This is a genomic window from Flavobacterium hydrophilum, assembly GCF_003202405.1.
GTDB lineage: Bacteria > Bacteroidota > Bacteroidia > Flavobacteriales > Flavobacteriaceae > Flavobacterium > Flavobacterium hydrophilum.
The window spans coordinates 173,014-230,684 of the sequence record NZ_QJHL01000005.1; the positions used below are offsets into that span (position 1 = coordinate 173,014).

Genomic DNA, 57,671 nt, shown 5'->3' on the forward strand with positions numbered 1-57,671 from the left:
TTTTGGCAGATAAAGTTTCCGTCTCTGTTAAAAATGATGAAATTAACAAAGTAATATCTCAAGTTCTTTCTATTACCAAATCAGAAATTATTGGAATAGATTTAGTCAAAAAGAAAATAAATTTTTTGAATAATTGTAATGATGATGAAAGAAAAAAATACTTGATAGATACCGAAACCAGAATAAAAAATCTAGTTTATTTCGAAGAGGCTTATTATAATTGGTTTTGTTCTGATGATGCTTTTGGAGGCGAAGAATGGGATGATTTTTTAGCAGAAAAAAAAAGATATGAATTACAAAATGCATATAATCTTCCATACAATGTAACTTATAATCCGGAATTTGAATCAGGATATGATATGAATTTAATCATTAGGCTTGCGAAAAAATGGATTTTAAAAAAAGCAACCGTTGAAGAGATTAATGAACTAATATTTTTAGTGGACTGGTATCATGAACTTGATTTACCATATATTCTTTGGGGTTTTACAGATGAATCGCTTGAAGATTTTGAAACGCACGATTTATGTTTTCTAGGAGCATACCAAATAAAATCAAGCAAAAGAATTACTACTAGTGAACAAATTGAAAATGCTGCGAAAAAAGTTTTCTCTCGATATTATGGAAAAAAAATTAATAACTAATAATCCATTTCTAAAATTTCTACCTTCAATGGCAATCAACATTCCCCTGCACAAACAAACTCATATTAGATGGAGAAACATACGGAATTCCTAATCCTAAACCTCTGAGAATAAATAAAACCCCTATAATGACTGCAACGTAAGGAATTGCTTTTTGAATTTTATTTCGAAAGGGCAGTTTCAGTAAAGAATGAATATAAACTACGATTGTCATTAAGGGTATAGTTCCTAATCCGAACAAAAGCATATACAAAACGCCTAAACCGGCACTTTGCATCGCTATGGCTCCAAATAAAGCCACATATACCATTCCGCAGGGCAGGAAACCGTTTAATAATCCAATGGTGAAAAGAGATTTGTAGCTTTTGTTTTTAAACTGTTTGCCTAAAGTCGATTTTATATTTGAAATCACTTTATAAACCGGTTTTGAGAAATTGTATTTTGAAAAGATGCTTTCCGGAATCAAAACAGCAGCAATCATCGCCAAACCAATAAAAATAGACATTTTCTGTTGTAATCCGGCCAGGAAAAAACCTCTTCCCAATAATCCAAAAATCAGTCCGATTGTGGCGTAGGCTGTTAATCTTCCCAAATGATAGGTGATAATCTGCGTTACTTTTTTAGCTTCATTTTGATGGTCAACCGGAAGCATCATCGCAATTGGACCGCACATCCCAACGCAATGCAAACTGCTGATAAGACCTAATATGAAAGCTGAAAATAACATTTTTTATTAATTTACGTAGATAACTTCTTTGGTCAAGTATTTTTTGCCTTCATACTGCCATTCCATGTTGACATCCCAGCGTCCTTTTACTAATTTCTTTTGCGGAATAAGCAAAGTCGAATTGGTCAGGACAATCTGAGTATTGAAATCAAACTTTTTGTTTGAAGGACGATACAGCAAAACGTTTCCTTTGAGTTTATTGCTTTCAAAAGTTTTAGGAAAAGTGATTCTGACTCCTTCTTCAATATACTTAATCGAAGGTTTGTACTGTAAATCATGCGCGTTCTGAATACGCGCCATTTCCTCCTGAAAATGCGAATCGTGTTTGTAATATTCTTCAACAACCAAATCATTGTCGTATTTGCTGTTGGATTGTACTTCAAAAACAAAATATAAAATAAAGGTCATAAACAATCCGAATGCTATGACAATTCCTGTTCCCCAATTGATTTTCATATTTGTAGATTTTTTAATTAAAACTTCTCGGTCCTAAAAAATTGGTAGTAGTAGTTTCTAATAATTCGTTGCCGTTGTAAACACCAATTTTAACTTTGGTTTTATCGCTTTCCAGCAGCACTTCATTGATTTCGATGAATAAGGTTCCTTGTGAAATGCCTTCTTTTGCTACTTTAAAATGCTGTTCTCCCACCTTACTGATTTCGCCTTTCTGATCGATTAACTCAAAATGAATATCACTGTAATCCTTCATAGTCTTGTTTACGATTTTATACGTGTAAACGTTACTGATTTTATCCCCTTTATGCTGAAAAAGCTGTCCCGGCAAACGTAAAATAATCGCTTCGACATTGGTTCTTAAAAACAGCATTCCGACAAAAACACTCAACAGAATAAATAAAACTGCCGTATAACCTTTCATTCGGGCTGTGAATTTAAAAGTCTCTTTTTTCTCTATTTCGTCTTCAGAAGCATAACGAATCAATCCTTTTGGCAAACCAACCGAATCCATAATCGAGTCGCATTCATCGATACAGGCTGTGCAATTGGTACATTCCAACTGAGTTCCGTTTCGAATATCTATTCCCATTGGGCAGACATGCACACATTGATGGCAATCGATACAATCTCCTTTTCCGGTTAAAGCCCTGTCTTCTTTTTTATTGAATTTTGCACGACCCTGCTCCTTTTCACCACGCACAAAATCATAGGCTACATTTATGGATTTATTGTCTAAAAGAACGCCTTGCAATCGACCATACGGACAGGCGATAATACAAACCTGCTCACGGAACCATACAAAAACAAAATAAAAAACACCTGTAAAAATTAGTAGTGCAATAAAATTACTTGCCTGCGAAACAGGTCCTTGCTCTATCATCAAAAACAAAGTATCACTGCCAACCAAATAAGCCAGAAAAACATTGGCTATACCAAAGGAAATCAAAAAGAAAATTATCCATTTCGTGAGTCTTTTTCGGATTTTTTCTGCGTTCCATTCCTGTCTCGCCAAACGTGATTGAGCACCGCGGTCACCGTCTATCCAATATTCGATTCGGCGGAAAACCATTTCGAGAAAAATAGTCTGTGGACAAATCCATCCGCAAAAAATCCTTCCAAAAACAACGGTAAAAAGAATTACAAACACAACCCCAACGAGCATGGAAATCACAAAAAGATAAAAATCCTGCGGCCAGAAAGGCAATCCAAAAATATTAAAACGACGTTCTATGATATTGAACATCATAAACTGGTTTCCGTTAATTTTTATAAACGGATTAGCAATCAGAATCCCCAATAAAATATAACTGACTATTTTGCGATACTCGTAAAACTTACCAGACGGTTTTTTAGGGAAAATAAACTTTCGTTTTCCGCCTTCATCAATAGTTCCGATGGTATCTCTAAAAGCTTCGTCTGGTAAATTTGACATGGTAATTATTTTTTAACTGCTGTACTATCTGTTGTTTTATTTGCTGTAGCATCTTTTTTCGTAGCGTTTTCGTCTACCCAAACTTCTCCTTCAGCTTCTTTGGCATCTTTTGGATTACTTCCCTGCAAAGACAAAATGTAACTTGCCACTTTTTGAATCTCTTTTGGTTTCATACCATTTGTTTTCCATGAAACCATTCCTTTTCCGTCGCGACCTCCGTTTGTTATGGTGTGGAATACATTTTTAATTCCACCACCCAAAATCCATTTATCGTCTGTTAAGTTTGGTCCGATTTGCCCTCCGGCATCTGCTCTATGGCAGGCTGCGCAATTGGTCATGAAAATTTCTTTTCCGGCAGCCAAACTTGGTTCATCAGTAAGCAGAACCACTGTTTTTTCATCCATCAGATCCGGAGCGGTTTTTAGGTATTCTTCTACCTCAATTTTTGCCTGAGCCATTTCTTTTTTCAATTCCATTTCCTGATTGTCTCCGCCAAAAACATCGAAGTAAAAGACATAGACAACTCCAAAAACAATACAGATATAGAATAAATACACCCACCATGGCGGCAAGTTATTGTCTAACTCTTTGATTCCGTCATAATCGTGATCCATCAACAAGTCACCTTCTTTTTCAATTGGTTCTGTCTTCGTAAGTTTGTGCATCAAATTCTTAAACCAGGTACTTTCCTGTAAACTCAGACTTTCTTCGTATGCCAGTTTTTCTTTTTCTTCCGGAGATAATAATTGATACATTACTCTGTTAACTGCACTAAGTGTAATTTCGATAGCAATCAAAATGAACAGAAAAACAAACAAAAAAACAGCTACCATTGGGTATTTTATAAAAGCAGCCCTGTCACCCGAGTCTATACAATATTCCATCAAACCAAATACGATGAAAAAAATAATGGGTAATCTTACATATACTGGAAAAAACTTTTTCATGTTAACTGTCTTTTGAAATTATACTATCTTCTAAAGGTATTTCACTCATTTGCTGAATTTTATCTTTAGTATAGGAGAACACCCAAAAACCTAAACCGACAAAAAACAGGAAGAAAATCATGAGGGAAAGAATCGGGTAAATTTCGATACCCGCGATTGTTTCCATATTGTGTTTTATTTGTTCAAACATAATGCTGTTATTTTGATGTTTCTTTTACTTTAATATCAGTTCCAAGTCTTTGTATGTAAGCTATTAATGCTACAATTTCTCTTTCGTTCATCGGAACAAATTTTTCACCTTTTGCAGCAGCTTTTTTTCTACTTTCCTCATAACTTTTTACATAATCAGGATCGTTTTCTAAGCTTTTTTCGATTGTAAGGGCCTGATTTCTTAAGGTTTTTTGTGCATTGGCAACTTCTGCTTCTGAATAAGGAACACCAAGCGTAACCATAACTTTCATTTTCTTTTCAATTAATGAAATATCCAGTGGTTTATTATCAAACAGCCATTTATAACCCGGCATAATAGACCCTGCAGAAGTACTTTGCGGATTCCACATATGATTGAAATGCCAGTTATCGTTATACTTACCGCCTACTCGCTGCAAATCAGGACCTGTACGTTTCGATCCCCACAAGAAGGGATGATCGTAAACAAATTCACCTGCTTTTGCCTGAGGCCCGTAACGTTCAACTTCGCTTCTAAACGGACGAACCGATTGTGAATGACAGCCCACACAGCCTTCACGGATGTATAAATCACGACCTTCTAATTCTAACGGTGTATATGGTTTTACACTCGAAATGGTTGGAATATTTGATTTTACCATAATCGTTGGCACAATCTGAATAATACCTCCAATTAAAATCGCAATCGTAGCCAGAATTGATAACTGAATCGGTTTTCTTTCTAACCATGAATGGAATTTTTCTCCACTGATTCTACCACTTTTGATAGTCTGTAATGCAGGAGCCTGAGCCAATTCGTCTTCAATTGTACTACCTGCTTTAACTGTCATTATAATATTGTAAACCAGCGTCAGCATTCCGATTAAGTAGAAAGTTCCACCAATAGCTCTCATCCAATATAGAGGCATAATTGCTGTAACGGTTTCAAGGAAATTTCCATACGTTAAAGTCCCGTCAGGGTTAAACTGTTTCCACATAGAGGCCTGCTGAAAACCAGCGACGTACATTGGAACAGTATATAAAATAATTCCTAAGGTTCCAATCCAGAAATGGAAATTGGCTAATTTAGTAGAGAACAGTTGGCTTTTGGTCATTCGCGGAATCAGCCAGTAAATAATACCAAACGACATAAATCCGTTCCATGCCAAAGCACCTACGTGTACGTGCGCTACAATCCAGTCCGTATAATGCGCAATAGCGTTTACATTTTTAAAAGAAAGCATTGGACCTTCAAAAGTTGCCATTCCGTACCCTGTAATGGCTACCACAAAGAATTTCAACACAGGTTCAACACGGACTTTATCCCATGCACCTCTTAAGGTCAAAAGTCCGTTGATCATACCTCCCCAGGATGGGGCTATCAGCATAACTGAAAACGCTACACCTAAATTCTGAGCCCAGTTTGGCAAAGCTGAATATAATAAATGGTGTGGTCCGGCCCAGATATAAATGAAAATCAATGACCAAAAGTGAATAATCGACAATCGATACGAATAAACTGGTCTGTTGGCCACTTTAGGAATAAAATAATACATCAATCCTAAGAATGGAGTCGTCAGGAAAAATGCCACCGCATTATGCCCGTACCACCATTGTACCAAAGCGTCCTGAACACCTGCATAAACCGAATAGCTTTTAAGGCCTGAAACCGGAATTTCGATATTATTGAAAATATGCAAAACCGCAACTGTAACGAATGTCGCAATGTAAAACCAAATCGCTACATATAAATGACGCTCTCTCCTTCTTAGCATTGTACCAATCATATTGATTCCCATTACCACCCAGATTAACGCAATTGCGATATCAATAGGCCATTCCAATTCAGCATATTCTTTTGAAGACGTATAACCTAATGGCAACGTAATAGCAGCAGCAACAATAATAAGCTGCCATCCCCAGAAATGCAGGTTACTCAAAAAGTCACTGAACATTCTGGCTTTCAGCAATCTTTGCAGCGAATAATACATTCCTGCAAAAAAAGCATTCCCTACAAAGGCAAAAATTACCGCATTGGTGTGTAAAGGTCTTAGTCGTCCGTAACTAAGCCACGAAATCCCATCGGTCATATTGGGAAAAAGGTACATCACCGCGAGGGTTAGTCCGACTAACATTCCTACCACTCCAAAAAGAATGGTGGCATAAATGAATTTCTTTACAATTTTGTTGTCGTAATAAAACTGTTCCATAATTAAACTTGTTTTTCTTCTGTTGGTGAATTATTATTTTGAGAGGTGATTTTGGTTTCATCATCAAAAAGCATTCTGACAGATGGCGTGTAATCATCATCATACTGCCCCGATTTGACTGCGATTATAAAAGCAATAAAAAATCCGATTGCTACGCAGATACTGACTGAAATTAACAGGTAAATGACACTCATATTCTTGATTTATATAAGCAAAATTAGCACGTTGGGTATTCTTAAAATATGATAATTATCATAGTAAGACGTGCATCCTGATTTATTTTTGATTCGCATAAAAATTGCTCATCAGGATTACAAAACTCACAATCGTAATGGTACTCAACGGCATAATGATCGCAGCCACCAACGGAAGTAAGTTTCCGGTAACAGCAAATGAGAGCCCCACTACATTATAAAGGAGCGATAAAACAAAACTCATTTTGATGATCCTGATGGATTTGTGGGATAATTTTAAAAAGTAATCCAATCGTGAAAATTCATTCGCATCCAATATAGCATCACAAGCGGGAGAAAATACATTGACATTTTCAGATATCGAAATTCCAACATTGCTTTGAGCCAAAGCTCCGGCATCATTTAAGCCATCACCCACCATCATGACATTAAGCCCGTTTTTTTGCAAGTTTTTAATAAATTCCAGCTTCTGTTCCGGTTTTTGATTGAAAATAAGTTCGGTATCTTTTGGTAAAATAGATTCTAAATTGCCTCTTTCTCCATCATTATCTCCAGAAAGGACTTTTATTCGATGGCTTTTACTTAAAGTTGAAAATAACGTTTCAAGACCATCTCTATACTGATTTTGGAAATTGAATCTTCCATAGTAAATCGTATCAATTTTGACATGAAGCGATGTTCGTTCTATTTCTGATGTCTTTAGATTTGAATTTTCGACAAATGTTGATGAACCAATTTTTATTTCCTTTCCATCAATAGTTGCTAAAATTCCTTTTCCGGTAATTTCCTGAAAATCGTCAATTTTAATTTTTCTAAATTCCGGTAAAAAGTCATACAGCATTCTGCTTAACGGATGATTGGAAGCTCGAAGCACATTTTTAATCAGTACATTATATTCATCAGAAAGTGGATTTCCTTCGTATACAATATTTGATTTTTTATTCGTTGTAATAGTTCCCGTTTTATCAAAAACAATGGTATCTACTTTTGCCAGTTGTTCAATCACCAAAGCATTTTTAAGATACATTTTCTGCTTTCCCATTATCCTGAGAATGTTTCCAAACGTAAATGGTGCTGTCAATGCCAGTGCGCATGGACACGCTACAATCAAAACTGCTGTAAAAACATTAAAAGCAATATTGGCATCAATAAAAATCCAGTAGCCAAAACCTGCAAATGCAATCAGTAGTAAAATTGGAGTGAAATACCGGCTTATGGCATCTGTTAGGGTTTTATGTTTCTGATCCACTTTTTTCTGAAAAATTTCATTGCTCCATAATTGCGTCAGGTAACTTTGTGAAACCGAATGCAGCACTTCCATTTCGATTACTTTTCCAATCTGTTTTCCTCCGGCAAAAACTTTATCTCCGGATTTTTTAGTAATCGGAACTGCTTCTCCGGTTACAAAACTATAATCTATTTCAGCTTTCTCACTAATCAATATTCCATCAACAGGAATTAGCTCCTGATTCCGAATTAATAGCCTGTCGCCTTTTAAAACATCATAAATCGGAACACTTTCTTCTGATGTATTCGAATTGATTCGGGTAACTGCAATTGGAAAATACGATTTAAAATCTCTTTCGAAACTCAGAAAACTATACGTTTTTGTCTGAAACATTTTCCCCAGCAGCATGAAAAAAACCAAACTTACGAGACTGTCAAAAAAACCCGGCCCGTGATCCATCAGCATATCATAAGAACTGCGGATAAACATAACTATAATTCCCAAAGCAATCGGAATATCGATGTTCAGCATTCTGGTTTTGATACTATGATAAGCCGAAAGATAATAACCACTCGCCGAATACAGAAAACTTGGCAATGCTAAGACAAAAATTAATCCTCTAAAAAATGGTCTGTAATTGTCCAGCCAAAACTCTTTCATCTCGAAATATTCCGGAAATGACAACAACATAATGTTTCCAAAACAAAAGAAGGCAACACCAAGTTTGTAAGTCAGCGTCCTGTCAACTTTTGTTTTTCCTGTTTCATAATTTTCTAAACTAATGTAAGGTTCATAACCAATTGAACTCAGCAAATAGACAATTGATTTGAGGGAAACTGTTTCAGAATTGAATGTGATTCGGACTTTCTTTTCCGGAAAATTAACCTGCGACATACTGATTCCTTTTTGCAAACGGTTAAGATTTTCAAGAAGCCAAATACAGGAACTGCAATGAATATGCGGAATATTTAAAGAAACAATTGAAGTTTTTCCTTCCTGAAATTCCAAAACTTTTGAAAGGATTGCTTCATTGTCCAGAAAATCATATTTGCCCTGAATGTCCTGTGGAGTGGCACCTGGCGATTTTTCAAAATCGTAATAGGAAGTCATATCATTAAGACTAAAGATTTCATACACTGTTTTACAGCCAACACAACAAAACTTCCTTTTATCAAAATTGATTACTTCATTTTTAGGAATGCTAAGCCCACAATGAAAACAACTCTGCTCATTCATAATTTGTTTCTTTTACGCAACAAATATTCCAAATAAGAACAGACTATAACTATGACATTTATCATGTTAGAGTGAATACAATTATTCAAAGAAATGAATAGAAAATTATTAAGAATCGTTTTCTTTTAGGGTATTTTCAGAAATTATCTAACCTACGAAAGTGAATATTAGTTAATTTTGCAGTAAATATTTTTGCTATGAACAAATGTGACCAATGCATCGTAAGACAACTCTCTTCTTTAAAAGCGCTTAATAAAGAGGAAGTTGTCAAATTGGCTAATAGTAAAACAACCCACAAAATCAAAAAAGGTGAGGCCATTTTTGAAGAAGGTGAAGTCACAAATGGTGTTTTTTGTGTGAAAGATGGTATTGGAAAACTCTCAAAATTAAGTGCTAACGGAAAAGACCAAATTGTAAAACTGGTCAAATCAGGAGAGCTTTTGGGACAACGCTCGATGATTAGCAACGAACCCGCAAATTTATCAGCAAAAGCAATTGCCGACATGGAAGTTTGTTTTATTCCGAAATCAGAAATCATACATTTCTTTAATAACAACAATCAATTCTCAATGAACCTAATGCAATCGGTTTGTGAAGATTTGAAAGACTCTGAAAACGACAAAATTGCCCTCGTACAAAAAACCGTAAAACAAAGACTCGCAGAAACCTTATTACATTTGCATGACGCGTTTGGTGAAAATGCAGACAAGACATTGAAAGTTCAGCTTACAAGGGAAGAACTGGCAGGCATGATTGGTACTGCCACAGAAAGCTGCATTAGGTTATTATCTGATTTTAATAAATTAGAATTGATAGAATTAACAGGTAAAAAAATCGTACTAAAAAATGTAAAAGCCTTAAAAAAACTGGCTGAACAATTATAGTTTTTTAGCTTCATTCCAAAATACATCCATTTCTGCCAGAGTCATATCCATTAAAGGTTTTCCTAATTCACCGGCTTTATTTTCTAAATACTGAAAACGCTTGATGAATTTTTTATTGGTTCTTTCTAAAGCATCTTCGGGATTTACATTTAAAAATCTGGCATAATTTATCATAGAGAATAAAACATCGCCAAATTCGGCTTCAATTTTGTCCTGATCTCCGGATTTTACCTCAACCTGCAACTCTTCCAGTTCCTCCTGTACTTTATCCCAAACCTGATGAGGTTCTTCCCAGTCAAAACCTACACCTTTTACTTTGTCCTGAATTCGGCTCGCTTTTACCAAAGCAGGCAAACTTCTTGGAACACCTTCTAAAACTGATTTTTTTCCTTCTTTGAGCTTTAGTTTTTCCCAGTTTTGTTTGACTTCTTCTTCATCTTTAACAACAGTGTCACTATAAATATGAGGGTGACGATGAATCAATTTATCACAGATTTCATTACACACATCGGCTATATCAAAATCTTTCGTTTCTGAACCTATTTTGGCGTAAAAAACGATGTGAAGCAATAAATCTCCCAGTTCTTTTTTAACTTCATTCAGATCATTATCTAAAATAGCATCTCCTAATTCATACGTTTCTTCAATGGTCAGGTGTCGCAGTGTTTGCAAAGTTTGCTTTTTATCCCAAGGGCATTGCTCACGAAGTTCATCCATGATAATTAATAATCTTTCGAAAGCCTTAAGCTGAAGTTCTTTGCTCATTTTGTGGAGTTTTTTTATTGTAACCTTATAGTGTAAAAGTAAAAAATCCTGTCAAGAAAACATCTTAACAGGATTATATATTTGAATGTAGAAACTACTATTCTTCTTTTTTAGCTTTTGCTTTTTTTGCAGGAGCTTTCTTTACAGGTTCTTCTACAGCAATTTCTTCAGATGTAGAAGTTGCAGCAGGAGCTTCATCCGTAACCAGTCCTTTTGCCTGAAGCATGTTATACCAGTTTAGTACTTTTTTAATATCTGAAGGATATACTCTTTCTTCATCATATTCCGGTAAAATTTCTTTGAAATAAGCTGTTAATTTTGCATTATCCTCTTTGTGTGAAATCGCCTGACCTTTGTTTTCTTTAACTGCAATACGCTGCATTACTTCTGTCAAAGGTTTCTCACCTTCATAAGTATAAATTGAAATTTCTGATAATAAACTTACGTTACTTTTTAAGTTTACAGTAATTTTTTTTCCGTCTAATAATGATTCTGCCACAAAGCCTGTACGTGTTTGCACTTTCAAAGCGTATAAACCCGGTTTCCCGGAAATGGCTAAAATTTTGTCTAAATTCATGCTTATTAAATTTGTATTAGGAATTTTTGATTTTTTCTATTTTAGGTTCTAAAATTCAGAACAATTATCTGCCTTTTTTAGCAGCTGCAAACCTCATTCTGTATTCCTGAGATGTTTTTCCTTCAGTAATATTTTTTAATTTTTTCTGAATCAGACGTTTTTTCAGAGAAGAAATTTTATCCGTAAATAAAACACCTTCGATATGATCGTATTCATGCTGAATTACTCTTGCAATAAGTCCATCAAAAACTTCTGTTTTCATTACAAAATCTTCCTCACAATATTCAAGTGTTACGGTAGGTTTTCTGTAAACATCTTCACGAACATCAGGAATACTTAAACATCCTTCGTTAAAACTCCACTCTTCTCCTTCTTCTTTAAGAATTTTAGCATTGATAAAAGTCTTTTTAAAACCTTTTAAGTTCTTTTGCTCATCCTCTTTTAATTCTTCGTCATCGCTAAAAGGAGTTGTATCAATAACAAACAAACGAATTGCAATACCTACCTGTGGTGCGGCAAGCCCTACACCGTAGGCATTGTACATTGTCTCGTACATATTCGCTAATATTTCTTTTAAGTTTGGATAATCCGGCGTAATTGCCTCACCAACTTTTCTTAAAACAGGATCCCCATATCCTACAATTGGTAAAATCATCTATATTGTATTATTTTATTAATTTACTGAAAAATTTCCTCCAATTCTTCAAATTATTAGGAGTCAAAAATAGTAAAAAATAGTCAATGAGCATTTGAAAATAATATATTAAATCTCATTTTGGTCCTTCATTAAAATCTCAGCTATAATTATGCCAAATTATCTTACCTTTGTTTTAAACCAATTTATATGTTAGATCGCATTGCAAAATTCACCAACAGCACCTCGTTTTTAAATGCCACAAAAGTAACTATTGCCTCAGTAGTACCTGTTTTAGTTTTGAATTTTCTGGGATATTTTGAAATTGGTTTTACCATTGCATTAGGTGCTTTTTATACGTATCCCAGCGACATTCCAAGTACTTTAAGCCACAAAATAAAAGGATTAATTGTAGCTTCTTTTATTGTTTCCGGTGTAAATTTGTTAGTCAATTTTGCCTATCCCTATCCTTATATATTTTATCCTTTTTTAGGATTTTTACTTTTTTTATGCTCTATGATATCAGTCTACGGGCAACGGGCAACTTTGGTTTCTTTTTCGGCATTAATTTCTATTTCGTTATCATTTGGGCATTTACATCAGGGTTGGGATGCATTTGCATACTCCAGTTATATTTTTATTGGAGGTATTTTGTATTTAATTGTTTCTCTCATTTTTCATTTTGTACAACCCTATAAATATATCGAGCTTGAAATTGCCGAAGGAATTAAATTAACTGCAAAGTATTTAAAACTAAGAGGTGATTTATGGAGTCCCGAAGCGAACAGGAAAACAATAATTGAAAAACAATTAGGTATTCAGGTAGAACTAAACGAAATTCATGAAGATTTACGAAAGGTGCTTATAGGAAATCAAAGCAGTACCGCAACCAGTCAAAACCGAAAGATGTTACTGGTTTTTATCACTTTGGTCGAAATTCAGGAACTGGCTTTGTATACTTCTTTCGATCACAGTAAAATTCAGGAAAAATTTGCCAGACATCCGGATGTTATAAGAACCTATCAAAATGTAGCTTATAAACTGGCCTCGACCTTAAAAAAGCTTTCTAAAAACGTTCATCATATTGCCGTTTACGTAGATAAAAACGATTTAAAGAACGAACTTGATGCTCTTGAATTTGCTATTTTTGACTATGAAAAAACATTAGGAAAAGAAGAAGCCGCTGAAGGAGTTCTGATGCTGACCAACATGCTGAAATATGCTAAAAATCAGGTTGGAAAAATAAAAATTATCCAGCGGGCACTTTCTCTTGCCATGCAGTCCTATAAACTTAAAGATAAAGATAAAGAACTGGAAAAGTTTTTAACCCCGCAGTATTACCCTTTACGCACACTAACTGAAAATTTAAGTTTTTCATCCTCAATTTTCAGACATTCGGTTCGATTAACAATCACCATTTTAATAGGTTTTATTATTGGAAAATTTCTTCCGTTTCAAAACGTATATTGGATTTTATTGACTATCATAGTAATCATGCGACCTGGTTATGGTTTAACCAAAGAGCGTTCTTATAATCGTATTTTTGGGACAATATTAGGAGGATTATTAGCATTTGGAATCGTTTCACTTGTACAGAACCATATTGCTTTGAGTATTTTTTCGATTATTTGTATGCTTCTTGGAATTTCCTTTACACAGATTAATTACAAAATTAGTGCAACTTTTGTGACGATGTACGTCGTTTTTATTTATGGAATTTTAGTTCCAAATGTTGTTGAAGTAATTCAGTTTAGGATATTAGATTCACTGGCCGGAGCGATCCTGGCTTTTCTTGCCAATCAATTTTTATGGCCTGCGTGGGAATTTATCAATACCCCTATACATATTGAAAACTCAATTCGGGCTAATCGTACTTATCTTAAAGAAATTGCGGATTTTTATAATAAAAAAGGAGAAATACCCACTTCATACAGATTAGCAAGAAAAAATGTTTTTATCGAAATCGGCAATTTAATGACATCTTTTCAGCGTATGATGCAAGAGCCTAAATCAAAACAGAAAACACTTCCGTTAGTCAATAAATTAGTAGTTTTAAATCATTCCCTACTTTCTGCTTTAGCTTCTTTATCAACATACATTCAGGCACACCAAACCACATCAGCCTCAGAATCCTTCAATTACATTATAAAAACTATTTTATTAAATTTAGACCATTCGATTTCGATATTAAAAAATGAAACTATACTAACCGATACTTTTTTTGACAAGGAAGATGTGACTTTGCAATTTGAAGAAATGAAACGTAAAAACTTTACTCGTTTGGCAACAGATGAAGAACTGGATAAAGAGACAAGACAAGCTAAAATGCAGGAAGCACAAATGGTAATTGAACAGCTGATATGGATGAGCAATCTAGCCGAAAAAATATTAAAAATCACAAAAGACTTTAAAGCAACAAATCCAGATTAATTCATCTGGATTTGTTTTATATATTCAATAAAATGAAATAATACGACTCTTACTTTAACTTTAAAACTTCAGAAGTCTGTTTTCTGATTTCAGTTAAAAGTTCCGGTTTGTCATTTAAAGTCTGTCCGTAAGAAGGAATCATATTTTTCAATTTTGCTTCCCATTCCGGCGTTTTAATCTGATCTGAAAAACATCTTCCAATTAAATCAACCATAATTGAAACTGCTGTAGAAGCTCCTGGAGACGCCCCTAATAAAACTGCCAATGTTCCGTCATGCGTATTAATAACTTCTGTTCCAAACTCTAAAACCCCACCTCCGTTTTCACCTTTTTTGATGACCTGAACACGCTGACCTGCTTTTTCAAGAACCCAGTCTTTAGATCTTGCTGACGGTAAATATTCACGCAAAGCCTTAATTCTGTCTTTTGGAGACTGACGAACCTGCTCAATTAAATATTTTGTTAGCGGAATATTATTAAATCCCGCTGATAGCATCGGAATTAAGTTGTTTGCTTTTATAGATAATGGTAAATCTAAATAAGATCCATTTTTTAAGAAACGGGTTGAAAATCCTGCGAAAGGTCCAAAAAGTAATGCTTTTTCACCATCAATTACACGTGTATCAATGTGAGGTACCGACATTGGCGGAGCACCAACACTTGCTTTCCCGTATACTTTTGCCTGATGTTTGGCGATAACTTCCGGATTTGTACATTTTAGCCATTGCCCACTTACCGGGAAACCTCCATAACCATCTCCTTCAGGTACATTTGCTTTTTCCAATAATGGCAACGAGCCTCCACCTGCACCAATAAATACAAATTTAGTATATGCTTTTCTTTTTTGCCCAGACCCAAGATCTGTTATTTTAATTCTCCATGATTTATCATCACGCTGTTTTAATTTTTGAACTTCATGATTAAAATACAAAGAAACACCGTCTAATTTCTCTAAATAATTAAACATACTTCTTGTCAACGCACCAAAATTTACATCGGTACCAATGGCCATTGTAGTAGCTGCCAGTTTTTCGTCAGGCTGTCTTCCTTCCATAACTAATGGCATCCATTGCTTCAACTGCTCAAAATCAGAGCTAAAAAGCATTTCAGCAAATAATGGGTTCTTTTGCAAAGCCTCAAAACGAGTTTTAAGGTATTTAACATTTTTATCTCCCCATACAAAACTCATATGCGGAACACTTTTAATAAAATTTTCTGGTGAAGGAACTTTATTTTGCTGAACTAAATAAGACCAAAACTGTCGGGAAACTTCAAAAGCTTCAGCAATACTGATAGCCTTTTTTGGATCTACAGAACCATCGGCCTTTTCAGGAGTATAATTTAATTCACAAAAAGCAGAATGTCCCGTTCCGGCATTGTTCCATGCATCAGAACTTTCAGCTGCTGCAACATCTAATCTTTCATAAATTTCAATCTTTATATCAGGCTGTAATTCTTTCAAAATTACCCCAAGAGTAGCACTCATAATTCCAGCTCCAATAAGCACTACTTCACTATTGGAACGTATTGTATTGTCAGACATAACACTATTTTATTTTAAAATGCAAAGGTATCTCATATCAACTCAAAAAAAAAGGTTTTTCGACATGATAATAGTTAGATAATTACATTTTTTTCTAAATAAAGTGAAATTTATTGCCCAAAAAGTTAAAAACGATTAGAAGAAAGATAGTCCTGAAGCATAATCGTTGCGGAAATTTCATCAATCAGTGCTTTGTTCTGACGCTGTTTTTTACTGAGACCGCTATCGATCATTGTTTGAAAAGCCATTTTTGAAGTAAAACGCTCATCTACCCGAACGACTTTCATATCCGGAAAAATATTAGAAAAATGAGTTACAAAACCTTTAATCACAGAAGCACTTTCAGATGGCTGGCCGTTCATTTGTTTTGGCTCGCCAATCAACACAGCTTCGACTTTTTCTTTGGCAAAATAATCCTTCAGAAAATCAATTAAAGTATTAGTTGGAATCGTGGTTAAGCCCGATGCAATAATCTGCATTTCATCAGTAACGGCTATTCCAGTTCGCTTTTGTCCGTAGTCTATGGAGAGAATTCTTGGCATTTTCAAATTTTTAAGCAAATTTAAACTAAAATACTCTTTTATATTTTAAAATACCAATAACATAAATCGTTTCTTCTTCTTTGTCAATCCTAATAATTGTAGTATAACCTTTGAAAACATAGTCTCGATAAATTTCATTTTCAAAATAAATAGATTTTTTAAAATGAAACGGATTAACTAAATCATTTTTAAGTTTTTTAACTAAATCATTTTTAAAATTTCTGGCTGCACTAGGTTTATCTTTGGCTATGAAGTCTACAATATCATTTAAGTCATGATTAAATTCAATAGTTAATTTAATCTTCATATTTTGAAATTGTTTTTTCAAGTAAAACATCTAATTCTTCAAAAGTGCTATATTGAGCAGTGCCTTTAGTAATTTTCTCTGCTCTTTCATGCAGTTTTCTTTTATTTTCCTTAAAATCAGACTCATAAAAAGTATCTTCTTCGACAATTTTTAATTCATCAGAAGAAAATGAACTCAATAATTCTAAGATTTTCTCCTTAATTTCTGATTTAAATTCTAATCTAATTGCTTCCATAATACTTTCATTTACAATACAAATATAAGTGTTTTTAGGCTTTATTTCTATTATCTGGTTTACCAATTCTTAGCAGCAATGGAAATGTAACTTCCTGATTGTTCTTTTGCCACGAAACCTTTAATTCATCATAAATCAGATCTATTGGATTTTGATTCTTTTTTGAAATATAATGCTGTACAGAAGACCAAGTCTGAAGATATCCGATAAGCATTTCGAAACTCCATGTAAATTCATTTTGAAATTTCTGTGCCGGAATTTCTTCAAACGGAAACGGAATATTCTCATAATTTTCATCCAGATACTTTCTTTCCGCATCCCAGTAAGGACCTACAATATTATAATAAAAAGATCTCAAAATTTTATCTGAATCCGGATTGGTAAAAAACAACCCGTAACCCAGTATTGCAAAAATGCCATCTGGTTTTAATATTCTGAAAATTTCTTTATAAAAGACTTCAAAATCAAACCAGTGTACAGCTTGTGCTACAACAATCAAATCAAATTGCCGGTTTTCGAAAGAAGTTTTCTCAGCAGATTCTTTGCTGTACATTATATTATCTGCCAGAATTGCATTATCCAGCTGCTTTTGACTAATATCTGTTGCAAATACTTTTTTAAAATAAGCTGAAAGTTTATGAGCAACCTGACCGTTTCCTGTAGCTAGGTCAAGTGCTGTAGATTTGTTATCTACAAATGAAATGATGTATTCAATCATTTCATCAGGATACTGCGGACGAAATTTCGAATAATCAACTGCCTGTTTTGAAAAATTATCTTTCATGAATCCGAATTTTAAATCAATATATTAAAGGTATAACTTTTTCATCAGCCCACTTTTATAAAACACTCAAACTGCAAAAAATCCGCCCTGAAAAATTCAAAACGGATTTTAACCAAATTTAAAACAACTAAAAAAATTTATTACAATGCATTATCTACCGAATAATCTACTAAAAAAACCTCTCTCCTCTTCTTCATCTTCTGCCTTCATTTCATAATTAGCAAATTTTGACTGCGCTTTTTCATGTTCGTAAATCAGCTCCTTAATATATTCAACATAACTTCTCTTTTTTTCTTCGAGAAATCCAATGAGGTATTTTTCGCTAAACTCAACTCCACTGGCTGCTTCAATTTGCAGTAGTTTTTTGTAAAGTGGCTCTATGTGAAGCGAAATAACTTCGTGAGGTACAGCCTGCCTTCTTCCAAAATAATTTACAATCACACCGTTTTCATCTTTTGCAATTTCAAAATCAGTAATTACCCAGTAATACCTTCCTGACTTGGCTAAATTTTTTACTATGGCATGAAAGTTTTTTCCTTGTTTAAGGTTTTCCCAAAGCACTTTAAAAATAACTTTTGGCATATCCGGATGGCGAATAATATTATGTGGCTGTCCCATTAATTCATAATCTTCATAACCTGAAACATCTACAAAAACTTCATTGGCATATTCTATAATACCAAAAGCATTTGTCTTACTCATAATAACTTGTGTCTTGTCCCACGTGACTTCTTTATCAATAACTGCAATTCGGGTTTGAAGGTTGTTTTCCTGATTCATACTGGCTTTGATTAATTTCTAAATTCAATTCCTTCATCTTCTTCAGGAATTATTAGGCAAAACTACTTAGAAGAAAAATCATGAAATCTGATTTTTATCATATGATAACATTAAATAAATTGCATTTTGAAACTTTCTACCACCAGCAATTCTTATCAAATTAAACACAAAAAGTTAAACTTGTAACATTTTCAAATTGATTTACCTTTTTGATTTTACACAAATACCCTATCTTTGCCAAAAATTTAAACTTATGAGTTCTTTACAAACTATAATTGAACAAGCTTGGGAAAACAGAGCTTTATTACAAGAAGAAACAACTACTAATGCGATCAGAGAAGTTATCGAATTATTAGATTCAGGAAAACTTCGTGTTGCTGAACCAAAAGGTGACGGATGGCAGGTAAATGAATGGGTAAAAAAAGCAGTTGTGATGTATTTCCCTATCCAAAAAATGGAAACATGGGAAGCCGGAATCTTCGAATACAATGACAAAATGTTGTTAAAAAGAGATTACGCTGAAAAAGGTGTTCGTGTAGTTCCTGGAGCTTCTGCCCGTTATGGTTCTTATATTTCGAGTGGTGTTATCATGATGCCGAGTTATGTAAACATTGGCGCTTATGTTGATGCCGGAACAATGGTAGATACGTGGGCAACTGTTGGAAGCTGTGCTCAAATTGGTAAAGATGTACACTTAAGCGGCGGTGTTGGTATTGGAGGCGTTTTAGAGCCATTACAAGCAGCTCCTGTTATCATTGAAGATGGTGTTTTTGTAGGTTCACGCTGTATTGTTGTTGAAGGTGTTCACGTAGGTAAAGAAGCTGTTTTGGGAGCAAATGTTTGTCTTACTGCTTCTACTAAAATTATTGATGTTACCGGAGAAACTCCTGTAGAAATGAAAGGTTTTGTTCCTGCACGTTCAGTAGTAATTCCGGGAAGTTATACTAAAAAATTCGCTGCTGGTGAGTTTCAGGTTCCATGTGCCTTAATTATTGGTACGCGTAAACCATCTACAGATTTGAAAACTTCATTAAATAATGCGTTAAGAGAATACGACGTAGCTGTTTAATTCAAATTCTAAATATTTTAAATTCCAAATTCCAAAAATTATTGATTGGAATTTGGAATTTTTATTTTAAAAACTATTCCTATTTTTGCTTCAATTTGCAATCAATAAAACTATTTAACGCATGAAGGTACTTGTAATTCAAAACAAAATGATTGGTGATGTATTAACGAGTACTGTCATTTGCGAAACCATCAAAAAACATCAGCCAAATTGGGAAATTCATTACATGATCCAGCCTAATACTTTGGCTGTCGTTGAAAACAATCCTTTTATTGATAAAATCGTTTTTTTTGAACCTCAAAAGCACAAAGGTTTTTTTAAACTAATTTCTTTTGGAACCAGTTTAGCTTCAGAAAAATATGATGCTGTAATTGATGCTTACGGAAAATGGGAAAGCATTTTACCTGCTTATTTTTGTGGTGCAAAAATTAGAATCGGATTTAAAAAATGGTACACTTCACTGTTATTTACAAACATTATTATTCAAGAAAAAAATGTAGAAGGTTCAGCTGTTTACCACCGATTACAATTAGTTGAAGCGTTATTAAAAACTAAACCTGAGATAATATTTCCTAAAATTTATTTGACAGATACTGAAATAAATGAGGCCAAAATTGCGATGAAGGAACGATTGGATCCTGCATTAAAAATCATTATGATTAGCGTTCTCGGGAGCGGAAAAAGTAAAAGCCTGCCTCCTGAAAAAATGGCTGAAACTCTTAATATTATTGCCGAACAAGAAGTTCAGCTGCTTTTTAATTTCATGCCAAATCAGCAAGACGAAGCAAAAGTTATTTATGATTTATGCAAACCACAAACCCAGCAAAAAATTGTATTCGATTTTTACACTAAAGGTTTACGGGCATTTCTTGCCATTTTATCGCAATGTGATGCCTTAATTGGCAATGAAGGTGGTGCTGTAAACATGGCAAAAGCATTAAATATCAAAACCTTTACCATTTTTAGCCCGTGGATAAACAAATCGTCCTGGAATATGTTAAGCGACAAAGAAAATCATATCGCAGTTCACCTGAAAGACTACTTTCCGGATTTATACGAAAACAAACATCCAAAAGAATTTAAGGGTAAATCATTAGAACTATATGATAAGCTTGATAGTAATTTATATAAAGAATCTTTACAGGAATTTGTGAAACGTATTAGTTTATAAATTTTTCAAAATACCAATTTACCTGCTCTTGTAAACCTTGTTTGAGACTCACTTTGGGATTGTAATTCAATAAATTTCTTGCTTTATCAATTATTGCAGCCGTTTTGAGCTGGTCTCCTTTTCTTGGTGGCTGATTATCAATAATTAATTTTTTATTCATAATCTCCTCCACAGCAGTAATTCCTTCCTGTGTGGTATTTACTTCGTCTGTCCCCAGATTTATAATTTCACCGTCTACCAATTCTTCTTTTCCAATGATTGCTGCCAAACCTTCAACAATATCGCCTACATATGTAAAACTACGTTCATGATAAATGCTGCCTTCAAAAAGAGGAAAAGGTTTATCATAATACAAATTCTCAATCAGCTTAGTATATAACTTCTCAGGACGTTCACGTGGGCCGTAAACCGAATAAAGCCTTACTGAGCAAGCTTTTATCTTACCTTCAATTTTTAAGCTCAATACTAATTGTTCTGCTGCAAGTTTGGTAACTCCATAATAAGAAGCCGGTTTTGGGATAGCTGTTTCATTTACTGTAGCTTCTTTTCCGTAAACAGATGATGTTGCAATATTTACAAATAATTTTAAATCTGGATTGTACTTTACAACAGAATCAAGTAAATTTTGTGTTGCATAAATATTATTGTCTACATATTCATGCAATGGAGTTGCTGCAGAAATTCCCGGCTGTGCTGCTAAATGAAAAATATAATCATACTGATTTTCGAAAACCGATTTCAAATCAGCATTTAAATCTTCACGAAAAATAGTAACTCCTTTGTTGACTAAATCAGAAGCATTGATTTCTTTTAATTTTACATCATAATAATCATTAAAATTATCAATTCCAAAGACCAAATGTCCCATTGAAACTAATTTTTCACAAAGATGTGAAGCTATAAAACCTGCTGCTCCGGTAACTAATATTTTCATTTGCATTAAATTATTTTACAATTCCGTAAGGTGTCCAAACTATTTTTTTATCTCTTACTTCTTTTCTAATAGCCAAATTTGCGGCTAAAGATTCCGGAGTTTTATATCCTCTTGCATGATCCAGATGCAAAACTATTGCTTTATGTCGGATTTGTTTTCCTTTTACACCAAAATTCTCAAGTCGCTCTCCAAATTCTCTGTCTGGTCCGCCATATTTCATTCGTTCATCATAACCATTAATCGCAATCATATCTTCCTTAAAACCAGACGAATTACAGTTATTGAATGATGGTGTTGTTGGCGTTACAGAGTCTAAAATTGATGCTAACAATTTACCTGCAGATAACTTCAATGTTTGAGAAAACCCTAATTTATCTTGCTTTTTCAACCATTTTACATCAAAACAATCTCCGCTTTCAATATCTTCTTTAGTAATTAATTTACTAACCTTCATTGATAATTTGCAATATCCACCGGAAAGAAATGTTCCTTTTTGCGCTAATTCTGCATGAACCTGAACAAAATCTTTTCTTGGAATACAATCTCCATCGGTCATTAAAATGAAATCGTAATTTGCCTTAACAATTGCCACATTAAGAATTTCTTGTCGTCTGTAGCCCTGATCTTCATGCCAAAGATGCATTATTGGTACAGGATAATTACTTTTATACTTATTGATTAACTCAGTAGTTGAAGGTCGCGAACCATCATCAGCAATAATTAATTCAAAATCTTTTGTAGTCTGAACACTGTAGCCAATCAGAACTTTTTCTAACCATTCTTCAGCATTATATGTACTAACAATTACAGATATTTTCATTTTATATTTTTTAAATACGTGGAGTGTGCAATAGTTTAATCCTTAAATTAGAAATTTCAAGATTTTCTTTCTTTTAATTCTAATTGAAAACTATTATGAATTGGCAAAGATATTACAGAAATCCGGATTCTTAAGACAATTTAATAATTCTTTCGCTGGCATTAACGGTGATTATAAAAATTATTTTTTCCAAAACTTTAATGCTTTTTTCAAACGTTTTTTACGGTGAAATTTATCCCTGAAAGATTCTGCTCCGGTAATCATTATTTTTAAAACATCATTGTACGAAGCACCATAAAGTTTTGCATATTCATCACTCATTACCTCTAGAATTTTTCTGTTGGGAGTTAGTTTTGAGAAATTCATTATTCTTTGATTCAGACTCATTCCATTATGAAATTTCATTCTGTTCAAGTCCACCAGAAAGAACGAATAAGAGCCTGCAGGATTCTTTTTAATTAATGTATTTCCGGGAGTATGATCTAAAAACTCAATTCCGTTTTGATGCAGGTTAAACGTAAATTTCGTAAACTGCCTTAAAATTATTTCATGTTCAGGGTAATCAAAATCGTTGGTCAGTTCCCTAAAAGTCAAGTCTGGATAAATTTGTTCGCAAACATAATAACTATCCAAAAGTACACCTTTAAAATTTTCAAAATAAGCAATTGGTGCCGGGGTACCTATTTCTTTTTCTACCAGAATATTAGCAAATTCATAAGACCGATGCGCTTTTGAAGGTCTGAAAAAAGCGTAAACTACTTTATTTACAAGATTTGGAACTTTAAACGATTTTATATTTAGTGTTATTTCTCCTAAATCAAAAGTTTTAATTTTATTTCTCTTTCCATCAACAAACAGCGTACCTTTTGTTTCATAATTCTCTACAGCGTCTCTTATTTCTTCTTTTTTGCTTAGAAAATCAGGATGATAAACTTCATGCATTTAATTAAGTTTTACGTTTTTTACAAAAGTAACGATTTGAATTTTACTCTTCAAATAATTAATTTAATTTTACACAAAAGTTATTTAGTATTTAATAAAAAAACACAGATGTTCGAACACTATCTCATTACCCGATTTAATCTTAAAAATCCTAATTGGGATGTTACAAAAAACAATGAACAACTCCTTACAGATGAATGGATGGAGGACAGAATGTGGCTTTTTGAAAACTTTTGCCTTCCCTCTGTTACATCACAAACCAATAAAAATTTTACATGGTTAATCTATTTGGATAGTACAACGGCAGAAAAATACAAAACCCAGATAATCAATTTAACTTCGGATACTGAAAACATCAAACTGTTTTTTATTAATGGTATGAACGAATTTTATCCTGAAATTCAAAAAGCAATCACCAACAACAAACCTTACCTGATTACTTCCAGAATCGATAATGATGACGTGATCAGCAGTTTTTTTATTGATGAAGTTCAGAAAAAATTTGCTTCTCAGAATTTCCTTGCCATAGATGTTATTAAAGGATATTCGCTCCAAATAAAACCAACTTATATTTTAGGAAAAAAAGAACATGTTTTTAATCCTTTTATCAGTTTGATAGAAAAAAATGAAAATCCAAAAACGGTATGGTCCAATGACCACACACAATGGAAAAAAGAAAGCCGAATTATTCAGGTAACTGACAAAAGACTTTGGATGTCCATCATTCATGAAAAAAACAAAGTCAATGAATTTGACGGTTATGACGATGTAAAATGGGAAGATATTAATAGTGAATTTATTGTTTCAGAAGAATTGCGTGATCTAATATCACAAAAAATCATACCTTATAAAGACTGGATGTTCTTAAGTTTAAAAAACATGCTTTATGTAAAAATGGTTTTCTTTAGTAAAAAAATAAAAAAAGCAATTGGACTTTATAAAATAAAATAGAAAGAATACCTCCTCTTTTCAACAAAAAGCCAGCTCGAAAATGAGCTGGCTTTGTTATATTACAATTAGTGGAATAAATTAAAAACAAAAGAAAATTCCAATGCTTTTTTTCTACAAAAAAATTTAAACCATTGACCAAAATTTTTCAATAGCAAATATTCTCTTGAGATTTGAAGTTTAGGCTTTAAATTAATATATTTTTTTATATCTTCAAATCGTCTGGTAGGCAGATAATCTAATTTTTTCCATCGTTTAGGGTTTATATAATAAAAATCTTCAAATTGATTATAATTTGTTTCATTTACCATTACCCATTTTTTAAGAAAATTTTCATTCACTTCATTATTATGTCCCCAATTCTTCAGTTTACACACAAGTTGTTCTTCGGTTCTGGCAATTGATTCATGCAAAACTAAATTGTCAAAATAAATTGTACGTTCATTAGTTCGCCTTGCACATTTATAATTAGGGTAATTAGTGGCAAAAACAGACTTCATTGGTTTGTCAACAAAAAGAGTTCCCTCTTTTGTATATTTATAAATGATCAGCCAAAAACAAGCAAACTGAACTTTCTTTTTTTCGGGTTCATCAAGATAATGATCGTACTTCCTCAAATTTGAAACAAAATTTTCAAAATCAATAAAATATTCATCACTGTCTATCTGAATCAACCAATTCCCAATTCCCATTTTCAAGGAAAGCAAATAACGTTCTCTTGTATCATTTTCAAGCGCTGTTAATTCTGGAATATAGAAGTTATCCCTATAAAATTCAATTTTATTATCTACATCGAATTCTTTTAACCATGCATAAAAAGAATCATCTACAACAAACTCATTTCCAGACCAAGTTATTTTATTAATATCTTCGGCTATAAAAATTTTATCCGCTGAATTATAAACAGGCGGTATCGACAGTTTTAATTTTTCATAATCATATGACAACAAAAAACCTACGTGAATTTTCTTCATTCTCTAACTTTTAAAATATATAAAATTCGATTACAATCGAATCCCTTCTTTTCTAACATTCAATTCAAATATTTATTATAATTATAAGATGAAAAGAATTAAAAAAGGTTGCTTAAAAAATGCAACAATATTTTTCATGAAAAAACTCACATATATACAACTAAAAAAGAAAATGTCTTTGTACGGAATCAAAACTTAATAATGGCCTTCAATATATTATTTAGACGCATCGTCATTAATTCCTAAAAAAGTATTAATTGAAAATTCTTTTAAAAATACATAATCGTTTCATGTTAAAGAATAATAATTTATTACTATTGTAAAAAAAACAGAATTATGAAAATTTGCTTAATTAGCTTTGATAATTGGGGGTATGATGAGAAGATAGCCAATGAATTGATAAAAATGGGACACGAAACTTCCCACATCAAACTACTTGATTTTAAATATAAATACAATAATTTAGGCGAAAGAATTTTAAACTTTTTTAATAAAACTCTATTAAAAAAAAATATAAAAAAAATAAAAACTGAAGAGTACATTTTGGCAACTCTAAAAAACAAAGGAACACAAGACAAAATTATAGTTATAAATCCTGAAAGAATTAGTAATGATTGTCATTTGGAGATTAAAAAATTTTCAGCCAGTTATATTGCCTTCCTCTATGACAGCTTAGACAGATATAATAATAAGGCATTAATCAATAATAATATTTTCAACAAAACATTTACGTTTGATAAAAAAGACGCCCAAAATCACAATCTTCTTTTTTTATCAAATTATATACATCTGGAGAAAAGCCTACTCAAAAAAAATATAAAATATAAGGTGCTATCGATTTCCTCAATTGATGAAAGGTATCCTGTAATTAACTCTATAGTTGACTATTTAGATGAACGCAAAATTAAACATAAAACTATCTTTTTAGGAAAAAGAAAGCCAAAGAAGTTAAGAAAATCTGTTGAATTCACAAAGACTAAAATGACTCAAAGCGAAATTCAGAAAAAAATTGAGCATTCGGAAATAATATTAGATATATTAAGAGAAAACCAAACCGGACTTAGTTTTAGAATTTTTGATGCCCTTGCATTAGATAAAAAAATAATAACTACAAATGAATCAATTAAAGAATATGATTTCTACAACCCAAACAATATTTTGGTAATTGAGCCAGACAACATTAGCATTCCGGACTCTTTTTTAAATTCTGCATACGAAATAGTTCCTGAAGAAATATACCAGAAATACACCTTAAATAATTGGATAAACATCTTATTAAAAGACGATTAAAATTAATTTACATTTCAACACATCTATTAAGAAAAATTGGTATTTATAATACCAATAAATACTTTTAGTTGATGAAAAATCAAGACTTTCTGAACACCACTTTAGAACTTTAGGTCATGCAACTTATTAAAAATGCACTATCGAAAACTGGGTTAAAACAGTATTTATATTTTAATAAATTATTTTATTAGAGTTAATATCTTCTGCTCAATTTTGTGAGATGAAAAAGGTTCAATTACTTTTTCAGAATCAGAACTTATCTTATTCCAAATTTCCTTATTTTGATATAATAAAAGGATGTTATCTACAATTTGCTTACTTGTATTTCCAACAATATATTGTGCATTTTCTGCAAAATCAAAACCTTCCGCACCAATATTTGTCGTAACTAATGGAAGACCAAATTCAATACTCTGACCAATTTTTCCTTTTATTCCGGCACCGTAACGCAATGGTGCAACGAAAATTCTGGAACTTAAAAAATAAGGTGCAACTTCTTTTACATACCCCACAATTTTAAACTTTTCAGAATGCAGTTTCAAAATCGAGTCCGGTGGATTGCTGCCAATTATTGAAATCGAAATTTCAGGTTGAGATTCCCACAACAAAGGCATAATTTCTTCATGAAGATATGATACTGCATCTACATTTGGTTTGTGATCAAAACCTCCTATAAATAACAAATCTTTTCGATTTTCGAAAGATGGTGAGTTTTCATTTTTTATATATTGATGAATATTTCCAATCGTAATTATTTTAGATTCATCGTTGTAATAGTCTTTTAGAGTCTTCCCTTCTAAATCAGAAATCACAATAATCTTATCTGCTTTTTTGCAGTTATCCAATTCTAAATTCAGATACTTATCAGCAACCTCCATAATTTTAGGCTCCTTCATTAATTCAGATTCTCTTTTAAATCTTAAATAATGAAAATCGACCATATCAAAAAACACCTTCGTTTTCGGTTTGTAACTTTCAACTAAAGGATAATATTTTTCGAAAATTTCAGGTCGATGCAGCCACGCAAAACTTACTTTGGGAAGTATTATTTTTAAAAAACCATTTTTTGTAATTAATTTTCCGGCATCATTTACAGACGGTTCGTAAACTACAACGCCCATTTCTTTAAAAATTTCGATGTAATCAGATTTATATCGATATTCTTTGAAATCTGCCATTAAGAAAACACCAATATTATTTTTCAGAAGTAATTTAATAATCTCTGTTAATCTTCGGGATCCTGAATCTTTATTGAACTCCGGTATTCTAGTATCCACAATTAAAACATATGAATCATGCTTCAAGTTATTCAAAAAATCAATTTTCTTTCCTTCTTTTTTAAGTTTTAGAGCTAGTATTTTTAATCTGAAAAATAATTTAACGGTTTTGTACATTTTATAGAAATTCTTTTGGTTAATGAAATAGGATTTTCATTAAAACATTAGTTATTTAGTGGTTTAAATTCATGGTTTAATTATTTATTCTAAACATCATGACTTAAATTAAGTAGTAAAAATAAATCTTTTTCGTATCTCATCCTAAGAAAGTGATATATTTCAAACCACTCATTTTTAAATTCGAATTCTCTTTAAAATGCAATATTAAAAAAAACAAATAATATTCAAATCACTCTTTTTAAGGATTTAATTTCAAATTCTAATATTACATTTACATCTTAAAATTTTATTCATCTAACAACTTTGTTATTAATAATGCCTACTCATAATTTACTCTGGACTAGTGGATGGGATTCTACTTTTAGACTTTTACAAATAATTCTAATTGAAAAAGAAACTGTTCAGCCCATATATGTTATTGACAAAAACAGAAAGTCTTTAAACAAAGAACTTGAAACCATTGAAATTATTAAGGAAAAAATTAAAGAATTACATTTTGAAGCCTATAAACGAATACTGCCAGTCTGGTATGTCGGAGAAGAGCTTACAATCAATAAAGAAATACAAGAAAGTTCTCAATATATAAAAACATTAGCAAAAATGGGAAGTCAGCATGAGTGGCTGGCTCAATTTTGCTTTAATCATAATTTAGAAAATATAGAAATGAGTTTAGACAAAAACCCTTGTGTTAATTCATTTACACATTTTTTAGTAACTAACTATATCGTAACGGATTACAGTAAAACGGATAACAAAAAACTGTATAATATCATTGATGTTATTTTTAAATATTTCAGCTTTCCGGTTATCAATTTATCAAAACAGGAAATGAATATCATCGCTAAATCGAATAATTGGGAAAATATAATGGTTTTGACCTGGTTTTGCCACAAACCTAAAAGGAACAAACCTTGTGGAAAATGTGTTCCCTGCACTACAGTTATAAAAAAGAAAATGGGGTTTAGAATTCCTTTAATAAACAGAACAAAAGGATATTTAAAAATTTACTTCTCAAAATGATTATAAAAGCAACCCATACAAAACATTATAGAACAAACAAATAATGTTCAAATCACTATTTTTAAGGATTTAATTTCAAATTCTAAATAGTACATTTACCCTTAAAATTTTATTCATATAATAACTTACTATTAATAATGCCTAATCATAATTTACTCTGGACTAGTGGATGGGATTCTACTTTTAGACTTTTACAAATAATATTAGTTGAAAAAGAAACGGTGCAACCAATATATATTATTGACAAAACCCGAAGATCACTAAAAGTCGAAATGGAAGGGATTAAAAAAATTCTGGAAAAAATCAAAGAATTGCATCCTGAAGCTTATGAACGCATACTCCCTGTCTGGTATGCTGAAGAAGATCTCACCATCAATAAAGAAATTGAAGAAAGTTCAAAGTACATCAATTCACTTGTAAGATTGGGGCCACAATACAGCTGGCTGGCTCAATTTTGCGATAATCATAATTTAAGTAATATAGAGATCAGTAATGATAAAAATCTGAGAACAGACTCACTTACTTATTTTTTAATGACAAATTTTATAAAAGCAGATCTTAACAACCCGTTAAATCAGGAAAAATACAATAAAATTGCTCCGGTATTTAAACATTTCTCTTTCCCGGTCGTTACACTATCTAAAAGAGATATGCTGGATATTGCAATAAAAAACAACTGGGAAAACATTATGTATTTAACCTGGTTTTGTCATAAGCCCCGTAAAAACAAAGCTTGTGGCAAATGTACTCCGTGTATAAATGTAATAAAAAAGCAAATGGGCTTTAGGATTCCGGTTGTCAACAGAATGAAAGGATATTTTAAAATTTATTTATCACGAAAAAAATCAAACAGGAAGCTTAATTAAATTTCCCATTTCGAGATTTAAATAATCTATTGGGAACCTATTGTGACCACCAGTTGGAAAAAAAGTAAGCTCACCAAACAAAACCTTATCTCCTATAGAATATAAATCTACCCTAACAAAAATAAACTGATCAGATAATGTGCTGGCAACTTTTAGCATTTCATTAAAATTTGCCGGCTTTTCTATTTCAGATTTCAGCCAGTTTGCATCTTCTTCACTCGAGACGATTTTTTTCCAGTTCAAATCATAGAAACATTTTTTTTCCTTTCCATTTTCAGTCTTTTTTACAAGAACATATTTTGGTTGTCCATGAAAACAATAGAATTTGTAATCAACTAAACCGTCTTCACAATTGGAAATATATTTTTCAATTAAAAGCCTGGGCTTAACTTTTTTATAGATAGTTTCTCTATATTTATTATAATAATTACTCTTTAAAAATGTTCTTAATTTATTTTTCTGATCAAGATAATTAATTAGAGAAGCATTTTTTACAATTACATTATATCCTGAACCATGAGTTCCCCTTATGGCATATTGTTGAGGCAAATTTTCGAAATCAATTTCTTCAACGGTATCGTATATTCCAATTACTTCATTTAAATATTCTTTCCCTACTTTCGCTTCGACAAAAGAGCGGACACCAAATTTATCAACATATTGACCATACTCTTCTTTATAATGATATAACTTCAGCCATTGAATTTTTTCCATAAACTCTTTAGGAGTTTCTAAATTCAATGCCCTTTTGTTTTTACTAAAATATTTTGCTTTGGTTACTTTCGCATCGTCATTTGAATATTTGTTCAATAGCGTAAATATCGTCTGATTATACTTTCTAAGTATAAATTCGTTTAATTTAAATTTCAATGCTTTTATGTTTTTGTAAAACTTCGTTTAGTTCTTTAATCATTTTTTTTGAGATAACTTCTTTTGTGAAATTTTCTATTAGAAATTTTCTCCCATTCGCAATACAATTTTCCTGCAATACCGTATCATTTAACATTTGCTCTACTTTATCAGCAAAAGAAAAAGCATTTCCTGCCTCTGCCAGCAGTCCTGTCTGATTATCGATTACAACTTCAGGAACTCCTCCTGCGTTAGCAGCAACAATAGGCACTCTGCATGCATAAGATTCTAAAAGCACTCCTCCTACCGGTTCACTGTTTGACGTAAATAAAAACAAATCAAACTCAGGCAGTACTTCAGGGATATCTGTTCTAAAACCCGCTAGAATTATTTCCTTTTCTAATCCCAAATCAGAAATTTGCTGTTTTATCTGATTTTCTAATGGACCTGCTCCTATTAAAATATATTTAGCCTTAATACCTCTTTTTACCAATTCAGCCACTGTATTTACCCAGGTAACATGATCTTTAAAATCAACAAAGGCTGCAATGTTACCAATTATTTTATAATCTGATGGAATATTATATTGTTTATGCAGGCTGCCTGTTTTTTGTATTTTAATAAATTTATGTATATCTGTTACACATCCTACTACACACAATTTACTATGATCTTTAATAACAGGTTTTAAAATATCTACAACCGGATAGGAAACACAAATGATTTTTTTTATTCCGTTATAATCATACTTCCATTTTCTAAAAAAGTTTGTATCAACTCTTTTGATCAAAGTCCTGCATAAAACCAAAGGCTGCCTCAGTCTAAAAAACAGCTTCGATAGTACCATAAGTGTGTGGGAATGACTATTGTGAATAAACACTAAATCTGCATTCAGCTCCTTTGCAATTTTTGAAAACCTTTTTGCATATTTTAAATCATATTCTGACTTATTATTTAACGCAATAACATTCATGCCTTTCTGAGTTGCAATTTTAAAAGTCTCAGAGTCATCCGGACATATAATCCATTGCTCTTCTACATATCCAAATTCCTTGAATGCTTCATATAGATATATGATTTTTTGTTCGTGTCCTCTCCAGCCTCTTGAAACAGTAACCTGTATTAACCTCATTTCTATCTTTAAACTAAAATCATTAAACTTATTACCCTCTTATAATAATTTACAATACGACTTGCTTATTCCATTTTTGGCATTTATAATTCTTACCAGTAGAAAAAATCTTACTTTAATTCGATTGTTAAATTTTAACAGTCTTTAAGCAAGAAAATAAGCACTTTTGACTGCAAATATAGTATAATAGAACAATAAACCTAAAAGTATTATTGTATTTAAAAAAACAGAAAAAATCCCTTGTTAAATTAGTTATTAGATTATGCAAATTCCTTTTTTATTTCAAATAAATTTTAACATTTGACTATGATATGAGTAATAAAACCATCTGGAATTTGATTTTTTTTATTCGTTTCTTTGTAGTGTTAATTATTAATATTCAATTCTAAATATAAAAAATGGAAAATCTTAATGAAGAAATACATAAAGCTTTCGAAATAATAAAAGAAGGTGGTATCATTCTTTATCCAACAGATACAGTTTGGGGAATTGGCTGTGATGCTACAAACCCGGAGGCTGTTACTAAAATATATAAGCTTAAACAACGTGCAGAAACGCAAAGCATGATTGTATTAATGAATGGCGAAAAAATGATGTACAATGTTTTTAAAAACATTCCTGAAGTTGCCTGGCAGATTCTTGATTTATCTGAAAAACCAACGACTTTAATTTTAGATGAACCGCGAAATGTAGCGAAAAATATTATTGCTGCTGATAATTCGTTAGCAATACGCCTGGTAAAACAACCTTTTTGTTATAAATTATTAGAGAGAATGAAAAAACCATTAGTTTCCACTTCTGCTAATATTTCAGGACAGCCAACTCCACTGGCTTTCAAAGACATAAATCCTGAAATTGTAAAAGGGGTTGACTATGTCGTAAACTTATATCATGATAAAATTGCAGGAAAACCTTCAACAATCATTAAATTAACAAATGATTCTCAGGTAAAAGTAATTCGCAAATAATTTGTTAATTATAAAAAATTGCTGACTGTTAATTCGCTTAGGGCTTTAAAATCCTAAATAGTTTTCAAACTGGCTATCAACAAATCAATATCTTCTTTGGTATTATAGTGACTGAATGAAATTCGGAGATTCGGTAACTTTAAATCGGTCTCCGAAAGTATTTCTTTTAAAACATGTGAAGGCTTAATACTTCCGGACTGACAGGCGCTTCCTCTGGAAACTGCAATTCCTTTCATATCCAGACTAAATAATAGCATAGAAGTTTTATCTTGTGGAAAAGGCAAAACAATATTGATAATATTATAAAAATCCTCTTTATTACCCACTATTTTAAAATCCGGAAAATAAATTTCAAGCTGATTTATCAAATACATTTTCAATCCAAAAATGTATTCATGCTCAGTTTTTAAATTTTCATATGAAATCGTCAAAGCTTTCGCCATTCCGGCAATTTGATGAACAGCTTCGGTTCCGGCACGTAATCCTTTTTCCTGTTCCCCGCCAAAAAGCAAAGGCTGTAAACCTGAATTTTTTCGAACAAAAGCAAAACCAATACCTTTAGGACCATGAAATTTATGCGCACTGGCTACAATAAAATCGACAGTCGTTTCCTGCAGATCAATTTCGGTTTTCCCAACAGATTGTACGGTATCCGAATGAAACAGAGCATTATATTGTTTACAAATAACACCAACTCTTTCCAAATCTAAAATGGTTCCAATTTCATTATTTACATGCATCAAACTTACGATTGTCTTTTTTTCTTCAGACAATAAATTAGACAAATGAGTTAGATCGATAGTCCCATCTGAATTTATATGTACATAATCAACCTGAATATTATAATCTGACTGCAAAGCCAAAACAGAGTATAAAACCGCATGATGCTCAATTTTAGAAGTAATAATTCGCATCACTTTCAAATCTTCTACTGCAGAACGAAGGATCCAGTTATTTGCTTCGGTACCACCAGAAGTAAAAATTATTTCCTGTGCAGAACAATTTAAATATTTGGCAATATTTTTTCTGGAAAGTTCAATAATAGTTTTTGCGTTTCTCCCAAAACTATGAGTGGAAGACGGATTTCCAAAATCATCCATCATTATTTTTGTCATTTCCTGAACAACTTCAGGTCGTATGGCAGTAGTAGAAGCGTTATCGAGGTATACTTTTTTCATTAACGCAAAGTTATGAAATATGAATTGTCAATTCTTAAATATCATTTGCGAAATTTCACTATTTTTGATGCAAATAAAAAATACAATGAAAAAATATGCTTACCTATTCTTATTCGCCATTATGCTGAACGGTTGCGATGATGGAGATTTAGTTGCTGAAAGAATTGATTTTACAGAAATAGAACCACAAAGTTGTGATACTAAAACCAATGTATTAATTTATAAGATAAAAGATCAGGAGTCTTTATTATTAGAATTACCAGAAAGCACGTTTAAAGATGAACCAGGAGAAAAAGAAATTTACATCAATCCAACAGGAGTTCCTCAACTTGTCTACAGAGCTTTTGACGGCGTAATTAATCGTGCTAATATTTGTGATGCCATTAGACCATCCTCGCCAAATGTTTCAAACGAATGGAATGCTATCGGTGGAAAAATTACGATCACAACAACTCCAAATATATCAGAAACAGCAGCAGACGGAAGTACAAAAATTAACGGTTTCAATCATTCGATAAACATAACCAATATTAGCTACTCAAAACCTGCAGGAGAACAAGTAGGTCCAAATTTTTTCTTTGGTGTTCTACAAACATCAATCTATACATCTCCGGTGGTGTCGTTTACAGCTACAAATGCCGGACAATGTAATTCAACACAAATCTATAATTATACCACTAATACATCTATGATTATTGATGCCCTGGATCCGATATTGATCCAGAACATTGAAACTTCAGAACCCAGAACAAGTACTATTTCAATTACTCAAAATAAAATTGTTTTCAATAATTATAAAGCAGCAAGTATAAATAAGGATTATTTTTGTAAAACCCGACCTACAATACCGGAAATCAACGAAACCTGGAATGCTGCAGTTGATGGCGTAATAGAAGTTGTAACCACCAAGCTTGACAACACAACTTACAAACATGTTATTACACTAAAAAAAGTCGAACTTAGCAACGCAGCTGGTCTTAAATTTAAACTTCCAAGTGTTTTTGTTTTCGGCGAAATTACTACAACAGAATAACAATCTGTTTATATCTTAATAAAAGAATACTTTTCATTTATTCTTACAAAAAAAGTCCGTTCCCGAACTAATTTCAAAAAACAATTAGTACCAGGTAACGGATTTTTTTATGTGCTTACAAAAGCTTTTTTAATGCTTCAGAAGATTTATTTATTTATTATTTTGCTTAAAATAAACTTCAGTAGCGCCAAGCCCATATTTTTGATAATTAGCATCCTGAAAATCTATACCATCATAACGGCCTAATAAAAAATCGAGCTCGGCTTTTAAAATTCCTTCACCAACTCCGTGAATAAAAACAATCTTAGGAATTCGATTTCTAATTGCGAATTCAATGTGTCTTTTTGCTGTTTCAGTCTGTAGCGTCAGGATATCGTAATTTGACATTCCACGTTTATTGGGAACTAATTTTTCTATATGCAAATCAAATTCCGGAGCCGAAATATCCCGTTTATCTTTCTTTTCTTTCACAAAACTCCTTGGTTTTGGCTCTTCCTTTTCTTTTGTAACAGAATCTAAATCAACTCTTTTAATAGAATTCATTAAATTACTGGATTCCTGAATCTTAAGCAATTCATTGACGAAAAAAGTCATCAAAAAACCATCTTCTGTTTCAATCAAAACTTCATTATTTTTAACTGAAACTACTGTTCCGTTTATGGCCTCATCTAATACAGAAACCTTATCTCCTTTATTCAGCATCTTCTTCTTCTTTTTCCTGATTCTTACTTGGTGTTTTTGCACTTAACTGCATCATGCCGAACATAAAAACTGCAATTGCAATTACTGTTATGTAAATATTCTTTTCTTCTGATACCTGTTGGTATAATGCAATTGAAATTGCCAGAACCATTATTAAAATTTTAACCGTTTTCATATTTTTAAACAATAAGACTTCAAAAGTAAGAAACTTTAAAATAGTACTTCTCACCTATTTAAATCTTATATATTTTTTTTGTAAATTGTAAAAAATAAAACCCATGGATTTAGAAAAATATATGCTGCCCTGTTTAAGCAAAACACTCTTTGGGGTCGAGTGTTTGGGATGCGGTTTTCAGCGCGCCTTATTCTTACTTTTTAAGGGTAATTTTTTTGCAGCTTTTAAAATGTATCCGGCAATCTATACTACGCTTATTTTTTTAATTTTTCTGACTTTACATTTTTTTGATAAAGCTAAAAATTACAATAAATTACTTTGGATCTCCGGAATCACAAATGGCATATTTATGATTACCGGTTATTACTACAAACATTTTTATCTTTGATTTTCTAACCTCGGAATTACTTTTTAATCTGATTTAAAATATCATTCATCATCTCCATTTGCACTTTTTGAATTTCAATTAATTCCTGTTGTTGATGCATGATCAAATGATCAATTTTATCATGGATCATTCTGATCTCCAATTCAGACTTGAGGTTAATCATATAATCTTTTTTGGCACGGGTTCTGTCTTTTTCTTCCTGACGATTCTGGCTCATCATAATTACCGGAGCCTGCAAAGCAGCAATACATGATAAAATTAAATTTAGCAAAATAAACGGATATGGATCAAAACCTTTGTTTAGTAAAATATAAACATTTGAACCAATCCAAATAATAATAAATAGCAAAAATGAAATGATGAAAGTCCAGCTACCACCAAAATCAGCTACTTTGTCTGCTATTTTTTGACCAAAATTTCTTGTCTCTTCTTCATCTTCAACAATACTCACAATTGATTTATCTTCTTTTAAAGATGAAACAACACTTTTTTCAAGATCCGAAAGCACACCACTTTCAACAGATAAATAATTCGAAATATATTTCTGACGGTATGTATTTAATTCTTCAAAAGAAATAAAATCACTGTCACAAAACGAAGGATGATCTTTGATAATAAGTCCTAAAACAGGATCATGTATTGATTTTCCAGAAACTTTCTCGCTTACAGGAAATGAGAGATTAGAAATAGCACTCTTAAAAGTCGAATCATTTTTCATTTTACTATGTTTTACCGGCTAATTTACACATTTAACTTCTTAACAATCTTATAAATTATCGACTTAAAAAATGTTTTCATTTATCACAAATAGAATACTCAATTGAAAATTTCTTTACTGAATTCGTACTATTATTTACAAAAAACACCTTACTTTTAACGTTTCAAATATCCATTCAATTTTACAATTGTGTCAAAAGATCGTATCATACAAAATATCAAAGCTTTAAAAAGCCATTCTAACATAAATTACGGAATCAAAACTAAAACCGAAGAGTTTACTGAAAAGCTTTTTTATACCCTTTTTGATTCAAATGCAGTTTTAGATAAAAGTATTGACGAACTTGAATTTCGTTTTAAAGAAATTGCCGTAATGGCCTGCAAAAAACCGGAAAAATTATGTGGATCCATGTGGGATTTTTTTCTGGAAAAACTACCCGAAGTTTTAGAGAAACTGAATCAGGATGCAGAATATATTTTAGAAAACGATCCTGCATCAAACAGTATAGACGAAGTTTACTTAGGATATCCTGGCTTCTACGCAATTGCTATTTATAGATTAAGCCACGAATTATACAAACTCGATTTGTTATTGTTTTCACGATTGATGAGCGAATATGCGCATAGAATTACCGGAACTGATATTCACGCCGGAGCCAATATTGCTTCACCGTTTTTTATTGATCATGCAACCGGGATCGTAATTGGTGAAACAACCGTAATCGAAAAACATGTAAAAATTTATCAGGGAGTTACTTTAGGCGCTTTGAGCGTGAGCAAGGAAATGAAAAATGCCAAACGCCATCCCACAGTAGAAAAAAATGTCTGTATTTATGCCAATGCAACCATCCTGGGAGGTGAAACTATCATTGGCAAAAACAGCATCGTAGGAGGAAATGCCTGGGTGACCAAATCAATTCCGGCAGATTCAATCGTACTGAACACCACTACAACCGAAGTTAAAATAAAAGAAAAAAAATAGAATGAAACCACAAAAATTAATAAACCTGATCGGCAACACTCCTTTGATGGAAACTGTCAATCTGGTTCAAAATAAAAACGTAAAACTTTTATTAAAACTTGAAGGCAACAATCCGGGGGGAAGCGTAAAAGACAGAGCGGCATACAACATGATTGCCTCGGCTTTAGAAAGAGGTGATATAAAAAAAGGCGACAAATTAATCGAAGCTACAAGTGGTAATACCGGAATTGCCCTGGCGATGATTGCGCAATTATTTCAGGTTGAAATAGAATTAGTCCTGCCTGAGGATTCTACAAAAGAACGTACACAAACTATGCGTGCATATGGCGCCACAGTTATTTTAACACCTGCAAGTGAAGGAATCATCGGTTCTCGTGATTACGCCGATAAAAAAGTAGCCGAAGGCGGCTATGTAATGCTAAATCAGTTTGCAAATGATGACAACTGGAAAGCACATTACAAAACTACCGGTCCTGAAATATGGGAAGACACTGAGGGAACTGTAACCCATTTCGTATCAGCAATGGGAACAACAGGAACCATTATCGGTACATCATCCTATCTAAAAGAGAAAAATTCAAATATTCAGATTATAGGTGCTCAGCCGAGCGATGGGTCGCAAATTCCCGGAATCCGCAAATGGCCACAGGAATATTTGCCGAAGATTTTTGATGCTTCAAAAGTTGATACCGTTATCGATGTAAGTGAAGAAGAAGCAAGAGAAATGACTAAAAGATTAGCACTGAAAGAAGGCGTTTTTGCAGGAATGAGCAGCGGAGGTTCTGTAGCTGTAGCCCTAAAAATTGCTGAACAATTAGAATCAGGTGTTATCGTAGCGATTATTTGTGATCGTGGAGACCGTTATTTATCATCTGATTTATTTGATTAAAACAAGGTTCAAAGTTGCAAAAGGTCCATAGGCACAAAGTTTTATTAACTAACCCAAAAGCCTTTACACCTTTTAGAAACCTTTGAAGCTTTGTTACTATGAACCTTTGAAACTCAAAAAAAATGAACTACAGAAAATTAGGCAAAACCAATTTTAATATATCCGAAATCTCACTTGGCACCTGGCAGGTTGGGGGAAAATGGGGATCAGCTTTTGACAATAAAACTGCCGACGAACTTTTAAATACTGCAATTGATAATGGTGTAAACTTTATTGATACTGCAGATGTTTATGAAAATGGCCTAAGTGAAACTGCCGTTGGAAGAGTCGTTCGTTCAAGATCTGAACGAATTTACGTTGCAACAAAATGCGGGCGTCATATAAATCCGCATATTAATGAAGGATATCAGCCAAAAGTACTTCAGAAATATATTGAAGACAGTTTAAAAAGACTTGGGTTAGAGACTATCGATTTAATTCAGCTCCACTGTCCTCCTACTGAAGTTTTTTATCGTCCTGAAATTTTTGAACTGTTCGACCGTTTAAAAGAGCAAGGAAAAATTTTGAATCTTGGTGTTAGTGTAGAAAAAGTAGAAGAAGCCTTAAAAGCAATTGAACATTCGAATGTTACGACAGTACAGATTATTTTTAATTTATTTCGTCAGCGTCCTTCACAATTATTCTTTTCTGAAGCAAGAAAAAAAGATATTGGTATCATTGCAAGGGTCCCTTTGGCAAGCGGGCTTTTAACCGGTAAATTCGATGCAAAAACAATTTTCGAGCCACAAGATCACAGAAATTTCAACAGAAACGGAGATGCTTTTGACAAGGGAGAAACTTTCTCTGGCATTGATTACGAATTAGGATTAAAAGCGGTTGAGGAATTAAAATCATTATTTCCGGATGCTCCAAATTTAGCACCATATGCTTTACAGTGGATTTTGAGTTTTGAAGATATAAGCTGTATTATCCCGGGTGCTTCAAAAGAAAGCCATGTATTATCCAATTTATCTATATATGATTTACCTAAATTATCTATAGAAAAAATTGAAGCTATGAATAAAATTTACGAAAAATACATAAAACCTTCAGTTCATCAGTTGTGGTAGTTATTTATTAAAAGACTCCCAGAAATTGAAACACTTAAGTTTCTAAGATTTTGAAAGTAGAATCTTAGAAACTTTTTTTATGATTACGCAACCCTTTTACAAACAACATATCTTATTAATAAAACGAACCTAAAATCATTAACCATGAAAAAATTAAGTTTTATTATATTTATTATCTGCCTTATAACTGCGTCCTGTAGCAATGACGAAGAATCACAGAATGAAGATTCTCAAAAATTAGAAGTAATGCATAACGAAATTGTTACTCTTTCATTATCCACTTCTCAAGCCTGTACAAATCCTGAAGAGTGGGATTTTACAAGAATTAGCGCAAGTCCTTGTGGCGGGGTAAATGCTTATGTAATGTATTCTAAAAAAATAGATAAGACCAAATTCCTTGCAAAAGTAAACGAGTACCTAAAAGCTCAGGCTGCCTATAATAAAAAATGGAAAATAATTGGGACCTGTGACCTCATGCTTTCTCCGTCGGGAATAGAATGTTCAGAAGGAAAACCTAAATTTGTTTATTCAATAGCAAATAAATAAAAAATTACAAAGTTCTAAGGTATTATGTAATTTGATTTTTAAATTTGAAAAAACGTATTACCTTAGGACTTTCTTTTCCCGGAAATTTTCTAAAATGTTAAAAAAATCAAATTTTAAAGAATGGTTCAATCGATATAAATATGCCGAATTAGCAAGTACGAGTGCTGCACTTACATCTTCACTTTTCAGCAAAATTTACAACGGATTAACAACGGCTTATTTGATTACGATTGCAGAATATCTGGCTTTTTACAGTGTAATTTTATTTTCTTCTTATAAAAGATTAGCAAAACAAAATAAACTTTTAGGCAAAAAAACTTCTGCCTTAGAAATTTTTAAACTTTTAAAAAACTTAATTTTAGAGTTTGGATACCCTGCAATTTTAGACTTTTTGATCATTCGCCCTTTTTGTATGTACTGGATGCCGATACTTTTTGGGAATTATTTCTTCGGAATTATTTTCGGGAAAATTTCATCTGATTTATGTTTTTATAGTTTCACAATTATCAATTATGAATTGATCAAAAGAAAATAGTTTAGCAACATTCAAACACAATTTTAAATTCAGCTCCTTTATTTGTTCCTTCACTGGAGGCCGTTAGTTTGCCTTTATTTCTTTCGATGATTTTTTTACACAAGTATAAACCAATTCCTGTTGAAGATTCGTTGGCGGTTCCAAGTCGGCTCATTTTCGTAAACTTCTTAAACAATTCTTCAATCTGATGCTCATTGAAACCAATTCCTTTGTCAGAAACTGTTAGTATTAAATCATTATTTTCTGTAAAAATCCTCAGTTTAATTTCACTGTCAAAATAAGAGAATTTAACAGCATTACTAATTAAATTTACCAAAACCTGAATTAATAATCCTTCATCAATTTTAAGCTTGGTTTCTTCAATTTCTATACTAACATCCAGAGTGATATTCTTATCAATAAGACGCTGCTCTACCTGTTCGTTGACAAAATCTAAAACATCAGGAAACGAAATTTTTCTGACCTCCGGATTTATTCTCACCACCTGATCCTGTTCATCCAGTAATTTAATAAAATTTTCAATGTATCTAAATTGCAAATTTGTTGATTCACAAATCAATTCAGCCAATTGCTTAACTGACTCAGATGGCTTTTCTTCCATAATAAGCTTTGCAAGTCCCTGAGGATTTCCCGCAAAATTTTTCAAATCGTGCGAGAGCATATAAATTAAATCCTGCTTTTCATTAATAAAAGTTTCAGCTTCAAAAATAGACTCCTGAATATTACTCATTAATAAACCTGCTTCATCATTGTATTCTGTTGGCAAAACAGATAAGCTTCTCTCATTTCTATAATCGTTTAATGCTTTCGAAGCTATAGCAATGGGCTTAATCAGCTCGTTTAAAACCAAAAGTGTAATTGCAGTTGCTAGCAAGGTCATAATTAAAGAAAAAACTAAAACTGATGTGGGCGAAATAGAAGTATTAAAATACAGAACAAAAAACAGGATACCAATTAACGGAATATGTATACCTATAAAAGCAACAAATAGAAATTTGAAAGCATAACTTTTTTTTAAAAAGCCAATTTTAGAAAGATTATGATACAACTTCATACGAAATAACAATTACTTAGACTTAATATGGGGCTATCGAAGCATTTGATAAAACAAAGTTAGCTTTTAAAGCCAATTAAACGACTTAAATTATAGAATTTGATAAAATATTTTAAAAATTAAATTTATAAAAGTTTACAAACCCTTATTTTTGCGCTATGGGAAGAAAAAATACAGATAAAGTCGTCTTTCATCAAATACAAGTTCTTGATGCCGGCGCAAAAGGTGTATCAGTTGCAAAAGCTCCTGACGGAAAAGTAATCTTTATTCCGAATGTGGTTCCGGGCGATGTGGTTGATGTACAAACTTTTAAAAAACGCAAGGCTTATTATGAAGGTAAAGCCGTTAAATTTCACGAATTTTCAGAGCATCGTGTAGAACCAATCTGTGAACATTTTGGTGTTTGTGGTGGGTGTAAGTGGCAAAATATGAAATATAGCCAGCAGCTTTATTACAAACAAAATGAAGTGAAAAATCATTTACAAAGAATTGGCAAAATTGAGTTACCTGAATTTGAAGATATTTTAGGTTCTGAAAAACAGTTTTTTTATAGAAATAAAATGGAATTTTCTTTTTCGAACAGCCGTTGGTTAACCGAAAAAGAAATTGAAAGCACTGAAGATTTAGGCAACAGAAATGCATTAGGTTTTCATATTCCGAAAATGTGGGACAAGATTCTGGATATTACTAAATGCCATTTACAGGAAGATCCTTCAAACGCTATCCGAAATGAAATCAGAACTTTTGCAAACGAAAACAATTTAACTTTCTTTAATCCGAGGGAACATTCGGGTTTATTGAGAACTTTTATGATTCGTACTGCATCTACAGGTGAAATCATGGTTTTAATTCAGTTTTTCGAAAACGACAAAGCCAGTCGTGAATTGATTTTAGATCATCTTTACGAAAAATTTCCACAAATTACATCATTGCAATATGTGGTTAATTCAAAACCAAACGACACTATTTACGATCAAAATATAAAACTTTATAAAGGAAGAGATTATATTCTTGAAGAAATGGAAGGTTTAAAGTTTAGTATCAATGCCAAATCATTTTACCAGACCAACTCAGATCAGGCTTACGAACTGTACAAAATAACACGAGATTTTGCCGGACTTTCCGGTAACGAAACCGTTTATGATTTATATACAGGAACCGGAACTATTGCACAATTTGTTTCAAAAAAAGCAAAAAAAGTAATTGGAGTAGAAAGTGTTCCTGAAGCTATTTTAGATGCTAAAGCAAATGCAGAACGCAATAATATTACGAATTGCGAGTTTTTTGTTGGAGACATGAAAGTTGTTTTCAATGAAGCTTTTATTGCTCAGCATGGCAAACCGGATGTTATTATTACCGATCCTCCAAGGGATGGAATGCATAAAGACGTTATTGAACAAATTTTAAAAATCGCGCCTGAAAAAATAGTGTATGTAAGCTGTAACTCAGCAACTCAGGCAAGAGATTTGGCTCTAATGGACGAAAAATACAAAGTTACACGTGTACGCCCGGTAGATATGTTTCCACAAACACATCATGTCGAAAATGTTGTACTTTTAGAACTTCGATAATAAACTTTAAATGAAAAAAATAATTGCTCTTTTATTGGTTTTCACTTTTGGACTTTCAAGTTGTGAAAAAGACGATATTTGCGATGCGAATACTCCCACAACACCTAGAATGTTGATTTCTTTTTTCTTTGCCGACCGCCCAACAGTTGAAAAAAATGTAACACGTTTGAAAATTCAGGGAGATAATGTAGAAAATGGTATTGTTTTTAATGAAACCGCTACTACTGATGATGCAAAATACACCACTAGTGCAACTCAGGTTTTAATTCCATTAGATCCTACAAGAGATGCTGTGACCTATAGTTTTATATCTAATTTTAGTACCGCAAATCCAGGTTTAAGCAACACTGATATGCTGACATTTAATTATACACGAAAAAATGTATATGTGTCGAGAGCCTGCGGTTTTAAAACCATTTACACTTTAACATCAATTCAACGCGCAGGAGATGAAGATGCGAATAACTATTGGATAAGCAATATTGATTTATTTAATCCTAATGTCGAATTAGAAAATGAAACACATGTTAAAATATTTTTCTAGTATCTGTTTATTATTTGCAGTGTTTCTTGTTCAGGCTCAGGAAATACCTGTAGCTCCGGTAACAAAAGAAATAAGTTCCGAAAAACCAAAACCTAAAACGACGAAGGTTCCTGCGGAAACCATAACTGACAGCATTCCTGTAAAAAAAGACCGCTACGGTTTACGCGTAGGTGTCGATTTATATAAATTAACCCGTGGTTTTTATGATAAAGATTATAAAGGAGTAGAATTTGTGGGTGATTTTCGTCTCACCAAAAAATATTATTTGGCTGCTGAACTTGGTTTCGAAGATAAGACTACTGATGATGACCGATTAAACTCAACCGCTACAGGAACTTACATAAAAGGAGGTTTTGACTACAATATGTATAATAACTGGCTGGATATGGAAAACATCATATCAGTTGGTTTACGAGCAGGTTTTAGTACATTTAGCCAGCAATTGAACAGCTATAAAATTTACAATGCTGACCAATATTGGGGAGAGATACCACCCATTGCTGATGGAACGAAATATACAGGCTTAACAGCTGCCTGGGGGGAAGTTGCTATAGGTATGAAAGCCAAAGTTTTTAACAATGTATTTGTCGGATTTGGTATTCAGTTAAAAATGCTTTTAGCAAATAAAGAACCTGATAATTTTGAAAATCTTTATATTCCGGGATTTAACAGAACTTATGATGGAAGTTTCGGAGTTGGTTTTAATTATACTGTTTCCTATTTTATTCCGCTTTATAAAAAGACAGTAAAAGTCCCGGAAGAAGAAAAAAAAGATTCTAAGAAATAAATAGCATCCATTTAAAAATAAAAACCACGAATTCATTATTAGTGAATTCGTGGTTTTTTATTTAATTCTTTTTATGAAAATTGAAAATCTATTGCTGCATTTGAATGTATAGAGTAGCAAACGATTTGATTATCCAATTTCTTTAATTCCTTTTATGAAAATCCATTTCATAAAAAGCTTTTCGCCATCTTTAGTTTTCAGTGCCTTAAATTGCGGAGCGATCAAAGTTGCCACAATAAAAGCTGTCATCGGAATCCAGATTCCTGTTAATCCTGTGTATTCTGCAACTATAAATCTTACAAGGATAAATAAAATTGCGAAACATCCTAATTGGTATAAAAAAGCCCTTACTTGTAATTTTGTCATTTTTTTTCTTTTTAAGGTTCAAAAGTTATACGAGGTACAAAGCGACAAAGGTTTTCTCTCAGTTTCTTTGAATCTTTACCTATTTATTCATTAACTTGGAATTTCGTTCTTTTGCTTCCTTCGTACATTTCGTATTTTACTAAACGTGCTTCCAGACTTCCATTGAAAAGTTTTATTTTTCTCGAAGGCTTTAGACCAACAAATTTCAAAGCCTCAAGGTTTGCAGTTATAAACCAGGCGTTTGTTCCAGGATAACTTTTCTTTAAGGTATCACCGATATTTGCGTAAAATCTTTCCATTTGAATATCCAGACGTTCATCATAAGGAGGATTGAAAACCATATGTAGCTTCCCTTCAACTTGCTTTTCAGTATCAAAAAAATTATCTTCAGAAACCGCAACATAATCATCCAAATTGGCATTTCTGATATTATCTTTCGCTTTGTTAACAGCACTTGGAGCCTTATCAAAACCTTTAATTGTATAATGAAATTCTTTAGTTTTTTTCATCAGGCTGTCAACAATTTTATCGAATAAATCGTTATCCCAGTCTTTCCATTTTTCGAAAGCAAATTCTTTACGATTAATATTAGCCGGAATATTACAGGCAATCATAGCAGCTTCTGCCAAAAAAGTTCCGGAGCCACACATCGGATCCAAAAAGTGACTTTGTCCTTCCCAACCCGATAGTAATAAAATCCCTGCAGCCAAAACTTCGTTAATCGGAGCAATATTAGTCGCCGTTCTGTAACCACGCTGATGCAGTGAATTTCCTGAAGTATCCAAAGCTACTGAAACCTGATCTTTATCGATATGAACATTAATTCTTAAATCAGGAAAAGCCTTGTCAATGCTCGGTCTTTGTCCGGTTCTTTCTCTAAACTGATCTACAATAGCGTCTTTACATTTTTGAGAAACAAACTCAGAATGGTTAAAATAAGTAGAATGAACCGTAGCATCAATTACAAAAGTCTGATTGGCATTCAGCAATTTAGACCAGTTTACACCTGAAATTCCTTTATATAACGCTTGTTCATTATTGGCCCTGAATGAATAAATTGGTTTTAAAACTTTAAGAGCTGTTCTAAGTGACAAATTGGCTTTGTACATAAACCCTTTATCACCTTTAAAACTTACCATCCTTACCCCTTTTTCGACGTCCTGAGCACCAAGATCACGCAATTCTTTTTCTAATATTTCTTCAAAACCAAAAAAACATTTGGCTATCATTCTAAAATTTTCTTCCATCTTTATATTTGAATTAAAACAGATTTACAATCAAAATCAAATCTGCAATAAAAACATTCCAAATTGCACAAGAATACATCAGGTATCAGCGCGAAATAGTTATTTTTCGGCAAAAATACACTAAATTTGCCGGACTTTGAATTAATTGAAATAGAATAAATGTCTGAAGCACCTAACTCATCAACGCCTAATCAGGATCGTAATACCGAAAACTGGTTTACATCATGGTTTGACACTCCGTATTATCACATTTTGTATAAGGATCGTAATTACAGGGAAGCTCAGATTTTTATGGACAATCTTACACATTATCTAAACTTGCCCGAAAAAGCAAAAGTATTGGATTTAGCTTGTGGAAAAGGGCGCCATTCTATTTACCTAAACCAACTTGGCTTTAATGTTTTAGGAGCCGATTTATCTGAAAACAGCATTGCCGAAGCCAGCAAAAACAGCAACGAAACCCTGCATTTTAAAGTGCACGACATGCGTGAGCCTTTTGAGGAAAAATTCGATGCTATTTTTAATTTGTTTACCAGCTTTGGTTATTTTGAAAATGACGATGATAATCTGACCACCTTAAAAGCAATCAAAGAAAGTTTATCCGAATATGGTTTTGCCGTAATCGATTTCATGAACGTGGTTCAGGTCATTGAAACTCTTGTTCCCGAAGAAATTAAGACCGTAGAAGGGATAGATTTCAAGATAAAAAGATATGTTGAAGACGGACACATATTTAAAGAAATTGATTTTGAAGATCAGGGGCATCAATATCATTTTACCGAAAAAGTAAAAGCGCTAACATTAAAAGACTTTCAGGATTTGATGGAGGAAGCCGGTATTTATCTTTTAGATATTTTCGGCGATTATAAGCTCAAAAAATTCCACAAAACCGAAAGCGAACGATTAATCATGATTTTTAAATAATTTGATAATCAACAAATGAATTATCTATTACCCTTATTTTCTGTACTTTTAGGTTATGTAGTGGCTTTGTTTATAAAACCAAAAAACAAAACCAATCTTAAGTTACTGCTTGCTTTTAGCGGCTCTTTTTTATTGTCCCTAACCGTAATGCATCTTTTGCCTGAAGTTTACGAATCACATAATCACAATATCGGATTATTTATCATGGTCGGAATTTTATTCCAGATCATTCTCGAATTTTTCTCTAAAGGCGCAGAACACGGACACGTTCACGGGCATGCAAAAATGTCTCAGATTCCGTGGCTGCTTTTCATCAGTCTTTGTATTCATGCCTTTTTAGAAGGATTCCCGGTAAGCCATCATCATGGTTTGGCTATCGGAATTGCAATTCACCATTTACCAATTGCCGTGATTTTAACTACATTTTTCATCAATGCCAGCCTGAACAAGAAAGCCATTTTTGCTTTTATGGTAACTTTTGCGATAATGACTCCATTAGGAACCGTAGCTTCAGATTTCCTGCCTTTCTTAAATGATTATTATACTGAAATAACAGCCGTCGTAATCGGAATTTTATTCCACATTTCATCAACTATTATTTTCGAAAGCAGTGAAGGACACAAATTTAATGTAGCCAAAGTTTCGATGATTGTACTGGGAATTTTACTGGCTTTCTTTCTTTAATTAGTGAATTAGAAAATTATTTGCATTGACTAATTATCTAAATTCATTTTTTCAGAACCTCCAAAAACATCATCTAATTACCTAATTGACTCATTATCTAATTATATACTATCGTTTGTGTGAGGGATAGCAGCAAACTACCGAAGTAGTGCGGATAGCCCGACCGCATTTACAGAAGGCGCATATAAGCGGTTTGTTAAGTGGCGCCTTTTGCAAATGTGGTCACACCCAAAAAAATTATCTAATTATCAAATTGACACATTATCTAATTTAATTCCCCGTTCTCTTTTTCTCATCCTGGTTTCCAAAAGCACGTTCTTTCACATTAATCTTCTTATTTCCAAAATTATAAATCACAGATAAACGCACGAATCGGTTACTTTCATTTTGGCTGTAAACTTGTTTTACACCGTTTACTACCGAAGTAAAATCTTTTAAATAAGACGTATTAAAAATATCATTCGCCAAAAAAGCAATCTGCAATGTTTTGTTAAATAAATCCTGTTTGAAGCCAATATCAAAACTAGAAACATAGCCTACTTCATACAAACCATTTTTAAAAGGCGTGCTGAAATTAAAATCAATTTGAAGTTTTGTTGTTTTTCCTAAAATAAATGTATTGTTTGTAGTAAAATCTATTTGTAGACTATTTGACGGCATAGCATTAAAATCCTTTGTGAATTCTGTTTTTGAACCTAAAAAGTACAAAGAATTTTCACTTTCCCACCAATCTGTAAAACTGGCTGAATATGTTTCACCCAAACCATAATTCAAACCTTTAAAATAGTTTTCACGCGTTACAATCTGTGTATTCGTTTCCGGAATTGAGGTAAAAATAACACCATAACCGTTTGTAATGACATTCATAAAAATGCTCGTTCTCAAAACCTCTTTATAAGAATGTGTTAATTCAAAATTATCACTAAATGAAGGTTTCAAAAACGGATTTCCTTCAGAATAACTATTACTGTTAATGTAAACTTTAAATGGATTCAGTAAATCAAAACGGGGCCTGTTGATTCTTTTTCCATAATTCAGACTAAAAGTATTATTCTCATTTCTTTTGTACGAAGCATAAAAGGTTGGAAAAAACTTTAAATAATCATTTACATTTTCCTGATTAAGCGTTTCTGAAAATCCTGTCGTTTGTGTGTTTTCAAGCCTTAAACCCAATTGAAGGTTCCATTTTTCATTTATCTTTTTATCTCCGTTAATGTAAATCGACTGATTATTTTCAGTGTATTTAAATCTATTGGATTGATTTGGGTCTAATTCCGGTGTTCCCGAAATAGTATCGTAAAAAAGCACATCACTTACGCTGTTTGTAAAACTCATTTTTGTACCATAAGACAAATTAAAGGCTTGAAACGGATGTTCCATATCGGCCTTAAAACTCCAGTTATCAATATCCTGATTCGAAATATTTCTTCCTGCTTGATTTACATCCACAAATTGCATATCAGGAGTATAATTGTTAGCGATAAAATTTCTGTCAAATTTTGAGTTGTAATTGAAATAATCCACATCAAAAGACAATTTTCGATTCAAAGCATCTAATTTGGTAATCAAATGTGCATTGTAAATCTGATTTTTTGATCCTTTATCTGTAAAGCTTTTATTCAGTGTCACATTCTGCAATTCATTTTGAAGATTATACTTTTCAATTCTGATATCTGAGCCAAAATCAGGATTATTTCTGTCATTCATAAACTGAAAACCAATAGTTGTGCGATCAGAAAAATCATAATCCAAAGCCAATTTTCCGGAAAGATTTTCATTTTTCACTTTTGTGACACTTGTCATTTTAGAGAGTCCGTCAGGAAAATACATTTCCAAATTTTCATCAGCATTTTTATAACCGGTTTTTCCATTCAGGCTTGCCGAAAATCGAAACTTGTTTTTATTGTAAAAGAAATTATCCCTCAAAGTATAAATTCCATATTTATTTTGGTCGTATGAAGCCGTCGTTGTGTTTTTCCACAAATCACGGACGCCTCTTTTCATGATAATATTAATCAGTCCGCCAAAACCGTCCGCTTCATATTTTGCCGGCGGATTGCTGATAATCTCAATGTTTTTAATATCACTTGCTGATATTGATTTTAAAAAATTATTCAGTTCTTCGCCAGTAAGTTCAATCAATCGTCCGTCGATCATGACACGTGAAGTTCCTTTTCCTAATAGGGTAATCAAATCGTTTTTTACTACTACACCAGGCGCTGTATTTATAGCACTCAGAGCATCACCTCCTGTTGTGTTAATATTGTTTTCAGGATTGTAAACCAAACGGTCTGTTTTCTGTTCGATGGTTTTATTTTTAGACTGAATGAAGACCTCGCTTAATTTTGTTTCATTTTCTTTGAGAATAATTGTGCCTAAATCGGTATCCTTTTCCAATGAAATTTCTTTTTCATAATCAACAAAACCTAAAACACTGATTCCGATTTTATATGAACCGCTTTTAAGATTGATTTCAAAAGAGCCATCTTGTTTGGTTACAGTTCCGTTGATAATTTTTCCTTCGGAATTTAATATCGAAACATCTGCCCATTCTAACGGAGTTGTTTCAGTTGCTATTTTTCCTTTTAATTTTAATGTGGATTGTGCCAAACAAAATAAAGGCAATACTAAAAAGATAAGGAGATGTAATTTTTTCATGGTTTCTAATTTTAACTTGTTCGATGAATTTGAAGCAAAGTTGCCTTAGAAAATCTCCGTACGCGACCGACAAAATAAAGTCGAACCATTTTCTGTTGGGAAAATTGGTTCGACTTTATTTGCTATGAAGTACGACTTTTTACAAAACGTTTATTTTCAACCGTTTCTGTAAGCTGTTGGCGTTAAATTTGTGTATTTTTTGAAAGAAGTATTAAACGAGGATTTTGAATTAAAACCTACTTCGTACAATATTTCGAGAACCGTAAGCTGACTTTTTGATTGGTCTTTTAAAATATGCATGGCTTTTTGAATGCGATATTCATTCACAAAATCAAAAAAATGCTGATCCATATGATGATTAATCAAAACAGATAAATCCCGAGCCGGAATATCAATTTGATTGGCCAATTCCTGAATTGTAAGCGACGGATCAAGAAAAGGTTCTTTCTCTGTCATATATTGTCTTAAACCTGAAATCTGACCACTAATTATGTCGTTTTGTGAATTTACAGATTCTGATTTTTCTTCAACTTCAGGAATAATATCTTTGATTAGTTTCAATTTAGAATTAATTCCTCGAAAAAGTTCCGGATGTTTTAAGGCTTTCATTATAAACCAGCAGGTTATAAATAATGCTATCGTTCCGACAAGCACGTTTGCCCAAAGAAAAACTTCTCTAAAACCGCTGTAGCGTATTATATTTTTTGACAGTACAACAGAATGTGCAGCAAGAAAAACGCAAGTCATCTGAAAAAGCCATTTATAAGTCGAAGTACCCGGATTGGTGTAATTTTCTAAATAGATTTCTTTGTACTTCTTCAAAATCAAAAATACACTCACAATATAATACACATACTGAAATTCAATCAAAATCTGAATAAAGTAAATCTCAGACATTTGATTTAGTATACCGGTAAAAGTTCCTTCCTGAATACTTATGTATATTCTGGGAATAAAAAGTAAATTGGTAATAATAAAAGGAAGCAAATGAACTAAATGTTTCCTTTGTAATTTAAAATCCGAATAACAGGCAGAAAGCACATAAAGATAAAACGACGGCATTCCTAACAAACAGAATGTGGATCTGAAAATCTCTAAATTCCTGTGATTTTCATTGTATATGTAAGTGAAAAATCCGCTGAGATCAATGGCAGAGAAAATAAAAAAGAAAGCAAATAAACGGTTTGCCAATTTGTTTTCAGTTTTAACGGTCAGCAGAAAAAACGCCATTAATAAAGAAACGAAAACTGAAATTTTGGCGATGCCTTCAAGTAAAACTAATTGATCCATTTATCTTCTATTATGTAACAAATATAACATTTTAGTTCTTTTATCAAGATTTATGAAGTGGTTTCACCCGAAACAAAATCATTCAAAAAAAGATTAAAATCTTAATGACTTTGCTTTCTAATTTTTCCCGATTTGCGATAAAAAAGTTTAATTTTGGAGGATAACTATTTCTACAAAAAATGACGTTTACAAAAACCACAGAACAATCCTCAAAATACGAACATTTAGAAAAAATGTCAGTTCATGAACTGTTGACTAATATTAATAACGAAGACAAAACTGTACCCAATGCTGTCGAAAAAGCATTACCGCAAATCGAAGCTTTAGTTACGCAGACTGTTGTAAATTTAAAATTAGGCGGACGTATTTTTTACATCGGAGCCGGAACATCCGGACGTTTGGGTGTTGTAGATGCTTCTGAATGCCCTCCTACTTTTGGAGTTCCTTTTGATTTGGTAAACGGAATCATTGCCGGAGGAGACACAGCAATCCGCCGTGCGGTAGAAAATGCCGAAGATAATGCAACACAAGCCTGGATTGATTTACAGGCACATAATATCACCCAGAACGATATCGTGATTGGAATTGCTGCTTCAGGAACTACTCCTTATGTTATTGGCGGTTTAGAAACCTGTAACGAAAATAATATTGCTACAGGCTGTATTACCTGTAATGAAGGAAGCCCACTGGCACTAACAGCAAAATTTCCTATAGTAGTCGTTGTAGGTCCTGAATTTGTAACGGGAAGTTCGAGAATGAAAGCCGGAACTGCACAAAAACTGGTTTTAAATATGATTTCGACAGCTTCGATGATTCAGCTCGGAAAAGTAAAAGGAAACAAAATGGTCGATATGCAATTGAGTAATATTAAACTGGTTGACCGTGGAGTGAAAATGATTATGGGAGAAATTCCGGTTTCGTATGAGGAAGCTTCTGAATTATTAAAAAAATACGGCAGCGTTAGAAATGCTGTTGACAATTATAATAAGTAAAAAGTTTTCGGTGAAATGTGAGATGCTGCTGCTTAACTACAAAGCTTAAACTTGTAACCTGAAACTTTTTCAAACCTGAAACAAAAAAAATGGCAACAAATAAACAATTATTAGGAAAAGGAATTAAATATTTATCGGGCTCATTGCCTTTGTTATTTATTGGCCCGTCATTGATTTATAATGCCTTTATGAACCAGCACACCGCCTGGCATTATCTGGTATTAGGAATTGGGATTGTGGCCTGTCTGAGTGCCATGTTTTTAATTTTTTACGGATTAAAGATTATCATGAAAGGTTTGTTTAATGACTAATATTTACTGACAAAACAAATTTCACCATAGTTTCTTTAATCTCTTTATTCAATTAAAATGGAAAGTCTAATACACATTCAGAAAACATTCGAGAAAGTCATTTATATTGACAAAAAGATAAACAACCGTGAGTTTGAGGATTGTGTTTTTAAAAACTGTGATTTTTCTAACAGCAATTTCGCTTACAATACTTTTTTAGACTGCGAATTTATCGACTGTAATTTGTCAATGACCAGTCTGGCCGGAACGAGTTTAAAGAATGTAACTTTTAAAAACTGTAAACTTTTAGGAATTGCTTTTAACGAATGTGATGACTTTTTATTTCAGGTTTATTTTGAAGAAAGTGCGCTGGATTATGCTATGTTTTCGAATAAAAAAATGCCTAAAACAAAGTTTATCAATTCTTCTTTGCGAGATGTAACTTTTATAGGAACCAATTTAACCAGTTCGGTTTTTGATAATTGCAATTTAGACGGAGCCATCTTTAACGATACACAACTGGCAGCTGTTGATTTTAGAACCGCTTACAATTATAAAATTGATCCCGAATTTAACCCAATGCGAAAAGCGCAATTTTCGACCCAGGGAATAGTGGGTCTTTTAGATAAATACGACATTAAAATAGTGTAATTATGGAAGCAAATGAATCTTATCTGGAAAGCGTTAAAAAGCAGTTTTTGTATTATAAAATGCTGGGCGAAAAGTCAATCGATCAATTAGAACCTGAACAGCTTTTTGTTGCTTTAAACGATGATATCAACAGTATTGCAACCATAATCAAACATATTTCGGGCAACATGCTTTCGCGATGGACTGATTTTTTAACTTCAGACGGAGAAAAAGAATGGCGTAATCGTGATGCCGAATTCGAAAACGACTTACAGTCTAAAGAAGGTGTTTTAGAAACCTGGAACAAAGGCTGGAATTGTTTTCTGAACGCTTTGAACAGTTTAAAACCGGAACAACTTTCGGATATTATTTATATCAGGAATGAAGGCCACACAGTTATCGAAGCCATAAATCGTCAATTGGCACATTATCCTTATCATATCGGACAAATTGTTTTTTATGCCAAGCAATTAAAAAAAGGAGACTGGGAAAGCTTATCAATTCCGAAAAACAAATCCGGGAATTACAATGCCGAAAAGTTTGCCAAAGAAAAACAAATAAAGAACTTTACGGATGATGAATTAAACAGACTGAAATAATTACTTTTCTCTTTTAAAATTCTACCTGGTGAAAACGATTACCCTAGCCCTGGTGGAAGCGGCATCCTTTTGTGGCGTCCCGATAGCTATCGGGAACCACAAAAGATATAGCGGACAGCAGGATTAGCTTCTTATAAAACAACTTATTAAAATGAAAAAAATTATATTCTTACTTCCACTATTAGCCTTACTATCCTGCTATAACGCAGAACACAATTGTAAAGATTTCAAAAACGGAAAATTCAAATTTGAGTTTGAAGTAGATGGCGTTAAGAAAACAACGATTTTTGAACGCAAAGACAGTATTGAAATTGAAACTTTTGAAGGAAAAACTGATACCTCAACAATACGCTGGGTAAGCGATTGCGAATATGTATTGCAGAAAAAGCATCCTAAAAATATGGCCGAAGAAAAAGCCATTAATATGAAAATATTAACAACTTCGAAAGATTCTTATACTTTTGAATTTGGAATGGTTGGTTCTGAAGAAAAACAACGCGGAAAAGTTTTTAAAATCGAATAAAAATAGTAAATTGAATGTAAATTAAGTTTTACATGGAAGTATTTTTAAACCCGGATGCCTGGATTGCATTACTAACACTAACTTTTCTGGAAATTGTTCTAGGAATCGACAATATCATTTTCATATCGATTGTCACAGGAAAACTACCTGAAGATGAACGAAAAAAAGCAACCCGGATTGGTTTGTTTTTAGCTATGTTTATGCGAATTGCACTGTTGTTTGGAATCTCGTATTTGATTGCCATGAAAGCTACCGTTTTTAGTATCCACTGGGGTTGGCTGGAAGGTGATTTTACAGGTCAGGCATTAATTTTATTCTTTGGAGGCTTATTTCTGATTTACAAAAGTACCAAAGAAATAAGCGAAAAGGTAGATCATAAAGGGCATGAGGAAAAAACACTCAACACAGCTGCAAAAAAATCATTTTCGAATATTATACTTCAGATTTTACTGATTGACCTGATATTTTCTGTAGATTCTATCTTAACTGCTGTTGGTATGACAAATGGCGTTCATGGAGCATTAACTATTATGATTACTGCAGTTATTATTTCGGTTGCGGTGATGATGCTCTTTGCGGTTCCGGTGGGGAATTTTGTAAATAAAAATCCATCAATACAAATATTAGGACTTTCATTTTTGATACTAATTGGTTTTATGCTGATTACTGAAAGTATGCATTTGTCAAATGCGGCTCTGGCAGGAGAACACATAGGCGCAGTTCCAAAAGGTTATTTGTATTTTGCCATTTCATTCTCTTTGGCTGTCGAATTTATCAATATGCGAATCCGAAAAAAGCAATTATAAAACAATATTTAAAAAGTTCCTTTCCGGAACTTTTTTTGTTTAACAAATAAACCTGATATTTCACAAAATATAGTTTGAATAGCAACTGAAATTTGTTTCTTTTACAATTCTGTTTCTATTTTAAAATTTAGTACTTAATCCAATATGAAAAATACCATTTCACATAGAGTTGCCGATTTTTTGAAGCACTTCCCTCCTTTCAATCTGCTGCATCAAAAAGACCTTGAAAAATTATCGGAACAGATTTCTATTATTTACAAAGAAAAAGATTCGGTAATTTTTTCTGAGAATGAAAAAACACATGACTCCTTTTATGTAGTGCATAAAGGTGCAATTGCTCTTAAAAAGAATCAAAAAACCCTTGATATGTGCGATGAAGGCGATATTTTTGGATTAAGACCGCTTCTGGCGCAGGAAAATTATGTTATGGAAGCCAGTACTTATGAAGAAAGTATCTTATATGCAATACCTATTGCCGTTTTTAAGCCTTATGCCTTAGAAAACAAAGCCATTGGAAATTTCCTTATCGAAAGTTATGCTTCGAATACTAAAAACCCATATTCTGAAGTTCATAAAAACAATTTATATGGTGAAATTATCGCTCTTGATAATCAGAATTCCGATAAAGAAATATTTGATTTACAGCCAGTAAAATACTCAAAAAAAATTGTTACCTGCGGCCCTTCAACTACTGCAAAGGAAATTGCAAAAATACTGACTAAGAAAAAAGTAGGAGCTATTTTGATTGTTGATGAAATGCTCCCAATCGGAATTATTACAGATAAAGATTTGCGCAACAAAATCGTTTCAGGCGACTACCCTATTACAACGCCTGCCGAGGCTATTATGACATCGCCCGTTATTACGTATTCTAAAAAAATGACGGTTACTGAGGCACAAATGGCGATGATTAAAAGTAATATCAGTTATTTGTGTCTTACCAAAGACGGAACAGTAAATACAAAAGCTGTTGGTATTTTATCCAAACATGATCTTATGGTATCGCTGGGAAATAATCCGGCCGTTTTGATCAAAGCATTAAAAAGAACTACAAAAGTTAAAGAAATCAAGCCAATCAGGGCCAGAATCATGCAGTTATTACAAGGATATCTAGACCAGAATATCCCGATGACGCTGATTACAAAAATCATAACCGAATTAAACGATGCCTGTGTAAATCGTGTTATCGATATTTCGCTGGAAAAAATGAATACTCCTCCCCCGGTAAAATTTACCTGGCTGGCTCTCGGAAGTCAGGGCCGGGATGAGCAAATGCTGCATACCGATCAGGATAATGCCATTGTGTATGAAAATGTTTCTGAAGTTTTTAAGGATGAAACCAAAGCCTA

Annotated in this window: 62 protein-coding genes (2 of these 62 only partly in view); 29 read left to right on the forward strand and 33 right to left on the reverse strand. The window is 32.6% G+C overall.

Annotated features, from left to right (window positions below):
• On the forward strand, positions 1-644 hold the 3' portion of the coding sequence (locus DMB68_RS18995; RefSeq protein ID WP_110348216.1) for a toll/interleukin-1 receptor domain-containing protein. The gene continues 343 nt to the left of window position 1, outside the view; 644 of the gene's 987 nt are visible here — the last part of the coding sequence; its start codon lies beyond the left edge, outside the window; the stop codon is at positions 642-644.
• A 25-nt stretch (positions 645-669) separates the two neighbouring features.
• Here DMB68_RS18995 and DMB68_RS19000 read toward each other — a convergent pair whose 3' ends face one another.
• The 8 genes from DMB68_RS19000 to DMB68_RS19035 all read right to left on the reverse strand — a co-directional run bounded on the left by DMB68_RS19000 (position 670) and on the right by DMB68_RS19035 (position 9,242).
• Positions 670-1,371 carry a sulfite exporter TauE/SafE family protein gene (locus DMB68_RS19000; protein ID WP_110348217.1) on the reverse strand — a complete coding sequence of 234 codons (702 nt, stop codon included), beginning with the start codon at positions 1,369-1,371 and terminating at the stop codon, positions 670-672.
• 6 nt (positions 1,372-1,377) lie between these two features.
• The gene (locus tag DMB68_RS19005) at positions 1,378-1,827 is read right to left on the reverse strand and encodes a FixH family protein (RefSeq protein ID WP_110348218.1); all 450 of its coding nucleotides are present in this window, start codon (positions 1,825-1,827) and stop codon (positions 1,378-1,380) included.
• 13 nt (positions 1,828-1,840) lie between these two features.
• Positions 1,841-3,259 (reverse strand): cytochrome c oxidase accessory protein CcoG, encoded by a 1,419-nt coding sequence (gene ccoG / locus DMB68_RS19010; protein WP_110348219.1) that lies wholly within the window; start codon positions 3,257-3,259, stop codon positions 1,841-1,843.
• A 5-nt stretch (positions 3,260-3,264) separates the two neighbouring features.
• The gene (locus DMB68_RS19015) at positions 3,265-4,206 is read right to left on the reverse strand and encodes a cbb3-type cytochrome c oxidase N-terminal domain-containing protein (protein WP_110348220.1); all 942 of its coding nucleotides are present in this window, start codon (positions 4,204-4,206) and stop codon (positions 3,265-3,267) included.
• A 1-nt stretch (position 4,207) separates the two neighbouring features.
• Complete coding sequence (locus DMB68_RS19020; RefSeq protein WP_110348221.1) at positions 4,208-4,396, reverse strand: CcoQ/FixQ family Cbb3-type cytochrome c oxidase assembly chaperone; 189 nt, start codon at positions 4,394-4,396, stop codon at positions 4,208-4,210.
• 7 nt (positions 4,397-4,403) lie between these two features.
• Positions 4,404-6,584, reverse strand: a complete 2,181-nt coding sequence (gene ccoN, locus DMB68_RS19025; protein WP_110348222.1) for a cytochrome-c oxidase, cbb3-type subunit I — start codon at positions 6,582-6,584, stop codon at positions 4,404-4,406.
• A 2-nt stretch (positions 6,585-6,586) separates the two neighbouring features.
• Complete coding sequence (gene ccoS, locus DMB68_RS19030) at positions 6,587-6,778, reverse strand: cbb3-type cytochrome oxidase assembly protein CcoS (RefSeq protein WP_110348223.1); 192 nt, start codon at positions 6,776-6,778, stop codon at positions 6,587-6,589.
• Between the two features lie 82 nt (positions 6,779-6,860).
• Complete coding sequence (locus tag DMB68_RS19035) at positions 6,861-9,242, reverse strand: heavy metal translocating P-type ATPase (RefSeq protein WP_110348224.1); 2,382 nt, start codon at positions 9,240-9,242, stop codon at positions 6,861-6,863.
• A gap of 197 nt (positions 9,243-9,439) precedes the next feature.
• Between DMB68_RS19035 and DMB68_RS19040 the strand changes: the two genes are divergently transcribed.
• Complete coding sequence (locus tag DMB68_RS19040) at positions 9,440-10,126, forward strand: Crp/Fnr family transcriptional regulator (RefSeq protein ID WP_110348225.1); 687 nt, start codon at positions 9,440-9,442, stop codon at positions 10,124-10,126.
• Here DMB68_RS19040 and mazG read toward each other — a convergent pair.
• The 3 genes from mazG to def all read right to left on the reverse strand — a co-directional run bounded on the left by mazG (position 10,121) and on the right by def (position 12,123).
• On the reverse strand, positions 10,121-10,891 hold the full coding sequence (gene mazG, locus DMB68_RS19045) for a nucleoside triphosphate pyrophosphohydrolase (RefSeq protein ID WP_110348226.1): 771 nt from the start codon (positions 10,889-10,891) through the stop codon (positions 10,121-10,123). The two genes, DMB68_RS19040 and mazG, sit on opposite strands and share 6 nt — an antisense overlap.
• A 97-nt stretch (positions 10,892-10,988) precedes the next feature.
• Positions 10,989-11,468 carry a DUF5606 family protein gene (locus DMB68_RS19050; protein WP_110348227.1) on the reverse strand — a complete coding sequence of 160 codons (480 nt, stop codon included), beginning with the start codon at positions 11,466-11,468 and terminating at the stop codon, positions 10,989-10,991.
• Between the two features lie 64 nt (positions 11,469-11,532).
• Positions 11,533-12,123, reverse strand: a complete 591-nt coding sequence (gene def / locus DMB68_RS19055) for a peptide deformylase (RefSeq protein ID WP_110348228.1) — start codon at positions 12,121-12,123, stop codon at positions 11,533-11,535.
• Positions 12,124-12,312: 189 nt separating this feature from the next.
• Between def and DMB68_RS19060 the strand changes: the two genes are divergently transcribed.
• Positions 12,313-14,532 carry an FUSC family protein gene (locus DMB68_RS19060; RefSeq protein WP_110348229.1) on the forward strand — a complete coding sequence of 740 codons (2,220 nt, stop codon included), beginning with the start codon at positions 12,313-12,315 and terminating at the stop codon, positions 14,530-14,532.
• Between the two features lie 49 nt (positions 14,533-14,581).
• Here the strand turns inward: DMB68_RS19060 and DMB68_RS19065 are convergent, their stop codons facing one another.
• From DMB68_RS19065 to DMB68_RS19090, 6 genes are all read right to left on the reverse strand, one after another.
• On the reverse strand, positions 14,582-16,075 hold the full coding sequence (locus tag DMB68_RS19065) for a malate:quinone oxidoreductase (RefSeq protein WP_110348230.1): 1,494 nt from the start codon (positions 16,073-16,075) through the stop codon (positions 14,582-14,584).
• Positions 16,076-16,200: 125 nt separating this feature from the next.
• Complete coding sequence (gene ruvX, locus DMB68_RS19070) at positions 16,201-16,617, reverse strand: Holliday junction resolvase RuvX (RefSeq protein ID WP_110348231.1); 417 nt, start codon at positions 16,615-16,617, stop codon at positions 16,201-16,203.
• A 25-nt stretch (positions 16,618-16,642) separates the two neighbouring features.
• Positions 16,643-16,924 (reverse strand): type II toxin-antitoxin system RelE/ParE family toxin, encoded by a 282-nt coding sequence (locus DMB68_RS19075; RefSeq protein WP_110348232.1) that lies wholly within the window; start codon positions 16,922-16,924, stop codon positions 16,643-16,645.
• Entirely contained in the window at positions 16,914-17,159 is a 246-nt protein-coding gene (locus DMB68_RS19080) for a hypothetical protein (RefSeq protein WP_110348233.1), read from the reverse strand. The genes DMB68_RS19075 and DMB68_RS19080 overlap by 11 nt, the downstream gene beginning before the upstream one ends.
• 34 nt (positions 17,160-17,193) lie before the next feature.
• Positions 17,194-17,943 (reverse strand): class I SAM-dependent methyltransferase, encoded by a 750-nt coding sequence (locus tag DMB68_RS19085; RefSeq protein WP_110348234.1) that lies wholly within the window; start codon positions 17,941-17,943, stop codon positions 17,194-17,196.
• 150 nt (positions 17,944-18,093) lie between these two features.
• Entirely contained in the window at positions 18,094-18,723 is a 630-nt protein-coding gene (locus DMB68_RS19090) for a PAS domain-containing protein (protein WP_110348235.1), read from the reverse strand.
• Positions 18,724-18,976: 253 nt separating this feature from the next.
• Between DMB68_RS19090 and DMB68_RS19095 the strand changes: the two genes are divergently transcribed.
• The gene (locus tag DMB68_RS19095) at positions 18,977-19,792 is read left to right on the forward strand and encodes a 2,3,4,5-tetrahydropyridine-2,6-dicarboxylate N-succinyltransferase (protein ID WP_031454829.1); all 816 of its coding nucleotides are present in this window, start codon (positions 18,977-18,979) and stop codon (positions 19,790-19,792) included.
• 121 nt (positions 19,793-19,913) lie between these two features.
• Positions 19,914-20,963: a glycosyltransferase family 9 protein gene (locus DMB68_RS19100; protein WP_110348236.1), complete on the forward strand. Its 1,050-nt coding sequence runs from the start codon at positions 19,914-19,916 to the stop codon at positions 20,961-20,963.
• On the opposite strand, the gene DMB68_RS19105 is transcribed toward DMB68_RS19100, so the two are convergent.
• From DMB68_RS19105 to DMB68_RS19115, 3 genes are all read right to left on the reverse strand, one after another.
• Positions 20,953-21,897, reverse strand: coding sequence for an NAD-dependent epimerase/dehydratase family protein (locus tag DMB68_RS19105; RefSeq protein ID WP_110348398.1), 945 nt, complete (start codon positions 21,895-21,897; stop codon positions 20,953-20,955). The genes DMB68_RS19100 and DMB68_RS19105 overlap by 11 nt on opposite strands.
• 10 nt (positions 21,898-21,907) lie before the next feature.
• A complete protein-coding gene (locus DMB68_RS19110; RefSeq protein WP_110348237.1) occupies positions 21,908-22,717 on the reverse strand; it encodes a glycosyltransferase family 2 protein in 810 nt (269 codons plus the stop codon).
• A 180-nt stretch (positions 22,718-22,897) separates the two neighbouring features.
• Positions 22,898-23,659 carry a Kdo domain containing protein gene (locus DMB68_RS19115; protein ID WP_110348238.1) on the reverse strand — a complete coding sequence of 254 codons (762 nt, stop codon included), beginning with the start codon at positions 23,657-23,659 and terminating at the stop codon, positions 22,898-22,900.
• Between the two features lie 108 nt (positions 23,660-23,767).
• Here DMB68_RS19115 and DMB68_RS19120 point away from each other — a divergent pair, with 108 nt between their 5' ends.
• Positions 23,768-24,610: a glycosyltransferase gene (locus DMB68_RS19120; RefSeq protein ID WP_165830174.1), complete on the forward strand. Its 843-nt coding sequence runs from the start codon at positions 23,768-23,770 to the stop codon at positions 24,608-24,610.
• 65 nt (positions 24,611-24,675) lie between these two features.
• Here the strand turns inward: DMB68_RS19120 and DMB68_RS19125 are convergent, their stop codons facing one another.
• Positions 24,676-25,581, reverse strand: coding sequence for a hypothetical protein (locus tag DMB68_RS19125; RefSeq protein WP_110348240.1), 906 nt, complete (start codon positions 25,579-25,581; stop codon positions 24,676-24,678).
• A 336-nt stretch (positions 25,582-25,917) separates the two neighbouring features.
• Between DMB68_RS19125 and DMB68_RS19130 the strand changes: the two genes are divergently transcribed.
• Entirely contained in the window at positions 25,918-26,871 is a 954-nt protein-coding gene (locus tag DMB68_RS19130) for a hypothetical protein (protein WP_110348241.1), read from the forward strand.
• A 179-nt stretch (positions 26,872-27,050) separates the two neighbouring features.
• On the opposite strand, the gene DMB68_RS19135 is transcribed toward DMB68_RS19130, so the two are convergent.
• A complete protein-coding gene (locus DMB68_RS19135; protein WP_231131692.1) occupies positions 27,051-28,148 on the reverse strand; it encodes a glycosyltransferase in 1,098 nt (365 codons plus the stop codon).
• Between the two features lie 435 nt (positions 28,149-28,583).
• Here DMB68_RS19135 and DMB68_RS19140 point away from each other — a divergent pair, with 435 nt between their 5' ends.
• Positions 28,584-29,288 carry an adenine nucleotide alpha hydrolase family protein gene (locus tag DMB68_RS19140; RefSeq protein WP_110348243.1) on the forward strand — a complete coding sequence of 235 codons (705 nt, stop codon included), beginning with the start codon at positions 28,584-28,586 and terminating at the stop codon, positions 29,286-29,288.
• Between the two features lie 137 nt (positions 29,289-29,425).
• Complete coding sequence (locus DMB68_RS19145) at positions 29,426-30,154, forward strand: 7-cyano-7-deazaguanine synthase (RefSeq protein ID WP_110348244.1); 729 nt, start codon at positions 29,426-29,428, stop codon at positions 30,152-30,154.
• Here the strand turns inward: DMB68_RS19145 and DMB68_RS19150 are convergent.
• Both DMB68_RS19150 and DMB68_RS19155 read right to left on the reverse strand, forming a co-directional pair.
• Complete coding sequence (locus DMB68_RS19150; RefSeq protein ID WP_110348245.1) at positions 30,134-31,024, reverse strand: ATP-grasp fold amidoligase family protein; 891 nt, start codon at positions 31,022-31,024, stop codon at positions 30,134-30,136. The two genes, DMB68_RS19145 and DMB68_RS19150, sit on opposite strands and share 21 nt — an antisense overlap.
• Positions 31,014-32,135 (reverse strand): glycosyltransferase family 4 protein, encoded by a 1,122-nt coding sequence (locus DMB68_RS19155; RefSeq protein WP_110348246.1) that lies wholly within the window; start codon positions 32,133-32,135, stop codon positions 31,014-31,016. Before DMB68_RS19155 ends, DMB68_RS19150 begins: the two co-directional genes overlap by 11 nt.
• Positions 32,136-32,533: 398 nt before the next feature.
• Between DMB68_RS19155 and DMB68_RS19160 the strand changes: the two genes are divergently transcribed.
• Positions 32,534-33,103, forward strand: a complete 570-nt coding sequence (locus tag DMB68_RS19160) for an L-threonylcarbamoyladenylate synthase (RefSeq protein WP_110348247.1) — start codon at positions 32,534-32,536, stop codon at positions 33,101-33,103.
• Between the two features lie 53 nt (positions 33,104-33,156).
• On the opposite strand, the gene DMB68_RS19165 is transcribed toward DMB68_RS19160, so the two are convergent.
• Positions 33,157-34,281: a cysteine desulfurase family protein gene (locus tag DMB68_RS19165; protein ID WP_110348248.1), complete on the reverse strand. Its 1,125-nt coding sequence runs from the start codon at positions 34,279-34,281 to the stop codon at positions 33,157-33,159.
• Positions 34,282-34,366: 85 nt separating this feature from the next.
• On the opposite strand from DMB68_RS19165, the gene DMB68_RS19170 reads away from it, so the two are divergent.
• Entirely contained in the window at positions 34,367-35,314 is a 948-nt protein-coding gene (locus DMB68_RS19170) for a hypothetical protein (RefSeq protein WP_124019453.1), read from the forward strand.
• 150 nt (positions 35,315-35,464) lie between these two features.
• Here the strand turns inward: DMB68_RS19170 and DMB68_RS19175 are convergent, their stop codons facing one another.
• Together DMB68_RS19175 and DMB68_RS19180 are read right to left on the reverse strand one after the other, a co-directional pair.
• A complete protein-coding gene (locus tag DMB68_RS19175; RefSeq protein WP_110348250.1) occupies positions 35,465-36,016 on the reverse strand; it encodes a Smr/MutS family protein in 552 nt (183 codons plus the stop codon).
• Positions 36,006-36,191: a hypothetical protein gene (locus DMB68_RS19180; protein ID WP_110348251.1), complete on the reverse strand. Its 186-nt coding sequence runs from the start codon at positions 36,189-36,191 to the stop codon at positions 36,006-36,008. Before DMB68_RS19180 ends, DMB68_RS19175 begins: the two co-directional genes overlap by 11 nt.
• Positions 36,192-36,312: 121 nt before the next feature.
• Between DMB68_RS19180 and DMB68_RS19185 the strand changes: the two genes are divergently transcribed.
• Positions 36,313-36,579 carry a DUF2752 domain-containing protein gene (locus tag DMB68_RS19185; protein ID WP_317047376.1) on the forward strand — a complete coding sequence of 89 codons (267 nt, stop codon included), beginning with the start codon at positions 36,313-36,315 and terminating at the stop codon, positions 36,577-36,579.
• 16 nt (positions 36,580-36,595) lie between these two features.
• Here DMB68_RS19185 and DMB68_RS19190 read toward each other — a convergent pair whose 3' ends face one another.
• Positions 36,596-37,297 (reverse strand): DUF1003 domain-containing protein, encoded by a 702-nt coding sequence (locus DMB68_RS19190; RefSeq protein WP_110348253.1) that lies wholly within the window; start codon positions 37,295-37,297, stop codon positions 36,596-36,598.
• A 189-nt stretch (positions 37,298-37,486) separates the two neighbouring features.
• On the opposite strand from DMB68_RS19190, the gene epsC reads away from it, so the two are divergent.
• From epsC to DMB68_RS19215, 5 genes are all read left to right on the forward strand, one after another.
• Positions 37,487-38,278 carry a serine O-acetyltransferase EpsC gene (gene epsC / locus DMB68_RS19195; protein ID WP_110348254.1) on the forward strand — a complete coding sequence of 264 codons (792 nt, stop codon included), beginning with the start codon at positions 37,487-37,489 and terminating at the stop codon, positions 38,276-38,278.
• Between the two features lies 1 nt (position 38,279).
• A complete protein-coding gene (gene cysM / locus DMB68_RS19200) occupies positions 38,280-39,167 on the forward strand; it encodes a cysteine synthase CysM (RefSeq protein WP_110348255.1) in 888 nt (295 codons plus the stop codon).
• Between the two features lie 122 nt (positions 39,168-39,289).
• Positions 39,290-40,276: an aldo/keto reductase gene (locus tag DMB68_RS19205; protein ID WP_110348256.1), complete on the forward strand. Its 987-nt coding sequence runs from the start codon at positions 39,290-39,292 to the stop codon at positions 40,274-40,276.
• Positions 40,277-40,420: 144 nt separating this feature from the next.
• A complete protein-coding gene (locus DMB68_RS19210) occupies positions 40,421-40,822 on the forward strand; it encodes a hypothetical protein (protein ID WP_110348257.1) in 402 nt (133 codons plus the stop codon).
• 94 nt (positions 40,823-40,916) lie between these two features.
• A complete protein-coding gene (locus DMB68_RS19215) occupies positions 40,917-41,357 on the forward strand; it encodes a hypothetical protein (protein ID WP_110348258.1) in 441 nt (146 codons plus the stop codon).
• A 1-nt stretch (position 41,358) separates the two neighbouring features.
• Here DMB68_RS19215 and DMB68_RS19220 read toward each other — a convergent pair whose 3' ends face one another.
• Positions 41,359-42,237, reverse strand: coding sequence for a sensor histidine kinase (locus DMB68_RS19220; protein WP_231131693.1), 879 nt, complete (start codon positions 42,235-42,237; stop codon positions 41,359-41,361).
• Positions 42,238-42,569: 332 nt separating this feature from the next.
• Between DMB68_RS19220 and rlmD the strand changes: the two genes are divergently transcribed.
• The 3 genes from rlmD to DMB68_RS19235 are packed head-to-tail and all read left to right on the forward strand — an operon-like array spanning position 42,570 to position 45,313.
• Positions 42,570-43,982 carry a 23S rRNA (uracil(1939)-C(5))-methyltransferase RlmD gene (gene rlmD / locus DMB68_RS19225; RefSeq protein ID WP_110348260.1) on the forward strand — a complete coding sequence of 471 codons (1,413 nt, stop codon included), beginning with the start codon at positions 42,570-42,572 and terminating at the stop codon, positions 43,980-43,982.
• A 10-nt stretch (positions 43,983-43,992) separates the two neighbouring features.
• Positions 43,993-44,526 carry a DUF6452 family protein gene (locus DMB68_RS19230; protein WP_110348261.1) on the forward strand — a complete coding sequence of 178 codons (534 nt, stop codon included), beginning with the start codon at positions 43,993-43,995 and terminating at the stop codon, positions 44,524-44,526.
• Positions 44,498-45,313: a DUF6048 family protein gene (locus DMB68_RS19235; protein ID WP_110348262.1), complete on the forward strand. Its 816-nt coding sequence runs from the start codon at positions 44,498-44,500 to the stop codon at positions 45,311-45,313. Before DMB68_RS19230 ends, DMB68_RS19235 begins: the two co-directional genes overlap by 29 nt.
• Positions 45,314-45,442: 129 nt before the next feature.
• Here DMB68_RS19235 and DMB68_RS19240 read toward each other — a convergent pair whose 3' ends face one another.
• Positions 45,443-45,679, reverse strand: a complete 237-nt coding sequence (locus DMB68_RS19240) for a hypothetical protein (RefSeq protein WP_110348263.1) — start codon at positions 45,677-45,679, stop codon at positions 45,443-45,445.
• Positions 45,680-45,762: 83 nt separating this feature from the next.
• Entirely contained in the window at positions 45,763-46,926 is a 1,164-nt protein-coding gene (locus tag DMB68_RS19245) for a THUMP domain-containing class I SAM-dependent RNA methyltransferase (protein ID WP_110348264.1), read from the reverse strand.
• Positions 46,927-47,085: 159 nt separating this feature from the next.
• Here DMB68_RS19245 and DMB68_RS19250 point away from each other — a divergent pair, with 159 nt between their 5' ends.
• Both DMB68_RS19250 and DMB68_RS19255 read left to right on the forward strand, forming a co-directional pair.
• Positions 47,086-47,850 carry a class I SAM-dependent methyltransferase gene (locus DMB68_RS19250; protein ID WP_110348265.1) on the forward strand — a complete coding sequence of 255 codons (765 nt, stop codon included), beginning with the start codon at positions 47,086-47,088 and terminating at the stop codon, positions 47,848-47,850.
• Positions 47,851-47,865: 15 nt separating this feature from the next.
• Positions 47,866-48,534 (forward strand): ZIP family metal transporter, encoded by a 669-nt coding sequence (locus DMB68_RS19255; RefSeq protein ID WP_110348266.1) that lies wholly within the window; start codon positions 47,866-47,868, stop codon positions 48,532-48,534.
• A gap of 270 nt (positions 48,535-48,804) precedes the next feature.
• On the opposite strand, the gene DMB68_RS19260 is transcribed toward DMB68_RS19255, so the two are convergent.
• Both DMB68_RS19260 and DMB68_RS19265 read right to left on the reverse strand, forming a co-directional pair.
• Positions 48,805-51,192 (reverse strand): TonB-dependent receptor domain-containing protein, encoded by a 2,388-nt coding sequence (locus DMB68_RS19260; protein WP_110348267.1) that lies wholly within the window; start codon positions 51,190-51,192, stop codon positions 48,805-48,807.
• Between the two features lie 156 nt (positions 51,193-51,348).
• Positions 51,349-52,482, reverse strand: a complete 1,134-nt coding sequence (locus DMB68_RS19265) for a helix-turn-helix domain-containing protein (protein ID WP_110348268.1) — start codon at positions 52,480-52,482, stop codon at positions 51,349-51,351.
• A 179-nt stretch (positions 52,483-52,661) separates the two neighbouring features.
• Here DMB68_RS19265 and murQ point away from each other — a divergent pair, with 179 nt between their 5' ends.
• The 7 genes from murQ to DMB68_RS19300 all read left to right on the forward strand — a co-directional run.
• Positions 52,662-53,474: an N-acetylmuramic acid 6-phosphate etherase gene (murQ, locus tag DMB68_RS19270; RefSeq protein WP_110348269.1), complete on the forward strand. Its 813-nt coding sequence runs from the start codon at positions 52,662-52,664 to the stop codon at positions 53,472-53,474.
• An 89-nt stretch (positions 53,475-53,563) separates the two neighbouring features.
• Positions 53,564-53,785, forward strand: coding sequence for a DUF6095 family protein (locus tag DMB68_RS19275; RefSeq protein WP_110348270.1), 222 nt, complete (start codon positions 53,564-53,566; stop codon positions 53,783-53,785).
• A 57-nt stretch (positions 53,786-53,842) separates the two neighbouring features.
• Positions 53,843-54,415 (forward strand): pentapeptide repeat-containing protein, encoded by a 573-nt coding sequence (locus DMB68_RS19280; protein ID WP_110348271.1) that lies wholly within the window; start codon positions 53,843-53,845, stop codon positions 54,413-54,415.
• 2 nt (positions 54,416-54,417) lie between these two features.
• A complete protein-coding gene (locus tag DMB68_RS19285) occupies positions 54,418-54,993 on the forward strand; it encodes a DUF1572 family protein (protein ID WP_110348272.1) in 576 nt (191 codons plus the stop codon).
• Positions 54,994-55,144: 151 nt separating this feature from the next.
• On the forward strand, positions 55,145-55,516 hold the full coding sequence (locus tag DMB68_RS19290) for a DNA topoisomerase IV (RefSeq protein ID WP_110348273.1): 372 nt from the start codon (positions 55,145-55,147) through the stop codon (positions 55,514-55,516).
• 32 nt (positions 55,517-55,548) lie between these two features.
• Positions 55,549-56,322, forward strand: a complete 774-nt coding sequence (locus tag DMB68_RS19295; RefSeq protein ID WP_110348274.1) for a TerC family protein — start codon at positions 55,549-55,551, stop codon at positions 56,320-56,322.
• A gap of 144 nt (positions 56,323-56,466) precedes the next feature.
• Positions 56,467-57,671, forward strand: the 5' portion of a protein-coding gene (locus DMB68_RS19300; protein ID WP_110348275.1) for a DUF294 nucleotidyltransferase-like domain-containing protein. The gene runs 709 nt beyond the window's last position; the window shows 1,205 of its 1,914 coding nt (coding positions 1-1,205); its start codon is at positions 56,467-56,469; the stop codon falls past the right edge of the window.

Coding starts and splice junctions, on each gene's coding strand:
- DMB68_RS19275 (WP_110348270.1), top strand. CDS start 53,564: ATGGCAACAAATAAACAATTATTAGGAAAAGGAATTAAATATTTATCG.
- cysM (WP_110348255.1), top strand. CDS start 38,280: ATGAAACCACAAAAATTAATAAACCTGATCGGCAACACTCCTTTGATG.
- murQ (WP_110348269.1), top strand. CDS start 52,662: ATGACGTTTACAAAAACCACAGAACAATCCTCAAAATACGAACATTTA.
- DMB68_RS19035 (WP_110348224.1), bottom strand. CDS start 9,242: ATGAATGAGCAGAGTTGTTTTCATTGTGGGCTTAGCATTCCTAAAAAT.
- DMB68_RS19160 (WP_110348247.1), top strand. CDS start 32,534: ATGGAAAATCTTAATGAAGAAATACATAAAGCTTTCGAAATAATAAAA.
- DMB68_RS19215 (WP_110348258.1), top strand. CDS start 40,917: ATGTTAAAAAAATCAAATTTTAAAGAATGGTTCAATCGATATAAATAT.
- ccoS (WP_110348223.1), bottom strand. CDS start 6,778: ATGAGTGTCATTTACCTGTTAATTTCAGTCAGTATCTGCGTAGCAATC.
- DMB68_RS19265 (WP_110348268.1), bottom strand. CDS start 52,482: ATGGATCAATTAGTTTTACTTGAAGGCATCGCCAAAATTTCAGTTTTC.
- DMB68_RS19290 (WP_110348273.1), top strand. CDS start 55,145: ATGAAAAAAATTATATTCTTACTTCCACTATTAGCCTTACTATCCTGC.
- DMB68_RS19155 (WP_110348246.1), bottom strand. CDS start 32,135: ATGAGGTTAATACAGGTTACTGTTTCAAGAGGCTGGAGAGGACACGAA.
- DMB68_RS19015 (WP_110348220.1), bottom strand. CDS start 4,206: ATGAAAAAGTTTTTTCCAGTATATGTAAGATTACCCATTATTTTTTTC.
- DMB68_RS19280 (WP_110348271.1), top strand. CDS start 53,843: ATGGAAAGTCTAATACACATTCAGAAAACATTCGAGAAAGTCATTTAT.
- DMB68_RS19040 (WP_110348225.1), top strand. CDS start 9,440: ATGAACAAATGTGACCAATGCATCGTAAGACAACTCTCTTCTTTAAAA.
- DMB68_RS19140 (WP_110348243.1), top strand. CDS start 28,584: ATGCCTACTCATAATTTACTCTGGACTAGTGGATGGGATTCTACTTTT.
- DMB68_RS19100 (WP_110348236.1), top strand. CDS start 19,914: ATGAAGGTACTTGTAATTCAAAACAAAATGATTGGTGATGTATTAACG.
- DMB68_RS19130 (WP_110348241.1), top strand. CDS start 25,918: ATGAAAATTTGCTTAATTAGCTTTGATAATTGGGGGTATGATGAGAAG.
- DMB68_RS19090 (WP_110348235.1), bottom strand. CDS start 18,723: ATGAATCAGGAAAACAACCTTCAAACCCGAATTGCAGTTATTGATAAA.
- DMB68_RS19190 (WP_110348253.1), bottom strand. CDS start 37,297: ATGAAAAATGATTCGACTTTTAAGAGTGCTATTTCTAATCTCTCATTT.
- DMB68_RS19065 (WP_110348230.1), bottom strand. CDS start 16,075: ATGTCTGACAATACAATACGTTCCAATAGTGAAGTAGTGCTTATTGGA.
- DMB68_RS19240 (WP_110348263.1), bottom strand. CDS start 45,679: ATGACAAAATTACAAGTAAGGGCTTTTTTATACCAATTAGGATGTTTC.
- rlmD (WP_110348260.1), top strand. CDS start 42,570: ATGGGAAGAAAAAATACAGATAAAGTCGTCTTTCATCAAATACAAGTT.
- DMB68_RS19020 (WP_110348221.1), bottom strand. CDS start 4,396: ATGTTTGAACAAATAAAACACAATATGGAAACAATCGCGGGTATCGAA.
- DMB68_RS19005 (WP_110348218.1), bottom strand. CDS start 1,827: ATGAAAATCAATTGGGGAACAGGAATTGTCATAGCATTCGGATTGTTT.
- DMB68_RS19120 (WP_165830174.1), top strand. CDS start 23,768: ATGTTCGAACACTATCTCATTACCCGATTTAATCTTAAAAATCCTAAT.
- ccoG (WP_110348219.1), bottom strand. CDS start 3,259: ATGTCAAATTTACCAGACGAAGCTTTTAGAGATACCATCGGAACTATT.
- DMB68_RS19145 (WP_110348244.1), top strand. CDS start 29,426: ATGCCTAATCATAATTTACTCTGGACTAGTGGATGGGATTCTACTTTT.
- DMB68_RS19230 (WP_110348261.1), top strand. CDS start 43,993: ATGAAAAAAATAATTGCTCTTTTATTGGTTTTCACTTTTGGACTTTCA.
- DMB68_RS19085 (WP_110348234.1), bottom strand. CDS start 17,943: ATGAAAGATAATTTTTCAAAACAGGCAGTTGATTATTCGAAATTTCGT.
- DMB68_RS19060 (WP_110348229.1), top strand. CDS start 12,313: ATGTTAGATCGCATTGCAAAATTCACCAACAGCACCTCGTTTTTAAAT.
- DMB68_RS19180 (WP_110348251.1), bottom strand. CDS start 36,191: ATGAAAACGGTTAAAATTTTAATAATGGTTCTGGCAATTTCAATTGCA.
- DMB68_RS19095 (WP_031454829.1), top strand. CDS start 18,977: ATGAGTTCTTTACAAACTATAATTGAACAAGCTTGGGAAAACAGAGCT.
- def (WP_110348228.1), bottom strand. CDS start 12,123: ATGATTTTACCAATTGTAGGATATGGGGATCCTGTTTTAAGAAAAGTT.
- DMB68_RS19255 (WP_110348266.1), top strand. CDS start 47,866: ATGAATTATCTATTACCCTTATTTTCTGTACTTTTAGGTTATGTAGTG.
- DMB68_RS19125 (WP_110348240.1), bottom strand. CDS start 25,581: ATGAAGAAAATTCACGTAGGTTTTTTGTTGTCATATGATTATGAAAAA.
- DMB68_RS19235 (WP_110348262.1), top strand. CDS start 44,498: ATGAAACACATGTTAAAATATTTTTCTAGTATCTGTTTATTATTTGCA.
- DMB68_RS19075 (WP_110348232.1), bottom strand. CDS start 16,924: ATGAAGATTAAATTAACTATTGAATTTAATCATGACTTAAATGATATT.
- DMB68_RS19110 (WP_110348237.1), bottom strand. CDS start 22,717: ATGAAAATATCTGTAATTGTTAGTACATATAATGCTGAAGAATGGTTA.
- ruvX (WP_110348231.1), bottom strand. CDS start 16,617: ATGCCAAGAATTCTCTCCATAGACTACGGACAAAAGCGAACTGGAATA.
- DMB68_RS19245 (WP_110348264.1), bottom strand. CDS start 46,926: ATGGAAGAAAATTTTAGAATGATAGCCAAATGTTTTTTTGGTTTTGAA.
- DMB68_RS19260 (WP_110348267.1), bottom strand. CDS start 51,192: ATGAAAAAATTACATCTCCTTATCTTTTTAGTATTGCCTTTATTTTGT.
- DMB68_RS19250 (WP_110348265.1), top strand. CDS start 47,086: ATGTCTGAAGCACCTAACTCATCAACGCCTAATCAGGATCGTAATACC.
- DMB68_RS19170 (WP_124019453.1), top strand. CDS start 34,367: ATGAAAAAATATGCTTACCTATTCTTATTCGCCATTATGCTGAACGGT.
- DMB68_RS19105 (WP_110348398.1), bottom strand. CDS start 21,897: ATGAAAATATTAGTTACCGGAGCAGCAGGTTTTATAGCTTCACATCTT.
- DMB68_RS19205 (WP_110348256.1), top strand. CDS start 39,290: ATGAACTACAGAAAATTAGGCAAAACCAATTTTAATATATCCGAAATC.
- DMB68_RS19210 (WP_110348257.1), top strand. CDS start 40,421: ATGAAAAAATTAAGTTTTATTATATTTATTATCTGCCTTATAACTGCG.
- DMB68_RS19185 (WP_317047376.1), top strand. CDS start 36,313: ATGCTGCCCTGTTTAAGCAAAACACTCTTTGGGGTCGAGTGTTTGGGA.
- DMB68_RS19165 (WP_110348248.1), bottom strand. CDS start 34,281: ATGAAAAAAGTATACCTCGATAACGCTTCTACTACTGCCATACGACCT.
- DMB68_RS19175 (WP_110348250.1), bottom strand. CDS start 36,016: ATGCTGAATAAAGGAGATAAGGTTTCTGTATTAGATGAGGCCATAAAC.
- ccoN (WP_110348222.1), bottom strand. CDS start 6,584: ATGGAACAGTTTTATTACGACAACAAAATTGTAAAGAAATTCATTTAT.
- DMB68_RS19080 (WP_110348233.1), bottom strand. CDS start 17,159: ATGGAAGCAATTAGATTAGAATTTAAATCAGAAATTAAGGAGAAAATC.
- DMB68_RS19050 (WP_110348227.1), bottom strand. CDS start 11,468: ATGAATTTAGACAAAATTTTAGCCATTTCCGGGAAACCGGGTTTATAC.
- DMB68_RS19000 (WP_110348217.1), bottom strand. CDS start 1,371: ATGTTATTTTCAGCTTTCATATTAGGTCTTATCAGCAGTTTGCATTGC.
- DMB68_RS19115 (WP_110348238.1), bottom strand. CDS start 23,659: ATGCATGAAGTTTATCATCCTGATTTTCTAAGCAAAAAAGAAGAAATA.
- DMB68_RS19285 (WP_110348272.1), top strand. CDS start 54,418: ATGGAAGCAAATGAATCTTATCTGGAAAGCGTTAAAAAGCAGTTTTTG.
- mazG (WP_110348226.1), bottom strand. CDS start 10,891: ATGAGCAAAGAACTTCAGCTTAAGGCTTTCGAAAGATTATTAATTATC.
- DMB68_RS19295 (WP_110348274.1), top strand. CDS start 55,549: ATGGAAGTATTTTTAAACCCGGATGCCTGGATTGCATTACTAACACTA.
- DMB68_RS19220 (WP_231131693.1), bottom strand. CDS start 42,237: ATGACCTTGCTAGCAACTGCAATTACACTTTTGGTTTTAAACGAGCTG.